Genomic DNA, 54335 nt, shown 5'->3' with positions numbered 1-54335 from the left:
GGAGGATGGAATGCCGCTGGAAATTCTATTGGTGTTGGTCGTTGGGGGCATAGCCGGGATTACGGTTTTGTTGCATCTGACGGGCAAGTCGCGGTTGCACGTGCTGACGCCAGACACGGCGCCACGCCAGTGGCTGCGGCATTTCCCTGATGACACGGTGATCGACGTGACAATCGCCCATGACGGTCACGCGGCGCTGGTAAGAACCCAGAACGGGGCCGGGTTGATCTGGTCCTTCGGCGCCGACACAGTAGCGCGGCATCTTCAGGATTTCGACTGGTTTGAGACCGCCAATGGCATCGAAGTTCGGTTTCACGACTTCAGCACCCCGCGCGCGACCCTTCACCTTGACCAGACCGAACGCCAGCACTGGCAACACTTGATGAGGCCCGCATGACAGACCAAATAAGCTTTCCCGATGCGGTGCAATGGGCCGTCCCGTTTTTCATCGCTGCTATTCTGGCAGAATTCCTGTGGATCGCAGTCAAGGGCAAAGGCGGGCGGTATGAAACGCGCGACGCTGTGACCTCGCTGATCATGGGGGCCGGGAACATCGCGTCGGGCTTTTTGCTGGGCTTTATTGCCTATGCGTTTTTCATGTGGCTGTGGCAGATCACTCCTTTGGATCTGGGCACGTCAATTCCTGTTATCATTCTGTGCTTTGTTCTGGATGATCTTCGCTATTACTGGGTACACCGTTTTGGGCATCGCATTCGCTGGGTCTGGGCCAGCCATGTCAACCACCACAGTTCACAGCACTACAATCTGACCACAGCTCTGCGGCAGACTTGGACCTATACCTTTACGTTCATGATGGTCGTTCGCGCGCCGCTGATCCTGCTGGGTTTCCATCCCGCCATGGTTCTGTTCGTCGGCGGATTGAACCTGATCTATCAGTTCTGGATTCACACCGAGGCCATCGGCAAAATGCCCCGATGGTTCGAAGCGGTCATGAATACCCCCAGCCATCATCGCGCGCATCACGGCAGGAACGCGCGGTACCTGGATTGTAATTACGCCGGAGTTTTCATCATCTGGGACAAGCTGTTTGGGACATTTGTGCCTGAACTGGAAAACGACCGTGTCGACTACGGGCTGGTTCACAATATCGGCACCTTCAACCCGTTGCGCGTTGCGTTTCACGAATGGGTCGGCATTTGGCACGATGCCACGCAGCCAGGCCTGACACTGCGTCAACGTCTGGCCTATTGTTTTGCACCTCCTGGGTACAGCCACGACGGCAGCCGCGACAACTCGGAACAGATAAAAGCCAAGCACTTGGCTCGCCACCCCGAGGACCGGGGAACGCCCGGTTTTGAGCAGGTCGACAAGATCCTGCCCAAAGGACAGGCAGAACAGGCCTGACACAGCCGTCAGGCCCCGCTAGACTTGAACTCCGGTTTTTGCACGCCATATCAGTGATTGAATGTGGGGCATAGATGAGCGAGGGGCGGCATGAAACGTTTGGCAACCATTTCAACCTTCGTGGGGTTGTTTGGCCTGTTGCTGGCCATGCTTGCCGCGCTCGGCAGCTTTGTTGGCACTCTGATCGCATTGGGTTTTGTCCTGATGATTCTGGGTGCGACAGGAGCCCTTCTTGGAGCCGCGGCGTCGCTGGCCCGTGCCGGGCATTCCGCGCGCTAAAACCGCAATAAGCAACTTCTTCTGACGCTTTAACCGCAGATTCATCTGTTTGCCCCGAAACTGTGTCAAAACACCTGTTCCGGACACACGGGAATCTGCGCCTATGGGAAACAAAAAGCTCACCAATCTTCCCGAAGGGTTGGACACCCCTTTGAATGCAGCAGTGTCAACACGGGATCGTTCGGTGGTTCAGATGGCAACCGATGCTGTGAAGCACAAGCAATGTCGGTTGGCCTTTCAGCCGGTTGTTCAGGCGCACCCGCCGCATGACATCGCGTTTTACGAAGGCTTCATTCGTGTATTGGATGAAACAGGGCGCGTTATCCCCGCGCGCGAGTTCATGCCACAGGTTGAAAACACTCCGATCGGACGTGATCTCGACTGCGTCGCGTTGGAACTTGGTCTGCGCACGTTGGTGAAGAACCCCCAGATCCGCCTGTCGATCAACATGTCCGCCCGCTCAATCGGTTATTCCAACTGGTCCGGTATACTGGACCGGTTTCTGAAACGGGATCCGCAGCTGGGCGAACGGCTGATCCTAGAAATCTCCGAAAGTTCTGCCATGCAGGTGCCGGAATTGGTGGTCGACTTCATGGACCGCCTACAGGATCGCGGCGTCGCCTTTGCGCTAGACGACTTTGGTGCCAGCAATTTCAGTTTCCGCCACTTTCGCGAGTTTCTGTTCGACGCCGCCAAGATCGATGGTCAGTTTATCAGGGGCATCAGCAACAGCCCCGACAACCAGGCTTTGGTGCGGGCCCTGATTGCCGTGGCGCGTGAGTTTGAAATTCTGGTCACTGCCGAATCGGTCGAAACTCAGAAGGATGCGGCATTTTTGCTTGAAAGTGGCGTGGATTGCATGCAGGGTTTTTTGTTTGGCGCGCCCAGTGTTTCACCCCCGTGGAAACAGGAAAAAATTTCAAAAACAGCAAGTTGACCCGTGGGTGATCGACATTTTTCCGCCATTTCCCAAGCTGAGACAAGCTGCCCGTTGCTGCAAGTGCAGCATTACGCTATTGCAGAAGTACTTGAGCGGGGGATAACGGGGCGCTCTTGTTTCGAGAGGGAAACTCTCGGCCTGCGCCGTCAGACATTCCGCCAGACAATGACGGTAAAGGACTGATCATATGACCAACGTAGTAATCGCATCCGCCGCACGAACAGGTGTTGGCAGCTTTAGTGGTTCGTTTGCGAACACCCCCGCACATGATCTGGGCGCGGCCGTCCTGGAAGCAGTTGTTGAGCGCGCCGGGATTGAAAAAGGCGAAGTCAGCGAAACCATCTTGGGTCAGGTGCTGACTGCGGCTCAGGGCCAGAACCCGGCTCGGCAGGCGCATATCAACGCTGGTTTGCCGCAAGAAAGTGCCGCCTGGGGCATCAACCAGGTTTGCGGCTCGGGCCTGCGTGCGGTCGCATTGGGCGCTCAGCATATCCAGCTGGGCGATGCCGACATCGTCGCCGCTGGTGGCCAAGAGAACATGACCCTGTCGCCCCACGCAGCTGCCCTGCGCGCCGGTCACAAGATGGGCGATATGAAGTATATCGACACCATGATCCGCGATGGTCTGTGGGATGCCTTCAACGGTTATCACATGGGTCAGACGGCGGAAAATGTTGCCGAGAAATGGCAGATCAGCCGCGACATGCAGGATGAATTCGCTGTTGCTTCGCAGAACAAAGCCGAGGCGGCGCAAAAAGCTGGCAAATTTGTCGACGAAATCGTGCCCTTCACCATCAAGACCCGCAAGGGTGACATCGTGATGGACAAGGACGAATACATCCGCCACGGCGCTACAATGGAAGCCATGGCAAAGCTGCGCCCCGCCTTTACCAAGGACGGATCGGTCACTGCTGCAAACGCTTCGGGCCTGAACGACGGCGCGGCCGCAACCCTGCTGATGTCAGCTCAAAACGCAGAGAAGCGCGGAATCGAACCTTTGGCGCGCATCGCGTCCTACGCAACTGCCGGGCTGGACCCGTCGATCATGGGCGTTGGCCCGATCTACGCTTCGCGCAAGGCATTGGAAAAAGCAGGTTGGTCCGTCGACGATCTGGACTTGGTTGAAGCCAACGAAGCCTTTGCCGCGCAGGCCTGCGCAGTGAACAAAGATATGGGCTGGGATCCGTCGATTGTGAACGTGAACGGCGGTGCAATTGCCATCGGCCACCCAATCGGCGCATCAGGTTGCCGCGTTCTGAACACGCTGCTGTTCGAAATGAAGCGCCGCGACGCAAAGAAAGGTCTGGCCACCTTGTGCATCGGCGGCGGCATGGGTGTCGCCCTGTGTGTGGAGCGCGACTAAGTGCGCCAATAACCAAATAGAAAAGGGCGTCCATGGGACGCCCTTTTTTGTTACACTGGGGTCGTACCCCTTAGATGCGACGATATTGCCATCCGAAATAAACACCTTAACGACGAAACAATATTGCGCACAAACATCTCTCAAAGTAACAGCATTACCAAGGCGACTAAAATTGGAGGAGTCCTAAATGGCACGTACAGCACTCGTTACCGGCGGTTCCCGCGGCATTGGCGCAGCAATTTCCAAGGCGCTCAAAGCCGAAGGATACAACGTTGCGGCCACCTATGCTGGGAATGACGAAGCCGCCGCGAAATTCACCGAAGAAACCGGCATCAAGACCTACAAGTGGAACGTCGCCGATTATGACGAATCCAAAGCGGGCATCGAAAAGGTCGAGGCCGAGGTTGGCCCCATCGACATCGTTGTCGCCAACGCAGGCATCACCCGTGATGCACCTTTCCACAAAATGACACCCGATCAGTGGAAAGACGTGATCGACACCAACCTGACCGGCGTATTCAACACTGTGCACCCTGTCTGGCCCGGCATGCGCGAGCGCAAATTTGGCCGTGTCATCGTCATCAGCTCGATCAACGGCCAGAAAGGTCAGTTCGCTCAGGTGAACTATGCTGCGACCAAGGCGGGCGATCTGGGCATCGTTAAATCTCTGGCGCAGGAAGGCGCGCGGGCAGGCATCACGGCCAACGCGATCTGCCCCGGTTATATTGCAACCGAGATGGTGATGGCGGTGCCCGAAAAGGTACGCGAATCGATTATTGGCCAGATCCCCGCCGGTCGTCTGGGCGAACCAGAAGAGATTGCACGCTGTGTGACCTTCCTGGCCTCGGACGAATCTCAGTTCATCAACGGCTCGACCATCTCGGCCAACGGCGCCCAGTTCTTCGTCTGATCTGCAATCAGAATTGTGAAAACGGGCCGGTCCATTAGGGCCGGCCCATCCTTATCCCGTAAGATCGCGCGCGCTGCGATCAGCGGGAACCCAATACCCAATTCCACAACTGCCGGACCACCTTGCCACGCTCTTCATGCGCGCGCAGGATCGCCACTTGGGCGGCGGGATTTGTTGTCATCTCGATCATGGTAGCCGCCTTTCAATTCAGTTTTGCTTGACCTGATGTGAATATGAAGGTCACCTATGATCATGACAAACGAAGTTTCCTGAACCTTCAGTTAAGAATTTCTTGACCATGAGTGATTATCTGCCCCCACTTACCGCGCTTCGAGCTTTTGATGCCGCGGCCCGGCACATGTCCTTCGCGAAAGCGGCGGAAGAGCTGCACGTGACGCCAGCGGCCCTGTCCTTTCAGATCAAATCGCTTGAGGAGCATCTGGGTCGCCCTCTGTTCCGCCGTCTGAACCGTGCTGTGGAACTGACCGATGCGGGCCGCGCCTTGGCCCCCGGCGCGGCAGAGGGCTTTGCCACATTGCAAAGCGCGTGGCGTGCTGTACGCAGGCAGGAGGAAGACACCGGACTGACCGTCACCGCAGGTCCGGCACTGACTGCAAAGTGGCTCGCACCTCGCCTTTACGAATTCGCCCGTGCACATCCGGAAATCGACCTGAAATTCTCGGCCACATTGCGCAACATGGATCTGGAGCGGGATGATGTGGATGTTGCCATCCGGTTTGGCAATTCCGCCGATGAGGGGCTGTATTCCGTACCTGTAAGAAAAGAGTGGCTGACCCCGGTCATGACCCCGGAACTGGCAGAACAATTCGCCACCCCAGACAGCCTGCGCGACGCACCGTTGATCCACGACGATTCGATCAATTTTCTGACCCCGCCCTGCGACTGGCCTGCCTGGTTCCGCGCTGTGGGTATCGATTTCATCCCCACTCATGGCGCGCATTTTTCCAACGCAGATCACGCGATTGACGCCGCTGTCGCCGGTGTTGGTGTCGCCCTTGGACGGCGCGCCATGATCCTCAAGGACTTGACCGAGGGTCGGCTGGTTGCCCCCTTCAAGGTCGCGCTGGAAACGCAGGGCCGGTTCCGGTTCCTGTGCCTTCCCGGGGCCGAGAAACGCCCTCAGATCGCAGCCTTTCGGGATTGGTTCCTGACCGAGATTGAAAAGACCGCGCATATTTCGGATGAGTTCGACATTATTCCGATCGAAGAGGTTTCCGGATCATGACCAAAACGCGCGCAACAGCCATCGGCTTTGGGGCCGTACTATTATGGGCTTTGCTGGCGCTTTTGACCGTCGGCTCTGCACCCACACCGCCATTGCTGTTGAACACGATCTGCTTTTCGATTGGTGGTACGCTTGGGTTGATCTGGACAGCCGCAACCGGTGGGTTTAGCGGGTTGAAACAGGTCCCCTGGACGACCTACCTGCTCGGTTCATTGGGTCTGTTCGGGTACCACGCATTGTATTTTTCAGCCCTGCGTATGGCCCCCGCGGCCGAGGCCGGGTTGATTGCCTATCTCTGGCCCCTTCTTATCGTTCTGTTTTCCGGCCTGCTACCGGGCGAGCAGCTTCGCACTGGTCACTTGATCGGGGCATGCCTTGGCTTTGCTGGGGCTGCTTTGATCATCACCGGAGGCGGGAGCGCCGGTTTTCAGGCACAACACCTGCCGGGATATGCATTGGCCCTGCTTTGCGCCCTGACATGGTCAGGCTATTCGGTTTTGTCGCGCAAATTGGGGGGTACACCGACCAGTTCGGTTGCGGTCTTTTGTCTGATGGCTGCGATGGCTTCGGGTCTGCTGCACTTGGCAATGGAAGACACCGTACTGCCCGACACGACACTGGGGTGGGTTTCTGTACTGGCACTTGGCCTCGGGCCCGTTGGACTGGCCTTTTATGTATGGGATATCGGGGTAAAGCAGGGTGATATTCAAATGCTCGGGACCTCATCTTATGCGGCCCCGCTTTTGTCGACACTTGCTTTGGTGATGGCCGGGATCGCTGCCCCATCCTGGGGGCTGGCGATCGCGGCCTTTCTGATTACCGGCGGGGCCTTGATCGCGGCCCGTTCCAGTTTGAAATCTTAAGCAGACAGTCGCTCGATCTCTTCCTTCAGCTTGAGCTTCTGTTTCTTCAGCTGGGCGATGTGGAGATCATCGATGCCTGGCGAGCGTTGGGCTTGTTCTACTTCTAGACCGAGAGATTCGTGCTTTTTCTTCAGTTCTGTCAGATGTGCGCTCACGCTCATTGCGATCCTCCTTTTATACGTGTCTGAATGTCACGTAAGAAGTTGATCACATCGTTTCCACCCTGTCACGCTGCAGACGCACAGAATCTGAAACAAATCCGACAAAATCGGCTGGACATTGCCGGTCGTCGTCAAAACCCGGGCAGGGCAGCGGCCTTCCGGAGCACGGCCGAAATTGCATCCGTATAGCTTTCGCCGTCTTTTTCGTGACGTTCACCCGCGTGCACAATCAAAGGTGGGTGGAGGCGAAATGCCGCACGCCCTCCTTTGCGGGCGCGCAGAATGATCAGCTCAGCCTCTCGCCCTGTCCGTGGGCTTAGCGGCAACAACTCTACCGATCCCAGCAACCCCTGGCACGCTGCCAGCATGTCGGGCAGTCGATCGGCTTTCTGGATCATGTGCAGGTACCCTTTTGGCGCAAGGCGTTTGGCAGCCACTGCAATCCAGTCGGCCAACTGGGTGTCTTCGCTCAGGGCCACACTTCGTCCCGCATCCTTTGCAGGGCTATGCGCCCCCGCCCGATAATAGGGCGGATTCGCAATGACGTGATCGAACTGGCGCTGCCGAAACGCCTCGGGCATAGCGGTCAGATCAGCTTGGACAACTTCCAGCTCTATCCGGTTGATTTCCGCATTTCTGCGGGCCAATTCCGCATAGGAAGGCTGTAGCTCGATACCTGTCAGGTGCAGACCGGGCACTCGGGAGGACAAGCAAAGAATGGCAGCCCCTGCGCCGCACCCCAGTTCCAACACGGACTGACCTGCGCTGGCCGGAACGGATGCGGCAAGCAATACCGGGTCGACCCCGGCACGATAACCCGACTGAGGTTGCAGCAATCGGACCCTGCCCCCCAAGAAATCATTGCAGCTGAGTTCGCCATCGGAAAACCGGGTCATCGGCCAAGCGGAATTTCATTGTCGCGCATCACACGTTCGGCACGGGTCAGGTCTTCGGCGCGAACCATCAGTCGGCGGGGAAAGATTCCGATCCCACCTTCGAGGATGCTCATATTTACGTCCATCTGAAAGCAGTCTATATCCTCGCCTTCAAGGAGAGCGGATGCAAAGGCCAGGATCGTCGGATCGGTACTGCGCAATAGTTCTTTCATGGGGATGGATGTAAGGGCAAGGCGGGGCGGAAGTCGAGCCTTGTATCAGGAGAATGATGACCGTCGGCATGATCTCAAAACCGCATGAGCGCCTCGCTGATATATTGGCGGGTGAAATGGAGGCTGTGAATACGTTGATCCGCACCCGGATGGCGTCGGACCATGCCCCACGTATCCCCGAAGTGACCCAGCATCTGGTCGAAGCGGGCGGAAAGCGCCTGCGCCCGATGCTGACATTGGCAGCCGCGCGGTTGTTTGGCTATTCGGGCGAGCACCATGTACGCCTTGCTGCCACGGTCGAGTTCATCCATACCGCTACCCTTCTGCACGACGACGTTGTGGATGAGAGCGCGCAGCGGCGCGGACGCCCGACCGCAAATCTACTTTGGGACAATAAATCCAGTGTGCTGGTCGGTGATTACCTGTTTTCTCGCAGCTTCCAATTGATGGTCGAAACGGGTTCGCTGCGGGTTCTGGATATCTTGGCCAATGCCTCAGCAACCATCGCCGAAGGCGAGGTGCTGCAAATGACCGCAGCAACCGACCTGCGGACAGATGAAAGCGTTTACCTACAGGTCGTGCGCGGCAAGACAGCAGCTTTGTTTTCAGCTGCGACCGAGGTGGGCGGCGTGATCGCCGGTGCATCGGAAGAACAGATCAAGGCCCTGTTCGATTATGGTGACGCATTGGGGATCGCATTCCAGATTGCAGACGATCTGCTGGACTATCAAGGGGACAGCAAGACAACCGGCAAGAATGTGGGCGATGATTTCCGCGAACGAAAGCTGACCCTGCCTGTCATCAAGGCTGTTGCACAGGCCACGCCCGAAGAACGCGCATTCTGGGAGCGTACGATCGAAAAAGGCCACCAACAGGACGGTGATCTGGATCATGCGCTGGGTTTGATGGACAAATACGCAACGCTGGAAAAAACCCGGCAGGACGCTTTGGGCTGGGCGAACAAGGCAAAGGCATCTTTGGATGTTCTGCCCGATCATGAAATTCGCAGCCTGCTGCGCGAACTGGCCGATTACGTGGTCTCGCGCCTTAGTTAAGCTGCGTCGCGCGGCACCACCAGTCAGGATGCGCCGCACCGATCTCATAGGCCGCGAGATGCGCGTCTTTCATTGTGGGATACAACGCAAAACAAGTCGAGCCGGATCCCGACATGCGCGTCACAAGGGCACGACTGGTCATGTTCAACTCGTCCAGAACCTGCTCGATCTCACGTGCAACGCCCATGGCAGGTACCTGCAAGTCATTGCGTTGATCACGCAACCACAGGGCACAGGCTTCAGCGTCTTCAAAATCAGGGACCAGCTCAGGCATCGGCGGATTGTCTCGCGACGCCAGCGCGTTGAAAACGGCTCCTGTCGGCACCGGCACATTCGGGTTGACCAACAGGGCAGGTAGGTTCGGAAGGTGCACCGCCGCCAAACGATCGCCAATGCCTTGCATTCTGATCGCCCGGTTTTCGAGACAAACGGGCACATCTGCCCCCAGTGACAACGGTAGGTCAGGCGGGATGTCACGGCCCAGACCGCCCAGCATATTCAGCGTGGCGGCTGCATCCGATGACCCACCCCCTATACCTGCCCCGTGGGGCAGAGACTTGATCAGGTCGATATGCCCGGTCCAGCCGGCGCCTTCGGCCGCTTTCCAGGCCAGATTACGGCTGTCCGTGGGCACGCCTTCAGCAAACTCCCCACTCACGTCCATAGTCAGCTCAGGGCCGGGTGTGAATGTCAACTGATCGCCGAGATCAGCAAAAACCACTAACGAATCCAACAGGTGATAACCGTCCTTACGACGTCCGGTCACATGCAGGGTCAGGTTGATCTTGGCGGGCGCAAACGCCTTAATTTCCATTTGCGACTTTCAAAGGTTCCGCACCTTCTTCGGCCAGAACGGCACTTAGTCCGACCTCGATCTTGCGTCGAATGCGATCTGGGTCAGCCTCGCCATCTGTCTCTTCGGGGTCAACAAAGGACAGCGCCCGCTTCCATTGGAACTCGGCCTCGCGCGCACGTCCGACAGCCCAATAGACATCCCCCAGATGATCATTGACGACCGGATCAACAGGCATCAGCTCGACCGCGCGCTCCATATGCTCGACCGCTTCTTCGTAACGACCCAGACGGAACAGAACCCAACCCAGACTATCCACGATGTAGCCGCTATCCGGGCGGGCTTCGACCGCGCGTTGGATCATGTCCAGCGCTTCATCCAGCTTTTCTTTCCGTTCTACCAAAGAATAGCCCAAGTAGTTCAGCACCTGCGGCTGATCCGGATTCAACTCCAGCGCCCGGCGGAAATCGGTTTCAGCCTGATCCCACTGCTTCAGCCGCTCGTGGCTTATGCCGCGCGCGTAGTGCAGGAACCAATTCCCACCTGCCTGACTGTCCGTCAAAGCAATCGCAGTGTCATAAGAGGCAACCGCAGCCGCATAGTTTTCCTGACGACGCTGAAGATCTGCCAGAGAAACATGCACGCTGGGCAAATCAGGGTTTTGCAGCGCCAGGTTTTGCAGAACTTCAATGGCCGCATCGGTTTTTCCGGATTTATCCAGGATTTCGGCCCGTCCAAGTTCTGCGGCATGGTGGTCATTGCTGCCTGCCGGGACCATACGATAGGCCGCAACAGCCAGATCATACTGTTGCAGCTTGTCCAGCAATTCCGCGCTCAGCAGAATGGCGTCCACGTGGTCAGGGCGCAGAAAGCTCGCCAGTCGCGCGTAAAGCAGGACGTAGTCAGCCGAAGCCTCGCTGTTCAATGCGGCACCAACGGTAAAGAATATTTCCGCCATGCCATCCAGCGCAGAGCCCGCATGGGTGAACGGAAGCGTCTCGCCCGCGGTCAATTGGCCGGTATAGGCTTCAATGGTCGGATCGCTACCGGAAACAAACACATCGTCCAGAAATCGAATGGCGTCTTCGTTGCGATCCAGCTGTGACAGCACCTCAGTACGGGCCAGCGCGGCCCGACGCGAGAACCGCGCAACCGCGCCGTTATTATCCGCAAATATCACCTCGGCACCTTCGAAATCGCCGATAGAGGCCAATGCCATGGCTTTGTGATACAGCGCAAATTCCCTGAGGCCTTCCTGCGTGGCCACGGCATCGAACTGCTCCATGGCCTTTGTCATTTCACCTTGCCCCAGATGGGCCCATGCGATCATCAGCCCATCAACCAAAGGACCGATCCCCTGCGTTTCAGGGTCACGCGCCAGAAGTTCGTCAAACTTGCCGTCAGCAATCAAATTGGCCGAAATCGCCATGCGCGCGGCCTGACTGGGAAGGTTGGCTTCCTCGATCTGCTTTGCAACAGGCAAAGCACGGGCAATTTCCCCCAGCGCAAGGCGGGCGACAACAACGCTTTCCAAGAGCAGCGCGTTTTCCGGATCAAACCTGAGAGCCTGGGCGTAGTATCTTTCCGCCGCAGAATAGTCGCTTTCGTAGATCGCCTGACGCCCGGCCAGATATGAACCGGCACCCGATTCCGAATAGGCCGGAACTGCGACCGACGACATGAGCAGCACGGACAATGCCGCGCGACGAACCAGGGAAACCACCGAAATCCTGCCTTACTATCGTTGACTGACGGTTAAGCTAGGGCTTCGGTCGGCAAGAGGCAATGGCAGAGCCTTCACGACCCTGCCATTGCCGGTTTTTTGCTTACATGTTCGGATAGTTTGGTCCGTCGCCCCCCTGCGGTGTGGTCCAGGTGATATTCTGGCTTGGATCCTTGATGTCGCAGGTTTTGCAGTGAACGCAGTTCTGGAAGTTGATGACGAATCGCGGACCGTTGTCATCCTCGACCATTTCGTACACGCCTGCCGGGCAATAGCGCTGCGCCGGTTCGTCGAACTTGGGCAGGTTGACCTTGACCGGGATATCCGGGTCCGTCAGGCGCAGGTGGCAGGGCTGGCTTTCCTCGTGATTGGTTGCCGCAAAGGACACGTTGGTCAGACGGTCAAAGGACAGCGTGCCATCGGGCTTGGGATAATCGATCGGCTTGTGCTTGCTGGCTTCCTCGGTCGACTGGGCATCATTCTTGCCATGTCCCAGCGTACCAAAGAGCGAAAAGCCCAATGTGTTGGTCCACATGTCCAGACCACCCAGCACCAGCGAAGGGATCATGCCCCACTTGGACCACATCGGCTTGACGTTGCGCACCTTCTTCAGGTCCTTGCCAATTGCGCCATTGCGGACATCGGCCTCGTAAGCGGTCAGCTCATCGCCTGAACGGTCAGCCTTGATCGCGTGATAAGCAGCCTCAGCCGCGGCCTTGCCCGACAGCATCGCGTTGTGGTTACCCTTGATGCGCGGCACGTTGACCATGCCCGCGGAACAGCCCAGCAGCGCCACGCCCGGCGCCACCAGCTTGGGCATCGATTGAAGGCCGCCTTCGGTGATCGCACGGGCACCGTAAGCCACGCGCTTGCCGCCTTTCAGCAGCTCGGCCACCATCGGGTGATGCTTGAAGCGCTGGAATTCCATGTAGGGGTACAGGCGCGGGTTCTTGTAGTTCAGGTGAACCACAAAGCCGACATAGACCTGATTGTTTTCAAGATGATAGATGAACGACCCGCCGCCTGCGTTGCCGCCCAGAGGCCAGCCCATTGTGTGCGCGACCGTACCTTCCTTGTGCTTTGCCGGATCGATCTCCCAGATCTCTTTCATGCCGACGCCGTATTTCTGCGGCTCTTTGCCGGCAGACAAGTCGTATTTGGCGATGACTTCCTTGGACAGTGAGCCGCGCACACCTTCCGACAGGAAGACGTATTTGCCGTGCAATTCCATACCCGGCTCGGTGTTGGGGCCATAAGAGCCGTCCGCTTCCAGACCAAAGACACCGGCCACTACGCCTTTGACTTCACCGTTATCGCCGTAAACCAGTTCGGAACAGGCCATGCCGGGGAAGATTTCCACGCCCAGTTCCTCGGCCTGCTCGGCCATCCAGCGGCAAACATTGCCCATCGAAACGATGTAGTTGCCATGGTTGTTCATCAGCGGCGGCATCGGGAAGTTGGGGATGCGGATCTTGCCTGCCTCGCCCAGCATGTAGAAATTGTCTTCATGCACCGGCACGTTCAGCGGAGCACCCTTAGCCTTCCAATCCGGGATCAAAGCATCCAGCCCGCAGGGATCGAGAACTGCGCCAGACAGGATATGAGCGCCCACTTCCGAGCCCTTTTCCAGAACGACAACGTTCAGATCCGCATCCAGCTGTTTCAGACGAATGGCCGCCGACAGGCCCGCAGGACCTGCGCCTACGATCACCACGTCATATTCCATTGCTTCGCGTTCAATCTCGGCCATCGCGGGCTCCCTAGCTTACTTTCCGAATTGGCGCTGTCACTGCAGGATCTGCGCAATTTTGTTTCACGGCTGATTACATGGTCAGTAAGACTTTGGTCAATCGAAACACGGCGTAACAAGGGCGCTATTCGACACATCAGTCCTCTGGTGCATCACCCATCAGGTATCTGGGACCGCTACCATGGGATTTTGCCCTGTCATCGGGGTTATAAAGCTTGCATTTCGGCAAGCTGAGGCACCCGCACCCGATGCAGCCGTCCAGATTGTCGCGCAATCGCATCAGGGTATCGATTCGCTGGTCCAGATGAGTGCGCAACCGCACGCTTATGGCTTTCCAATCTTGTGGTGTCGGTGTTCGCTTTCCCGGCAAGCCCGACAAGACCTCGCGAATTTCAGGCAAGGTCAGGCCGAACTGCTGTGCGATCATGACAAAGCTCAGCCGCCGGATATCTGCCCGCTGGTAACGTCGCTGCCCACCTGCATTGCGCCAGGGCGCGATCAAACCCTGTGCTTCGTAATACCGGATCGCTGAAACGGCCAACCCTGTACGTCGGGCCAATGCCCCGATTGCCAACCCTTCTGAAACAGCCATGTCGCCCTCGAAGAAATACCTTGACCTAAAGTTAGGTTTAGAAATTACGGTGAGTCGAAACAAGCCAAAAAAGGAGATCCCATGATGGCAACGCTTGAACATACCAATTTCACTGTCAGCGACCCACAGGCCTCGGCCGCTTGGATGCAGCAGGTCTTTGGCTGGAAAACACGGTGGGAAGGACCCGCAATATCAGGCGGATACACGGTGCATGTCGGATCGGCCCACACCTATCTTGCGCTTTACAAACCAGATGCGCCGAAACCATTGGTCGAAAGCAGCTACGATATCGTCGGCGGGCTGAATCATGTTGGTGTTCTGGTCGAAGATATCGATGCAACCGAGGCCAAGGTGCGCAAGGCCGGGTTCGAACCCCATAATCATGCCGATTACGAACCGGGGCGTCGGTTCTATTTCAGGGATGACAACGGCATCGAGTTTGAAGTGGTTCAATATGATTGAGATGCTGTGGCTCTGCACGCCTTCAAAGCGATGGTGCAAGGGTGGGCAACCGGACCATCGCCATAGGCCACACCCGAAACAATCCCGCCGGCGCAATGTTGCAAATTGATCGCTGCACCTGCTGACACCCCTTGCAATTCACGTGGTATTTGGGTCAGGTAATCGTCAACCTAGGACTCGCCCCGACGCTTCTGTGCGGCGGGGCGAGTCAGTTTATGCGTGGACGTAGAGAGTATGGAAAAGATCCCGATGACGCCTGCGGGCAATGCCGCACTCGCAGCTGAGCTGAAGAACCTCAAATCCGTCGAACGCCCTGCGATCATCGAAGCCATCGCATCGGCGCGAGAACTTGGCGACCTGAAAGAAAACGCCGAATATCATTCAGCCCGCGAAAAGCAGGGGTTTATCGAAGGTCGCATCAAGGAACTGGAAGGTATCCTGTCACTGGCGGATGTAATTGACCCTGCAAAACTGTCCGGCGCGATCAAGTTTGGCGCAAAGGTTACATTGGTTGACGAGGATACCGACGAAGAAAAGACGTGGCAGATCGTCGGTGAATATGAAGCCAATATCGAAGCTGGCCTTTTGAATATCAAATCCCCCATCGCCCGCGCCCTGATCGGCAAGGACGAAGGTGACAGTGTCGAGGTGCGCACCCCTGGCGGCGTGCGCTCTTATGAAATTCTGAGTATCAAGTACGCCTGACCGGAGCGCATGTAATGTCGGGGCCCAAACCTGACCCGGAAACTGAAAGACCGACTTCGCTGGGCATCTATGACCGCCCAAAGGCACCGTCTGTCACCGAGATTGAGATTGCCGCATTGGTGCTCAGCCTGATTTGGCTGGTGGTGTCGGTTGTTTTTCTGGTGTTGCCGGGTAAGGCGCAGAGCGGTGGTTTTGTTGTCACCTTTCTGGCCGTTTTCATGCCTGTGGCGATGATCTGGGTCGCGGCCACTGCCATGCGTGCCAGCCGCGTGATGCGCGAGGAAAGCGCGCGGCTGCAAACTGCGATTGATGCGATCCGCCAGGCTTATGTGGCGCAGCAGCAGCGCGCATCCAGCACCTACGAACCTACGGTAGCAAAGAAACTGGATGAGATCGCAGCCGCGGCGCGAAAAACCGAAAGCGCGCTGGCAACATTTTCGACCAAGCGCACAACGCCCCCTTACGCCCCTGCAAAACCACTCGTTGCGGGTGCTCAAACCTCGCTTGAACTGGGCACATCTGCGGAAGAAATTGCGCCACCGCTGAGCACCGATATCTTTATCCGCGCCTTGAACTTCCCGGAAACTCAGAATGACACCGAAGGGTTCAACGCCCTGCGCGTGGCGCTGAAAGACCGCAAGACGGCGCAGATCGTGCAAGCCTCGCAGGATGTTCTTACACTGCTCAGTCAGGAAGGCATCTATATGGACGACCTGCGCCCTGACATGGCCCGGCCCGAAATCTGGCGTCAGTTCGCGCAGGGCGCGCGGGGTCGCGCTGTCGCCGCGCTGGGGGGTGTACGCGACCGGTCCTCGCTGGCGCTGACAGCTGCGCGGATGAAACAGGATCCCATTTTTCGCGACGCCGCCCACCATTTTCTTCGCCGCTTCGACAAGATGATGGCCGAGTTCGAGCCCACCGCAAGCGATGCAGAACTGAGCGCGTTGGGTGAGACCCGCACCGCGCGGGCGTTCATGTTGCTGGGGCGCGTGGCCGGGACGTTTGATTAATCAGGCAAAACGATCCAAGACATCTTGGTCGCGCTGCTGAAACCAAACACGTAACTTAAAGGCCCGGTTTTTTCTTCCCCCACCGCCCGAAATCCTTCGCGCTCATATAAAGCGCGGGCGCGGGGGTTTGTGTCGATAACGTCAAGCTGAACCACCGACATGTTTTGTTTCCGCGCTTCACACTTAACGGCATCCAGCAAGGCAGTACCAACTCCTTTGCCACGCGAGCCCGCGGCCGCAAATATGCCATCCATTTGAAACACGCCGGGTTTCAGTTCGCGCTCCAAAATGCTGAGGGTGAGGGCGCGCCAAATGGCCCCAAGCCAGCCATAGACCTTTGCTAGGTCTGACATTCCGCCTCCGGCCAATGCACCATCGCGTGTCTTGAAACCTGCAAGCCCCAAAATCCGGTCTTCCTTGTCCCGTGCAACAAGCGCGAAATCCGGGTTCAACGAAGTTTCGAAGAAAGCCAGCCCCTTTTCATCCGGACCCATGACTTTGTTCAGTTTCGCCGAAAATGCCTGCCAGAACAGGGTCGCCACCAGTGGGCGTTCCGCATCAGAAAAACCGTGTGAGACCGTGATTTTCACAACCCAAAACTGCCATACGGGATAAACCGAACCATATCACCCGGTTGGATATGCCGGGCACCATCTTCTATTTCGACCAGCCCTTCGGCCCAGCTGAGCCCGCTGATCCGGCCCGATCCTTCTGACTTGAAGACTTCAACCCGGCCTTCCCGTATGCGCGCGCGCAGGTATTCGCGGCGGCCCGGTTTCTTACGCTTTTCAAAGGCAGCGGGCACTTCGAACCCTTGCGGCTCGATCCAGCCTTCGCCAGACATCAGGCCCAGCGCCGGTCGCGCAAAGATCAAGGTGCAGACCAAAGCGGCAACGGGATTGCCGGGCAGTCCAAAGACCGGTGTTCCGGACCACAACCCCAAAGCCAGAGGGCGACCGGGTTTCAAGGCGATCCGCCAGTGTTGCATCGCCCCCGCCTGGCGCAGCAAGGCAGACACGTGGTCTTCGTCACCAGCAGATGCGCCACCACTCGTCAGTATCACTTCTGCCTGTTCCGCAGCCTGATCCAGCCGTTCCCGCAGGGCGTCCCGATCATCTGAAACACGCCCCATATCCACAGGTACAAACCCCAGCCTTTCGACCAGAGACAACAGCATCGGGCGGTTGGCGTCGAATATCTGACCCGGTCCGGCGCGTTCTCCGGCGTCGACCAGTTCATCACCGGTCGATACCACGGCGACACGCAGCGGCTTGCGCACATTCACCTCGGCAATGCCCAAAGCGGTGAGCAGCGCAAGATCAGCCGGTGTCAATCGGCGTCCTTTAGGCAGGGCCAGATCGCCTGCGGCCACATCCTCGCCCGCTTGCCTGGTATTTGCCCCCTTTTTCAGCGGGCCGTGGAATGCGATATGCCCGTCTTTAACTGTGACATCCTCTTCCAGAATAACCGTATCCACCCCGTCAGGCAGCGCCGCACCCGTCAGAACGCGCAATGCCTGGCCCGCAGGAACGTCACCCTCAAACGGAATACCGGCTGCTGCACGCCCATCGACCAACGGCAGGACCTGTGGCCCATCTGAAACCGGGCCAGCGAACCCGAACCCATCCACGGCTGTATTCGGCTGCGGCGGGTTGGAACGTTGGGCTGTCACATCTTCTGCCAGAATGCGCCCACTCGCCGTATTCAGCGCGACCACCTCGACCGAGGTAATCGGATGCAACCTGTCGCGCAAATAGGCCAAGGCGTCATCAACGGGCGTCCACTCCACACCCGCTGGCAGTGCAAAACAATCGTTGCGCAATGGTGGCGGGGCTATGTTCGGCTTTTTCTGAGTCACACCCAATATCCAGCCTTCCTCTGCCGCTGAAACATCTAATTGCGCTTTCAACTCCTGCTCTGTCAAACGCGACAGAGTCAAGGCGACCTGTTCGACCTGCCAAGCATCCTTGATCCGCCCGTCCGGTGGCGCACCCAAGGTGAGCGACGGCCAGATTTCCACAAAGGCGATGGGTCTATCCAACGACTCGAACGGCCAGACCGCGACTTGTCCGGCAAAGCGATGGCGGAGCCTGCTCAGAACTGGAAGCCCCATCATCACCTGCCCACCGACCGCGCCTGCACCCGCCATCTGCCAGCAGGTGAAACTGCCTTTTGCCAAGGCTTCAACCGCACGACGGTCGGAAAACGGATTGGAATAGCCTGTCTTGGTTCGCGGCAAACCATCAATGTCACGCCCGAGGCCATTCATCCAAAATGGGCCTCTTCCTCCGAATTGTCGATTGATCCGGCCTGCCAAGTCGAAACGATTGTTCGTTTTCGGACCGTCCTCGACAAGTTGTTCGAACCAGTCCCACAAGGTCAAGGGGTCATCCGTTCCGGTGATCGCGCGGGCAAAGCCCTTCGGGTATCCAAAAGGGAAATCGAACCCCAGAAACAGGCGGCGACCTGCCTTCAGTTCGGTGCGGATCAGGGCATCCAGCCACGCCTCGGCAAGCGCCCGGTTGCGCAGGTATTCGGGTTCCTGTGCCTGCCCTTCACGCACAATACAGACCCAGATCGCGTCTTTGCGCGGCGTTGGTCCGGTGTCATTTCCACCAGACCAGTCCACCATGGCAAAGGTCTGGAACAGGGTCACAAACCGACCTCATCCAATATGAAGTCCGCGATCCTGACTGTGTCGTTCAGGTCGAAAACCGGACGATCCAGTTCCAGCGCCGTGTCGCTGGCAACGGCACGAATAGTTTCGTTTTCAATCGCAATCAGAGGATTTCCCGCCTCGGCTCGAAACGCCTCGATCTTTGGGTGGCCTTCCCGCTTGAAGCCTTCAACCAGCACCAGATCAACCGGTGAAAGCCGCGCCAGCAGTTCGCCCAATGGCGGCTCGGGCGCGCCGCGCAACTCCTGCATCAAGGCGACGCGCTGCCCCGACGCAAGCAACACCTCGCTCGCGCCAGCAACGCGGTGACGATGACTGTCCGTGCCCGGCTGGTCCACATCGACGCCGTGATGCGCGTGTTTGACAGTTGAGACGGTAAAGCCCCGCCCCGTGATCTCGGCCACCAGCCGTTCCATCAGCCCTGTTTTGCCTGCGTTTTTCCAGCCAGTGACGCCGTAGACTCTCATACCTGCTCCAACAATGTCCGGGCGCGGTCCAAATCGTCAGGCGTATTGACGTTGAAGAACGGATCAAACGGGTCAGCCTGGAACAAAGCCTCGCGCCCGTCGTGTTTATCAGTCCACAGCACGACCTTGCGCAACCCGTCCGTCAGAGCCGCCCGCAGATCATCGCGCAGAGCCACAGGCCAGAGCCCAAAGGTCGGGTGCCGGTTGACGCGCCTGCCCCCACCGGATTTCAGCGCTTCGTCACCCGTTCGCGGAGTAGTGGCCAAGACCAGAGGATGCACCTGCCCCGCTGCCGCCTCTTGCAGACGCGCCACCAGATCACGCGGGAAGAACGGTGTATCTGCGGCAGCCGTTACGATGCTGTCGGCCCCCTGATCTGCCGCCCAATCTAGCCCCGCCAAAACGCCGGCTAAAGGGCCAGCGAAGTCTTCAATTGTGTCAGGAAGAACAGGTAGCGTCAGATCGCTGAAACGCTTGGGGTCACCATTTGCGTTCAGGGCCAAACCATCGACTTGAGGAGACAACCGATCAACGACATGGGACAGCAGGGTCTGCCCGCCAATCTTCAACAGGCCTTTATCACCACCACCCATCCGGGTGGCCTGCCCGCCTGCGAGGATAACGCCGAGAGGTTTTCTGTTTTCATCACTCATTGGCTACTCTTCCGCCGGTGTTTCCTGTCTTCGGCCACAACCGTCGACGGGTCCACATCACGAACCAACCGTTCCTCACCGGAAAGACAAACAAAGCGCTGTCCGCGCATCCGACCGATCAGCGTAAGGCCGACCTCACGCGCGATCTCGACACCCCAGGCGGTAAAGCCGGAACGGGACGCCAACACGGGAATGCCCATCATTGCCGTTTTGATCACCATCTCGGATGTCAGGCGACCGGTGGTGTAAAGGATCTTGTCCTCTGCCGTCGCACCCTCGGACAGCATCCAGCCTGCGATCTTGTCGACAGCGTTATGGCGACCCACGTCTTCCATATAAACCAGCGGGCGGTTTTCGCGGCACAGTACAGTCCCATGAATTGCCCCGGCCTCAAGATAAAGCGACGGGGTGCGGTTGATCTTGGCCGCCAGTTCGTAAAGCCATGAGGTCCGCACCTGCACTTGTGGCAGTTGAACGCCGTCAAGGCCCTCCATCATGTCCCCGAACACCGTTCCCACAGCGCAGCCACTGGTGCGTGTCTTTTTCTTCAGCTTGTCTTCGTACGAAGTCGCGCGTGCGGTGCGGACAACAACGGTTTCAAGATCATCATCGTAATCGACACGGGTAATCTCATCATCAGCCAGCAACATGCCCTGATTTCGCAGAAAACCCAGCGCCAGGTATTCGGGATAGTCGCCAATGGTCATCGCCGTCACAATTTCCTGCGCGTTGAGGAAGATCGTCAGTGGGCGCTCTTCGACCACTGAAATCTGGCTGACCTCGCCATTCTGATCCACACCCTCGACCGCACGGGTCAGGCGGGCCGCGCCCGGATCAGGAGCGACTACATAGTCTGACACGTCGGTTTCGGTGACCAATTGCAACCCCTCCACAAGACCGATACTGCTGCTGGCGTCACCATAGGATTTAGCCATGGCCTCTGCCACATCCAAGTCATACTTCTGGAAAGGTTTTCGCGACGGCACGCCGTTTGTCTTCGTGGCTGTGCCTTTTGGTCTGTTGTTCGGTGTCTTCTCGACAGAAGCCGGGTTGAATATCGTGCAAACCATCGCCTTTTCCATCACTGTTTTTGCAGGCGCTGCGCAGTTCACAGCTCTGCAACTTCTGCAGGATGAAACGCCGACAATCATCGTTTTGATCTCGGCCCTGGCAGTGAACCTGCGGGTTGCGATGTATTCTGCATCACTGACGCCGTTTCTGGGTGCCGCGCCCTTGTGGCAGAGAGCATGTGCGGCTTACCTGATCGTGGATCAGTCTTACGCCTGTTCAATCGCGCAGTTCGAAAAAGAGCCTGATCTGACGATCCCCCAGCGAATGGCCTATTTCCTGGGTTCGGTCACTCCGATCACACCGCTGTGGGTTTTGGGAACCTGTCTGGGTGCCGTGCTGGGTGCTCAAATACCGGAAAGCTGGGCGCTGGACTTTGCCCTGCCGATCACCTTTCTGGCGATGATTGGGCCAATGATGCGTACGCTGGCCCATGTCATCGCCGCCCTGGTCGCCATTGTTGTTGCCCTGCTGACCGTGAGTGTGCCGTTCAATCTGGGCCTGCTGATCGCGGGCGCAGCAGGGATGATGGCCGGTGCGCAGGCAGAATTGATGCTAAAGCGGAACGCGCCATGAACCAGATCGATCAGACAACAATATGGATCATCATCGCGGGTCTTGCGGTGGGCAGCTATGCTTTGCGCTTTACCTTCATCGGTCTCGTCGGTGATCGCCCGATGCCGCCCTGGTTGTTACGTCACCTTCGATATACTGCCGTGGCCATCCTGCCCGCACTGATCGCGCCGCTGGTGGTTTGGCCTGCAGCCACCGAAGGACAACCGGATATCCCCCGTATGTCGGCCGCAGCGGTTGCATTGTCTGTGGGCATTCTAACCAAGAACGTGCTGGCGGCCATTTTTACCGGGGCGGCAACACTTTACATATTGCTGTATCTAGTTGGATGAAGCCGCGTCCAGCTGGTTCAGGCGCGCATTGTTGAACGCCAGTCCCTTTTGCAGGTCCGCGTCGTCGTTTTCACGGTATTCCGCCGTTTGAACGCCTTGCAGCGCTCCAAACTGATCCGACAGTTTGACCGGATAGAATGTGGTCGTGATCTGTTCGAACCCCGGAACCTGCTGCAACAGCTGCGAGGTAGAGTTCGCACAGAATGCACCAGCCACCGGGCCCATCTGCTTGGCCAGTTGCAATGCAATTTCGGCCTGTTTCGGAGTGACCTCGATCGTCTGGATGCGCGCATAATGTGTTTCGCGGGCGTGGCTGCTGCGATACGCACGTTCGACATTCGGGGTAATACCGTACAGCACATCGTTCCTGATCGGTACAACATCCGCCCGGAACGACCCTGCCGGGTCGAAAATAACCCGCTCACTGCCGCTGATCATCAACGACGTATGCGCACCCGAACCGGTTCGGGTGCTGATCATCGTGTACAAGGTCAGGGTCGATGGCCCCGGATCGCGATAGGAGCGGGACGTAATTTCAGTTTGATCCGCTTGCGGGCGCTGTGATGCAGCGCAACCAGCCAGCGTTGCGGCCACGAGGCACGCAGTCAATATCCTGAGCAAAGCCGCCCCCGAATTGCTTACGAGGCGAAAACTGCAAGGAACAGGCACAACAAGGCGATCGCGACCACACACCAAGTGGTGGCTTTGATGAAACCGTTGAAAGTTTTGGTTTGAACGTCGATGTTCATTTCGCCGTGCTTGTATTCAGCCATGAGTCTCAGAATCCCAATTCGCGTGTTTGACTTGTTGGATAATGGAAAACAAAACGCCTGTCACCACGTCATTCGCGCGCAGGGCGTGCTTACTTGAGGACCGAGCATCCGGGATACCCAAACCCCCACCGCCAGGGCAGGCCGCTGCACGGCCCGCCACCGAAACGAACCGCCCCATACATGGCATCCGCTGTGATCGCATGAATGGAGCGGATCTGATCAGGTTCCATATCGTAGCGATCCGCATATTCGTCGGCATACTGTTCTCCATGCGCCGCAACACAGGCATGCAGGGCATTATCCGCCGCCAAACGCGCGTCATAGCTCTCCTCGGCCGAATCCGCGCCGCCAGCATTGTGATATGCCCGGTCGTGGATCACACAACAGTTTTCCCAAGGTGGATGTTCTTCAAAAAGTTCACCAACCTGCGGGAATTGCTTTGCCACCCAGCGCCAGCTTGCGGACAACCCACCCGAGCACCCGTCTGTTTCAAATGGTTGCAGCTCGGCTCCGTCGCTCTGGTCCATCAAGGCGCGATGGGCAGGCATTTCGAACCGGCGCATCAAGTCCTGTGCCAAGGCAACATGCGGAATGATGAGTAACAACAGCAACAGATTAAGGGCTTTCATCGCGCATCGCCTTGGTGTCGACCTGTAATCCAAACGCCGTGGCCAGCCACAACATCAGCCGCTCTGCCGGTCCCATTTCAGCGCGCACGCGCAGAACCTCATTGGCCATGGCCGGGCGATCAGTAATCAGACCATCGACACCCATAGACGCCATTTTGGACATCTGCAGCGGATCGTTTACTGTCCAGACATAGATATCCTTGCCGGCATCGTGAACCTTTCGGATCAGGCCCGGCGTCGCCATCCCTGCGTTAACGGCGACAAACTCGCCCTCCAACCCCGACAGATCACCAACGGCTGTGGCCGCCAATACACCCGAACGCCAGTCCGGGCGCAGTTTCTTCATCTTTTGGACAGCCGGGTACTTCAACGACATAGTGGCGACCTCGTCCTGCATCTCCAACTCTTCCACCAGTTTGATCACCCGGTTTTCCAGATCGATATCATGGCCATAGTATTTCAGTTCGATAAGAACCCTGGACTTGCCTTTGGCCGCCTCCAGCACATCACGCAGAGTTGGCGTGCGTTCCGAGGCGTATTCCGGGTCGAACCAGCTGCCGATGTCGATATCGGCCACATCCGCCATTGTGGCATCCCAGACCTTCAGATTAACACCCGCCAGCTTCATGAAATCGCTGTCATGGGCCACGATGATCACGTCATCCGCAGATTCCTGAACATCGATTTCAACCCAATTCGCGCCGTCCTCGATGGCTTTCAGAACCGAGGCCATCGTGTTTTCCGGCCGCAAGGCCGCAGCACCCCGGTGGCCAATGACCTCGGCATGATCCGGGGCCTGCACACGTTTCAGCAGACTTTGACCTGACCAAAGGCCAATACCCAACGCGGCAAGGGATGCGCCCACTGTCACAAATACAGGCGCCCGAATTTTCCGGAGCTCTGGGTGAGCGATCTTTTTTCCGTCTGTATCGAAAAACCCGTCCAGCAAGACGGCCAGCGCGCCCAGCGCCGTTGCCGCCAGAACCAGCCCTGCCAATGACCACAGCCCAGCGACGACAAAACTGAAGGTCAGGGCCAGCTTGAGGTTTCCGCCGTCCTGTACGGGTACGAGAGTAAACAAAAGGCTGGCCACTGCGGCAATCAAAGCGGCAATGACAAGGCGCATCACCAGCCAAAGGGCAAGCTCGATCTTCAACCGCCCGCGCCTGCCTTCCATATTCTGCGCACTTTGGGCAAACGCCGTTCGGGGCGCAGTTCGTTCGAAAAGGACCAAATGCAGGGCCAGCGCCCAGGCGGACAGGCGGCGGATCAAAAGCCACGCCAGTACAAGAACAACCACTCCGATCAGAAGAGCCGCCACCTTGAAGGCGGGGGGGCGGAAGGTCAGGTAATAGTTGATGTCGTATTCAGTCAGCGTCCACCAAGCGATCAAGCCAGCGACAGCCACGAATGGCAGGGCAAGCAACAGGACACGCAGGATGAAACGCACGGCAAATCCGAACAACGCAGGGAAACGGGACAGGATCAATGCGAGCGCCGCACTGCCAGCACGCCAGGGATCTTGTTCGCCCATGCGCAGCGACCCGGCCATGACTGAGAACACCAGGACCTCAGCCAGCAGAAACAAGCTCAGAACTACAACAGACGAGATAAACCCGACCGGAGACAGCAGGAACATGGCAATGTCCTGATCGGTCAAGGCCGTCTGGTCAGACAGAGACACTGCTAGATTGACCGCCAGCGCCACCCCTGGCGCAATCAACGCCACAAGCAGCAATCGGACAGCGATATAGATAGGCACAAAAACCCGACGCCGGGCCCAGGCCCCCGCGTAGGCATGTGTTACGGCATGGAAATATCTGCTCACGCGGTCACCTCCGAACTGATACATTCATTCAAAGGCGCGCAAACGTGAATTGCAAGTCAGCTGTCTTTCAGGTCTGCAGCCAGGCGGAATCCGATGCGGTTGGCTGGCTTGTCTTCAACCGATTTGGGAAGCGCACGCAACATCACGTTCAACTGGCTGACATGTTGCACCAGTTGCGTGCGGGCTCCGGTCCCGTCGGACCCGTAAAAGGTTATCATGTCGGGGTCGAAATAACCCATCCCCTCGATCCGCATGACGCCGGCATCGCCACCGGTGAACCCCATCGCGACCTCATGATCGCCGTCCAGCGTCTGTTCGAAATTCTGGATATACAGGATTAACCGCTCGTATGCCCATTGTGCGGGGCTCTTGCTAGCCACCGGTTTTTTCAAAGTCTCGGGCAGTTTTTTGCTTCCGGATTCGGCTTTTGGATCGGCGTGCACCTCGTAACACTTTGGCAAAGCCGCGGCTTCTGCGGCCTCGGCCGAGGTTTCGATCTGGTCCTGCATTCGTCTACCCTTTGCGTTGATACAGCCATGCCCCATCCGCGCGTTGCGTCCGGGTTACTGCACCAATGTGGTAGAGGTGATTTACATGTGCAACCGCCTCGACCAGCGCAAGGCCATACTCACCCTCGCGGATTGTACGTTTGAACAGCGGCATAAAGCAGTCAGCAGCAGATTTGGGCTGATCCAGATGATCCAGCAGTCGTTCCAGCGCGCCATGGTGGTTGTCAATCAGCTGCTTCATACGCAACGGCAGACCCGTGAAGGGCAGTTTGTGCCCGCCTAAAACCAGATGATCGGGGCGGGCGAGCGCCTGAAGCCTCTTACAGGCCTCCATCCATCCTGACACCGGATCGGCCATGGGTTCGGTCGCATAGACACCCAGATTGGGACTGATCGAACTTAAGATCTGATCGCCGCTGAGCACCAGATTGTCATCGCGGCTCCAGAAGGTGGCGTGTTCCGGTGCATGGCCATTGCCCATATGAACGTCCCAGTCACGTCCGCCCATACGGATCACGTCACCCTGCTTGATCCCGGTAAAACCCAGCGGCATGGGATAGACTGTGTCGGCAAAATTAAAGGGCCGGTCCGCCATCCGTTTGTTCAAAACTTCGGATGCCATGCCCGCGCTGCGATAGAAATCCAGCGTTTCTTGCGGCCAGGTTTCCTGCACATCCAGCGTCAGCATCCGCGCAAACAGCCACGAGGTGCGGCTTGTCACCAGCTCGGCGCCGTGTTCCGTCTGAAACCATCCGGCATTGCCAACATGGTCGGGATGGTGGTGAGTCACCACCACCCGCCTGATCGGCTTGCCTGCAAGAGGTCCGGCCATCAACGCTTCCCAGATGCGCCGCGTCTTGTTCGAGGACAGCCCCGTATCGATCACGGTCCAGCTGTCGCCATCGTCCAGTGCATAGATATTTACATGGTCCAGCGCCATAGGCAGGGGCAGGCGCATCCAGAGAACACCTTGGGCAATCTCGGTGGCTTCGCCCTGCGCGGGCGGTTCAGACCACGGATATCTGATCCCCAATACGTGATCCCCGTCCATCAAACAGCAAACTCGTCCGTGCTCAGCGCGAAAAGGTCATCCGCCCCGTTCTGTGCCCGTGCCAAAAGGCCCGTATGTTCGGGCAACAGGGCGTTGATATAATACCGCGCCAGTTTCGCCCGCGGTCCCTCTGGGTCGGCAAGGGCTGCGGTCAGGTGATAGTGCCCGCCCAGCACTCGGGCAAAAGCCTGCAGATAAGCAACTGCGCCTGCAAAGCGGTTATTCATATCGTCCTGTGCCACCAGCCATTCTGTCGCCTCGCGCAGCGTTTCGGTGGCTTCCCAAACAGGGCCCGCCAGATCAGGCAGTGTTGCACGGGCGCGTTCAGCCTGGTCTTCAATCTCATCCAGCAGGTTCGAAGCAGCCTCGCCCCCGTCCATCATCTTCCGCGCAACAAGGTCCATCGCCTGAATGCCGTTGGTGCCCTCGTAGATCGCGGTGACACGCGCATCGCGATAGAACTGAGCTGCGCCGGTTTCCTCAATATATCCCATGCCACCATGCACCTGGACCCCTGTTTCAGCCACACGCATCCCGGTCTGAGTACCAAACGCCTTGCTGATCGGCGTCAACAGCGCGGCCCGCGCAGCCCAATCGGCGTCACCAGTGGCCTCTGCCATATCGATTGCAACCGCATTGGCCAACAGGATCGCGCGTGCTGCATAAACATCAGCACGCATATCCAAAAGCATACGGCGCACATCCGCATGATCGATGATCGTCCCGGACGGCGTTTTGCCTTGTTTCCGTTCCAGCGCATAGGCCACCGCGTGCTGATATGCACCTTCGGCCACGCCCACGCCCTGTCCGCCCACGCCCAGGCGCGCATTGTTCATCATGGTAAACATGGCCGCCATACCGCCATGTTCGGCGCCCACCAGCCAGCCTTTGGCTCTGTCATATTGCATCACGCAGGTGGGCGAACCGTGCAAGCCCATCTTGTGTTCCAGCGAAACCACTTTCAGATCATTGGCCGCGCCAGGATCACCATTTTCATCAGGCAAGAATTTGGGGACAAGGAATAACGAGATCCCTTTGGTGCCGGGCACCCCATCGGGAAGGCGGGCCAGTACCAGATGGCAGACATTCTCGGTGAAATCGGTATCGCCCCACGAGATGAAGATCTTTTGACCGGTGATCGAATATGTCCCGTCACCGTTCGGCTCTGCCTTCGCAGACAGCGCGCCAACATCCGATCCGGCCTGAGCTTCGGTCAGGTTCATGGTGCCCGACCATTCCCCCGTCATCATCTTAGGCAGATACAGCGCTTTCAATTCGTCGCTGGCGTGATGCTCCAACGCCTCGATCTGGCCCTGAGACATAAGCGGCGCAAGTTGCAGCGACAGGCAGGCGGCACTCATCATCTCGTTGACCGCCATGGTGATGGTCATAGGCAGCCCCATCCCCCCGTATTCAGGATTACCACTGATCCCGATCCAGCCACCTTCGGCAATTGCCTTCCAGCCGTCTGCATATCCCGGAGAAGTTCGCAGCACGCCATTTTCAAGCCGTGCAGGTTCCAGATCACCGGGACGCTGCAGAGGGGCCATCACCTCTTCGCACATCTTTCCAGCTTCGGTCAGGATCGCATTGACCACATCCCCGCTGGCATCAGCAAATTTATCCGTCGCAGCGACCTGGTCGAACCCGACCACTTGGTCCAGCAGGAACTGGTAATCTGAAATTGGGGTGCGATAGGGCATGATCACTCTCGAAGGCTAACAATTCAGAACATATCGGCAGGCTTGGAATTGTGGGCAAGCGCCGGTAAGCGTATGAGCTTGGATCAATTACCTACTGTCCCTTATGTTTCAAGCAACCAAAACGCGGCGTCACCAGTTATGATCTCAACCGGCACTCAGGAATTGACGGCGGATCCCGGCGGTATCGCGAGGGCTGCAGATATGTTGCGAAAGGGCCTTCTGGTCGCTTTCCCGACCGAGACCGTCTATGGCCTGGGCGGCGATGCCCGCAACGGACAGGCGGTGGCGTCGATCTACGAGGCCAAGGGGCGGCCCAGTTTCAATCCGCTGATCGCACATGTCGCTTCGGTCGCCGCGGCGCAACGGTATGTGCAATGGTCAGATCAGGCCGAGCATCTGGCGCAGGCCTTTTGGCCCGGTCCGCTTACCTTGGTTTTGCCCTTGCGCGAAGGGCACGGGATTTCATCGCTGGTGACGGCAGGTTTGGATACGTTGGCCGTGCGCGTTCCGGCACATCCGACAGCGCGCGCGCTGCTGGCCGAATTTGATGGCCCGGTTGCGGCGCCTTCGGCAAACCCGTCGGGTCAGATCAGTCCGACCACGGCAAGTCATGTCTGGTCGGGTCTTGGCGGCAAGATTGCGGCTGTTCTGGATGACGGGCCGTGCGATGTCGGGCTTGAATCCACCATCATCGGCCTGGCTGGGGAACCTGCACTTTTGCGTCCAGGTGGCATCGCGCTGGAGCAGGTCGAAGAGACGCTGAAAACGCGACTGCATTTGCATCAATCCGGTGATCTTCTGTCCGCCCCCGGCCAGTTGCAATCACACTATGCGCCGGACGCTCCGGTCCGTTTGAATGCCATAACCCGTCAGGGTGACGAGGTGTTACTGGGATTTGGGCAGGTAGAGTGCGACCTAAACTTGTCCGCCACTGGCAACTTGACCGAAGCGGCGGCAAATCTGTTTGCGTTTCTGCATCAGCTGAACGAAACCGGGCGACCGATTGCCGTTTCTCCGATCCCTGACACGGGTTTGGGGGCGGCAATCAATGACCGGCTGCGGCGCGCGGCGGCACCCCGTGACAGCTGATCAGGCTCGCCCCGCGCTGGCAGAAAGGGTCAGCGGGTCCACGCCCAAAGAAGCCAACGCTGCCTCCCATTTCGCATCATCGGGCACATCAAAAACAAGTTTCGACGTTGCCTCGGTGGTTAGCCAGCCGTTCATGGCAATTTCATCCTCAAGCTGACCGGGCCCCCAGCCGGAATAGCCCAGCGCCAGCATCGAGTTCAGCGGCCCAGTGCCTGACGCCAAATCCTCGAGCACATCAAGTGTCGCCGTCATGCTGAAATCCTCGGAAATCTGCATTGAATGCAGGTTGGCCTCGTAATCAGCGCTGTGAAGGACAAAGCCGCGTGACATCTCGACCGGCCCACCGAAATGCACAAGGCGTTCGCCGACAATCGGTACACGGCAGGCGATGTTCAGTTGACCCAGCAAAGTCTTGATCCGCAGGTCCGAGGGCTTGTTCACAATCAAACCCATGGCACCGTCGTCACCATGACTGCACACATACACCACCGAATGGTCGAATCGCGGATCCCCCATACCAGGCATCGCAATCAACAGTTTTCCGGTCAGGTCCATGGGCCGCCATCTCTTTCTCAGAACACCTCAACAATGGCCCCGCAGCATGTCTATTGGCAAGAGAACAACAGGTATTTTGGCGGATTTCATCCCAGTGAACAGAACGTGACTTGGAATCCGGGCCAACGCCGCGCATTTAAGAGGGATGAAGATGTCGATGAAACACACTGCCGTCGCTGCACTCGCTTGCCTGCATCTGGCCGCCCCGGTTGCCGCTCAGGGTCTGGACGGCGTGGTTCAGCTGGATGTTCTGGATGGCGGACGGACTGCAAACGGCACTTATCTTACCGCCTTGAAGGTGACGCTTGAGGATGGTTGGAAAACCTACTGGCGTGCGCCCGGAGATGCTGGCATCCCGCCGGAAATCAACTGGAAACGCTCAAGCAATGTCGGGCGTGTTGAGATCACATGGCCTGCCCCTGATGTCTTCGATCAGAACGGGTTGCAGTCGATCGGTTACAAGAATCAACTGGTCCTTCCGATTGAGATTACGCCGCGCAACCCTGCCAAGCCGGTCCGATTGCAGGGCGAAATGGATCTGGGCGTTTGCAAAGACGTTTGTATTCCGGAACGTCTGGGCTTTGACCACACGCTCGACGCCAATGCCGGGCGCCATCCCGCGATTGCCGCCGCACTGGCGCAACGCCCTTATTCCGCGCAAGAAGCTCGTGTGTCCAGTGCCACCTGTCGTCTGACGCCGACGAAAGATGGTATGCGTATCGAAGCACGAGTGACCATGCCATCGGCAGGTGGTCATGAAGTGGCTGTGATCGAACCCGGCAATCCCTCCCTCTGGGCGTCGCAGCCGGTTGCGCAACGGCAAGGTGATACGTTGGTGGCCGAGGCCGAGATTATCAATGCATCGGGCACACCCTTTGCGCTGGATCGGTCTGAAATCCGGATTACAGTTCTGGGCGCCAATCACGCAGTTGATATTCAGGGCTGCAGCGCAGGCTGAATTCATGACCCAATCGCCAAAAATCGGTGCCCTGGCCGTTGTTCTGCATCAGGATCAGGTTCTTCTGGTTCAGCGCAGCAAGCAGCCCGACGCCGGGCTGTGGGGGTTTCCCGGTGGCCATGTCGAATGGGGTGAAACCGTATTGGAAGCGGCACAACGCGAATTGCTGGAAGAAACCTCGGTGATCGCGCAGTCGTCACATTATCTGAAAAATCTGGACCTTGTGCGCCGAACCCCAGATGGGCTGATCGTGTCCCATTACCTGCTGGTCGGGGTCGCCTGCCAGTATCGCTCGGGCACGCCAAAGGCCGGTGACGACGCATTGGATGCTCGGTGGTTTCCCGTCGATCAGATACGCCAGGGCAACCTGCCCATGAGCGCGCGGGTCATTGAGCTTATGGAATATGCCTTGCGTGCGGTTTAAGCATCTGCCGATTTCGTGAGGCGACCATAAAGCATGCCTGAGGCAACAATGCTCAGAATCACAATCGGCACAGCTCCGGCAACAAACGCGCCCAGCCCCATTTTCAATGCGGCAATGCCATCATCACCGGGATAAAGACCTTGTAGCATGGCAAGCGGTGCACCGTTGACGGCGGGCCAGATCATCGTCAAGGCAAACCAGATCCCAAGCATCACGCCGGTTCCGGCCAACGCGCCACGAACAACCTTGTCAGGGGCCCGTACAGCACGGCGCATGGCTGTCATCGGACGCGCCACGTCATTGAGAACTCCCAGCAAGGCAGGCACAAGTACCAACACCAGCAACATTCCGAAACCAAGCCCGTAGACCAGTGTGATTACTGTCGGTTTCAGGAACTGCGCCTGTTGAGAGCCTTCATATAGTAAGGGCGCAAGGCCAAGAACCGTGGTCAGCGTTGTCAGCATCACGGGTCGCAACCTGTCCGCCGTGCCATCCAGAACAGACGGAATCAACCCGCGATCCTGCTGGTATGCGTCGATTGTCGTCACAAGAACGATGGAGTCGTTGATGATGATCCCTGTCATGCCCAGCAACCCGACCACCGTGAACATGCTAAGCGGCACCTCCCAGATGTAATGGCCCCAAATCGCCCCGACCAGGCCAAAAGGAATAATCGCCATAACCACAAGGGGCCGTGTCCAGCTGGCAAAAACCCAGGCCAGTACAAGGTAAATACCGGTCAGGCACAGGATCAGACCATTGCGGGCCTCGGACAGGAATTCGTTTTCCTGTTCGCTCAGACCCGACATGCGCCACTCAACCTGCCTTTCGGCTGCAATATTGGGCAGGATCTCGTCCTGCATCACGCGTTCAATTTCGGCGGCCCGTGCCGGATCGTCCTCCGAGATGTCACCTGTTACCGAAACCACCCTCAGGCCGTTTTCACGCCGAACCGTCGAAAACCCGGACTTGCGTTCGACCGAAACGATATCAGCCAGCGGTACATAGACCCCGTCAGGAGAACGCATCAGAGTTCGTTCCAGAAAATCTGCTGTCAGTTCACCTTCGGGCAGTTCGACACGGATCTCAGCACTGCGCGGCCCGTCGGGGAAGGTTGCGGCCTCAATCCCGTTCAAACGGTTGCGCAAAGCCCGCCCCAGCGTTTCGATCCGAAAGCCCAGCGCCTGACCCTGTGCCGTCAGATCAAGAAGAAACTCTTCCTTGTCATATGCCAAAGTGTCCTCAAGCGCCGAGACTTCAGGAAACTTCGACAGCGCGGTTTGCAAATCTTCAGATGCGGCTTTCAGTACATTTACGTCCGAGCCATAGAACTGCACGTCGATGGCGTCGCCGCCGGGGCCGGACCGCCAACCGCGGAAGCTGATCACCTCGACCTTGGGGTGGCGCGGTACGAAATCCTGTAGCTCGCCCACAAACTCAAAACTCGAATAGGGGCGCAGATCGGCGTCGATCAATTCAATCGAAATACCACCCAGCACACTGCCGTCCTTGCCGTCAGCCGCAGCAAGAGCACGCCCGGCATTGCCACCAACCTCGGCCAGGACATAGTCAATTGGATTTCGGCCATGACGCTCTTCGTAGTTCCGGCCCAGTTCGTTGGTTGCGTCCTGTAGAATGCGCATCATTTCAAGCGTATCTGACCGGGTCGACCCTTCGCGCATGATAAACCCGCCGCTGACTGAGCTGCGTTCAGGTGCGTTGAAGAACCGCCAGTTCACGTCGCCGCGAATGAACAATGCAACCTGACTGGCCAGAATAGCAATCATCAACGCGGCGACCACATAACGCGCCCAGATCACCCAAGCGATCAACGGGCGGAACAAGTGATCCCGGACCCAACGAAAGCCACGATTGACGACACGGTTCGGCAGATCGTACCAGTGTTCCTTGGCCGAATGCGCAATTGCGTGCGCCATGTGATTGGGCAGGATCAGGAAGCATTCCACCAGCGACGCAACCAGAACTGCGATCACCGTGAAGGGGATATCGCGGATCAGCTCTCCGAAACGTCCTCCAACCAACGTCAGGCCGAAAAACGCAATCACGGTCGTTACTGTGGCGGCCAGAACCGGCATTGCCATTCGACGGGCGGCACGCTCAGCGGCTTCCACAGGTGTCTCACCCAATCGGCGGGCGCGATAATCGGCGTGCTCTCCCACGACAATCGCATCATCTACGACGATCCCCAAGGTGATGATCAAACCGAACAGGGAAACCATATTCACCGACAAACCGCCCAGATACATCAGTGCAATCGCCGCCGACATCGCCACCGGAATGCCCGCAGCAACCCAAAACGCAATGCGCGCATTCAGAAACAGGAACAACAGGATGACAACCAGCCCCAACCCCATCAGCCCGTTATCCACGAGGATATTCAGCCGGTCGGTAATTGCTTGCGCCCGGGTACGGATAAGATCAATTCTCACACCTTCAGGCAGGCTGGCCTGCATCTCGCGGGCTACATCCTCGACCGTGTGCTGAATACCTATCGCATCTCCCAAGTTCGACCGGTCCACTCTGATGGACATGGCGGGATTGTCGCCCACGTAATAGCTGCGGTGCCGGGTGACGTCTTCGATCCGAATTGTTGCTATGTCACCAACCTTCAGCTTCGACCCATCTTCGTTCACCCGCAGCGCGATGCCTTCGATCTGTTCGGGTGTACGTTTCTCAGTTCCTGCCCGGATACGAGCCCCGGCGCCTTCCACATCGCCCGCAGGATCCGTGGTGACTTCGGCCCCGATCGCCGCCGCGATTTCCGCCATTGAGATATCGTTGGCAATCAATTGCGCTGTGGTGACTTCGACAACGATGCGCGGTGCGGCAATACCCCGGATCGTTGTGCGGGTCACACCCGATGCGAACAAACGATTGACAAGCTCATCCGTCAGTTTCGCCAGCTGAGCAGTATCGGTCGGCCCTGTGATCACCACATCCGTCACCCGATCACGCCACGCACCACGTTGAATCTTGGGCTCCTCAGCGTCTTCCGGCAGATCTGTGACAGCGTCTACGGCGGTCCTAACATCCTCAACAGCACGGGACACATCCCAGTTGGGTTCGAATTCCAGCCTGATCCGGGTCCAGCCCGGATGCGAACTGGCCTCGGTACTGGTCACCCCTTCGACGGCCAGCAGCGCCGGTTCCAGCAACTGCACGATCCCGGCGTCCATGTCCTCGGGCCCGGCACCATCCCAGGTTACGGATACATCGACGCGTTCCAGAATAACGTCCGGAAAGAACTGTGCCCGCATGTTCGGGATTGACGCCGCGCCAAGAACCAGCATGACAAGCAACAGCAGGTTGGCAACTGTCCGATGCCGCGTGAAGTAACTGAGAATGCCGCCCGCCGCGCCAGGTATCTCGCGCATCATGGCGTTTATCCCCCAGCCCTGGTTTCAATACTGCGCACCAAAGATGTCGGCACACGAGCTTCGCGCAGCCGGGTTAGAACCTGCGTCTTTTCCTTCGGAGGCATCGCACTGTTCGCTTCGACTTGAGCTACAAGTTCGGCTCGTTTCTCGTCCGTCAGCTCGACCATTCCGGGGTCTGCACCCGCCTCAAGTCGCAGGGGCCGCACCCGCACGCCCGACCCAAGCAGGGGGGTTCGCCCGACGACAACCTCTCGCCCTTCCAATCCGTCGCCCCGCAGCAGAACTTCGTCCCCCTGGCGACGGATCAGCTGAACCGGCAGGCTTTCCAATCGATCGTCAGGACCAAGCACAAGAACTGTTCCAGATGCATCAAGGACCGAGGACGGCAACCGGTAAACTCCGGCAAGAGGTTGCTCCTGAACAGAGACCGTAACGAAATCCCCGGGTTTGAACCCAGATGCCTCTTGCAAGCGGGCATAGATCAACCGCCCGGTCTGGCCTTCACCGGCAGACCCGCTGTCGCGACTAATCTGGCCAATCGCAGTCAGATCGGCGCCTGTCACTTCAAGCGATATTGTGACCGGCGCATTGATCAGACGATCACCGCCATCGAGAAGCCGCACATATTGCGCAGTCGACACCCGAAATGCCACCTCAAGGTCGTTGGAATCGACCAGTTCGGCCAGCTTTTCATTTGCCGAAACCAGCCGCCCTTCCACAAGCGTCACATCCGTTAAAGTGCCGCCAAAGCCTGCCCGGATTGTCATGTCGCCCAGATCGCGTTCCGCGGCTTCCAGTGCAATCATGGCTCTGGCCAACAGGGTTGATGCCTGATCCACACGGGATTCAGCCTGTGCCAGCACAATACGCCGCGCCAGAACGGCCTGTTGCGACGATGCGGCGGCCAGTTCGGCCTCTTCCACGCTGGCGGCGGCCCCCACGCCCCGTGATTCCAGATCCCGTTGGCGTTGCAACGCCCTTTGCCGCAGTTCCGCCTGAGCCTCGGCCGATTTAAGCTCGTCCTGCGCCAGCAGCAATGAGCGTTCTGCATCGCGCTCTTCAAACTGAGCGTCCAAGAGATCAGACTTGGCCCGATCCAGCGCGGATTGTGCATCTGCCGGATCCAGTTCGACCAGCACTTCGCCAGCCTCAACAATTCCACCATCTTCAAAATCTTCGGCCAGCGCGACAACGCGACCGCCGAGCGCCGCGCGCAGCTCCAGCCTGCGGCGGCTTTGAACCTCTCCGAAAGCTTCAAGATATGGGGTTACGGTTTCCGCCTCGGCAGGCCGAACTGCAACAGCAAAGACCCTTTCTCGTGCTGGCGGTGTTGCGCCCTCACGCGTCAAAGCCTCCTGAACGGCCCCAACGATCATCTGTGCAGCAACGAACAACAAAGCCAGCGCCAGAAACGCCAGAAAAACACCGACAAGACTATGCCGCAGAAATCGCATCGATCAGTTACCCCGGTTGCACCACGCTGCCGTCCACAACATGTAGCTGGATCAGGAAATATGCCAAGCCACAAGGCGGTTATACGGAATGGAACGTATGACCAGTCTACTTCCGTCGCAGATGTTCGTCCAATCTGGGCATTATTTCCACAAAATTGCACGGGCGATGACGATAATCGAACTGTTTTTCCAAAATACCGTCCCACGCGTCCTTGCAGGCCCCCGGGCTGCCGGGCAAGGCAAACAGATATGTCCCCCCGGCAACGCCCCCCGTGGCCCGCGACTGCACCGCCGAAGTTCCGATCTTTTCCATCGAGATGATCGTGAAAACAGTGCCAAAGGCTTCGATCTCTTTTTCATAGACATCGCGGTGCGCCTCGACGGTGACATCGCGCCCAGTCAGACCCGTGCCGCCGGTCGAAATCACGACGTCGATCTGTTCATTCGCCACCCACGCGCGCAACTGATTTGCAATCTGTCTGCGCTCGTCCCGAATTATTCTCCGATCCGCGACGACATGGCCTGCCTTTTCAATACGGTCCACCAATGTCTGACCCGAGCGGTCCTCTTTCATCGATCTGGTATCCGAAACAGTCAGTACGGCGATCTTAACCGGGATGAACTCCATGGTTTCGTCAATGCGCGACATGTTGTGTCAGGCCCTTTCCAGAATGGCAAGCCGGACCGCAAGGGCCGCAAAAATGCCCCCTGTAACCCAGCCTAGAATACGTGAGGTGCGCGGATTCGAGACCAGATGGCGCCCCGCGCTTCCGGCGAAAACACCGACCAGCCCGTTCATGACGAACCCACCGATGCCGATGATTGTGCCGAAGATCAAAAACTGCATCAGGACCGACCCCCGCGACGGGTCTACAAATTGTGGGATAAAGGCCAGAACGAACAGAATAACCTTGGGGTTCGTCAGATTGACAAGCATCCCGTCCCGAAAGGACCACCGGGCCGGTTTGACGGGGGCCTTGGCCGACACTGCGCCATTTCGAACAGCACCCCAGGCAAGATACAACAGGTATGCAACACCAACCCAGCGAATGACATCGAACAGCCATGGCAAGGCCGCAACCGCCGCGCCAAGGCCCAGCCCAGCCAGAAGGACCTGTATCATTCCACCCGCGGAAATTCCGGCACTTGCGGCAATTGCAGCGCGCGGACCTGATCGCAGGCCCTGACCGAAACAGAACATCATATCCGCTCCCGGTGTCAGGTTCAGCGCCAGCGCAGCGGGAACGAAGGCAAGCAGCGTTACTGTCTCGATCATACGGCGACCTCGAACCAGTTTACCTTGGGACCAAGATTGGCGATCCGGGTGCGGCCGATCGAGCCGCGATATCCCCAGCTGTCGTGAATATGGCCGCAAAACGTGAAACGGGGCTGTATCCGCTCGATCGCGTCCCGAACAGCGATCGAGCCCACAGCCATGCCTTGCGAGGTCACATCCCCATGGCCCTTGGGCGGTGAGTGCGAAATCAGGATATCTGCTCCGCTGCAGCGCGCCAGCAGTTCGGCGGCCTCACCCTCGGTCAGATCACAGGACCAATCACCAAACGGTGTGGGTGGAACACCGTAGCCAAGCCCGAACAGGCGCAATCCATCCACCGTCATTCCCGTTCCATGCAGAACATGCACACCCTCGGGCACAGCTTTGCCCAGATCCTCTGCGCTTTCTGCATTCCCGGGTATCAGGACCAGCGGCGCTGAAACGCCCGAAAGCATTTGCATCGCCTCGTCCAGACCCTGCCGCATATTGCAATAATCCCCTGCGCCGATAACCAGGTCGGCATCAGCGCTGGCCGCCACCAGATCAGCAGCGCGGTTGCGCGCCATATGAAGATCGGAAAACGCCAAGATCTTCATGACTCACCTCGCAGCCGGGCTTGTAACTCCAGCAGATCAGCCCAGGCCTGTCGCTTCATTTGCGGCTGGCGCAGCAAATAAGCTGGATGAAACATTGGGATCACAGGCAGGTCCATCGCCTGATCCCATTGGCCGCGCAATCGGGTAATCCCGCGCTTGCCCAGAACGGCCTGACAGCTGATATTGCCCATCACCACCAGAACCTCGGGCCGGGCCAACGCCACGTGACGTTCCAGGAAGGGCTTCATCATCCCGATTTCTTCGGGCTTTGGGTCACGGTTCTGTGGGGGCCGCCATGGCAGCACGTTTGTGATATAGACGTTCTGCCTGCGATCCAGATCAATCGCGGCCAACATGCGATCCAGCAACTGGCCCGCGCGCCCGACAAAGGGCTTGCCCTCGCGGTCTTCGTCGCGGCCCGGCGCCTCACCGATGATCATCACCCGCGCACCGGGCGTTCCATCAGCAAAAACCAACTGCCGCGCCCCGCGCTTCAGCTCGCAGTGATCAAAAGCTTCCATCGCATCGCGCAGCTGATCCAGTGACCCCGCCCCCTTGGCCGCTGCTTGCGCAACCGTTACCGGGTCGGTCTGTCCGGGCTTTGACGGGATGGCTGCCGCAACCTCTGCCTTCTTGGGTTTTGGTGAAGTGTCCGGCACCGAATATCGATCAACCGGAGCGTCCCCGATTGCCTCGGTCACGCCCAGTTCGACCTGCCATTCCAGCAGGGCCCGCGCAGAATAATAGTCCAAGCCCGATTCCATATGGATAATTTACCCGCCTGAGGGATGATGGAAAGCGAATTGGGCTTGATCGGTCGCTCTGTCGCGCCGACCATCAGAGCACGATGCTCAGAACCTTGCGAATCCTCCTGATCGGGCTTGGACTGGTGCTTACCGGCAATCCGGCATTGGCGACGTTCCACGACGCACAGGGCCAGTGCCGTGCGGGCCAGTTCAAATGCGGCACCACCTGTTGTTCCGGTGGTCAAAGATGCAGCTTTGATGGGCACTGCATACCGCTGGGCGGCACCTATTGCGGTGGCGGGCGCAGTTGCGGCCCGTTTGAACGCTGCGTGGCGGGTGGAGCGCGTTGTGCACCCGCAGGCGCGAACAAATGCACATCGCGTCTAGATTGCCCCGGTGACAGTTTTTGCAATGGGCGCGGCGAATGTGAACGGATCACACCAGATCCGGGTACAGCCCCTCCTACGATATGCGAGGATGGCCGAACTTGTGCGCGCGGCTCGTCCTGTCTGCCGGGTGGGGGGTGTTCCCGTCCGGGATGGTTCCTCTGCGAAGAAACAGGCTCGCAGTGCCGTCCGGGATTCAAATGCTCGGACCATCAGGGTTGCGTGCCGATCAAAGCCATCGACTGCGGATACGGCAAATGGTGCAAACCGGGTGAACAATGTCTGCCAGAGGGTGGCTGCGAAAAACTGCCAGAGGGTTCTGATCCTTAGGTTGCTTTGCACCGCGTGGCTTTCTATAAGCGGCCCGATTGTCAGACAGGAGCCCGCCCATGCGTTTCGCCCATCGTCACCTTCTTGGCATCGAGCATCTGTCGCAATCCGATATCACCGAAATTCTCGATCTGGCCGAAACCTATGTCGACATGAACCGCCAGTCGACCAAGCATTCGGATGTGTTGTCAGGGCTCACCCAGATCAACATGTTCTTTGAAAACTCGACCCGAACGCAGGCAAGCTTCGAACTGGCTGGCAAGCGTCTGGGTGCAGATGTGATGAACATGGCGATGCAGGCCAGTTCGATCAAAAAGGGCGAGACGCTGATCGACACTGCGCTGACCCTGAACGCGATGCATCCCGACCTTTTGGTGGTGCGTCACCCGCATTCGGGCGCGGTCGACCTGCTGGCGCAAAAGGTCAACTGCGCTGTTCTGAACGCAGGCGACGGGCGGCATGAACATCCGACACAAGCTTTGCTGGACGCGCTGACGATCCGCCGCGCCAAAGGTCGTCTGCACCGTCTGAACATCGCCATTTGCGGCGATGTCGCGCACTCTCGTGTTGCTCGATCCAATTTGATCCTGCTGAGCAAGATGGAAAACCGCATTCGTCTGATCGGCCCGCCCACACTCGTGCCGTCGCAATTCGCCGAGTTCGGGGCCGAGGTTTATGACGACATGAACGAGGGTCTCAAAGACGTCGATGTGGTCATGATGCTGCGCCTTCAGAAAGAACGAATGGACGGAGGCTTCATCCCGTCAGAACGTGAGTACTACCACCGTTACGGCTTGAATGCGGAAAAGCTGGCGCTGGCCAAGCCCGATGCCATCGTCATGCACCCCGGCCCAATGAACCGCGGGGTTGAGATCGACGGAACCCTGGCTGATGACATCAATCGATCCGTAATACAGGAGCAGGTGGAGATGGGGGTCGCTGTCCGCATGGCCGCCATGGACCTTCTGGCCCGCAACCTGCGCGAGGTTGCATGAGCAATCTGAAAGTCGCCCCCCATGAACGCGGCGTTCTGCGCCTGTTCACACTGGACATGCGCCCGGAAGAGGCAAAGTTCCTGCGCGAACCGGGTGCCGCCGATCAGGTGCTTGGCGTCGACGGGCTGGACCCCGAGCAGATCGACATCTTTCCGGTATCCGACCTCGAAGAACTTGGGCTTTACGGATATCTGAACGAAGGGTGCGGCGTGTCCGAGGATCAGTTGGACCGTGCGGCGCTGGCGCTGATCGACGGATGGGTCATGGTTCTGCGCAGCACGGCGTTCAAAGACCAGGCCACGACCCTTGAACCCGATCCCCGGCTTTACATGATTGGTCTTTTCACGGAAGAGGCGACCAATTGGACCGGCGGAACGATCGAAACCGACAGCGCCAAGCCTTTCTCGGCCCCGCAAACCGCGCCGATTGACAACAAACCGCTCCGCATAGGCTCGGCTGTTATGGCATTGATAGCACTTTTAATCACCGGAGGGATTCTATGGCTGATCCTGTAGTCTTTGCCCCGGACAAGGGCGCGTATATCCGCACCAATGCATGGCTTGCGGCCGCTGCCATGGCCGGAGCAATGGCTGTGTTGTGGTTGACCGGCAACCCCTATGTCTGGACCGGAGCACCTGCCGGCCTCGCCGCAATTGGCATCCGCGCGTGGTATCTGGCATCGGAAGAACTGGCTGCTAACTGGGAGATGACCGGCACTTTGTTGACCGGCCCCGGTCCACGCAAAGTATCGCTGAACCAGATCGAGGCGGTCAAAACCATGGGCAGTTTCGTACAAGTCGTTACCAAGGGCGGCGATAAACACCTGATCAAGTATCAGGCCGATCCCGCCGCCACGAAGGCCGCCATCGAAAGGGCTGTTCCATGACTTCCGTTCTTTTCGCCAACGCCCGCCTGATCGACCCCGAAGCCGGAACAGAGTCAACTGGCTGGTTGCAGGTAAACAATGGCCGGATTACCGCCCGAGGCGAAGGAAGCGCGCCGAGTACTGAAGGGCATATCGTAGATTGCAACGGCAAGTGCCTCGCCCCTGGCATCATCGATATTGGCGTCAAGGTCTGTGAACCCGGTGAACGTCATAAGGAAAGCTATCGGTCAGCAGGACTTGCTGCTGCAGCTGGCGGTGTCACGACGATTGTCACCCGACCGGATACTCTGCCAGCAGTCGACACACCGGAAACGCTGGAATTCGCGACACGCCGGGCGCAGGCCGATGCGCCAGTCAATGTTCTGCCGATGGCTGCCCTGACCAAAGGGCGCGAAGGGCGCGAGATGACCGAGATCGGGTTTCTGATGGACGCGGGCGCGATCGCCTTCACTGATTGCGATCATGTCATCACTAATACCAAGGTGTTTTCCCGTGCCCTGACCTATGCGAAATCCTGTGGCGCGCTTGTGATAGCCCACCCGCAAGAGCCGGTGCTGAGCGCCGGGGCCGCAGCGACCAGCGGCAAATTCGCGGCATTGCGCGGCCTGCCCGCAGTATCACCGATGGCAGAGCGGATGGGGCTGGACCGCGACATTGCCCTGCTGGAGATGACCGGCGCTGCCTATCACGCCGACCAGATCACCACGGCCCGGGCGCTGCCTGCACTGGAGCGCGCCAAGCGCAATGGGCTGGACATAACCGCAGGGACGTCGATCCACCACCTGACGCTGAACGAGCTTGACGTGGCCGACTATCGCACCTTCTTCAAGGTCAAACCGCCGCTGCGATCAGAAGATGACAGGCAGGCGGTTATCGAAGCCGTTCGCACCGGGCTGATCGATATCATCAGCTCGATGCACACTCCTCAGGACGAAGAAAGCAAACGCCTGCCGTTTGAAGAAGCGGCCTCGGGTGCAGTCGCGCTGGAAACGCTTCTGCCTGCGGCCTTGCGCCTGTACCACGCGGGCCAGCTGGATCTGCCGACGCTGTTTCGGGCCATGGCCCTTAACCCGGCCAAGCGGCTTGGACTGGACAGCGGTCGCCTGTCGAAAGGCGCGCCAGCCGATCTGGTTCTGTTCGACCCGGATGTGCCTTTTGTGCTTGATCGGTTTGCACTAAAATCAAAATCTCAGAACACTCCATTTGACGGCCAGCGGATGCAAGGTAAGGTCATTTCGACTTATGTGGCAGGTAATGAAGTGTTCCGGAGACCCTGATGCCCCCAATCGACAACTCGACTAGCGAACTGCTCCAATGGGCGGTGGTTGGATACCTGATGGGCTCCATTCCCTTCGGCTTGTTGCTTGCCAAGATCATGGGGCTGGGAAATCTGCGCGAGATCGGGTCCGGCAATATCGGGGCGACAAATGTCCTGCGCACCGGCAACAAGGCCGCTGCGGCACTGACCTTGCTGTTTGACGCAGGCAAGGGGGCGGCGGCCGTTCTGATCGCACGCGCATATGCGGGTGAAGATGCGGCCCAGGTTGCCGCTCTTTTGGCGTTTCTAGGCCATTGCTTTCCGGTTTGGCTGAGCTTCAAGGGTGGCAAGGGCGTGGCAACCTTTCTGGGGCTTTGGCTGGCACTGGACTGGCGCATCGGTGTTGCCTGCTGCCTGACCTGGCTGGTCGCGGCGGCAATCTGGCGGATATCCTCGGTTGGCGCATTGGCTGCGGCCGCGCTGTCAACGACTTGGGTGTTGTTGCTGTCAAACGGGACTACATTTATCCTTGGGATAATTCTGACACTTCTGGTCTACTGGCGGCACAGCTCGAACGTCGCGCGGATCAAGGCCGGAACGGAACCCAGAATCGGAAAGCCGTGATCGCGCCAGACGGTTTTCTGTCTGCCCTTTTTGCACTGCCCTTGGGCAGTTTCACCGGAACCTCCGGCGGTCGACGCTATGTTGTTGTGCGTCAACAAATGGCGGGTGGTAAATCCCACAAGCTGGTTGCGCACGAACTGGGCGGAGCCGACTATATCAGCCTGAACCTGTATCAAACCATGGGCAGCGGCGCGTTGCTAAGGCCCTGTGAAATGTCCGCATGCAAAGTCATCGCATTTGTCCTGAACCTAAGGCCGGATGCCTGAGGTGAGATCGGCAAAAAAGAACAGTGGCTCTATCACCTGCGCACAATCACAAATCATTGTTTTGAACGTGATCAGCCCGCTTCCCAAATCGCTATCGTGACGGTCAATTACGGGCCACACAGGACAACAATCTGGGCCTTACGGCGGCAATTTTCGCGGTGTCGAACGGGCTCTTTTCACGAAAGGTGAAGCAATGAACAAGTTTAAATCTCTGATCAGTGGCGTGGCACTGTCTGTCACATTGGCAACCTCCGCGCTGGCGGCTGGCGTTGAAATCAACGCAAGCTCGACCGGTCTGGCCATGCAGGGTTATGACCCGGTGGCGTATTTCACCGCTGGCGAGGCAACCAAAGGCGACTACCGCATCACTGCGTTGCACGATGAGGCACTGTACCGGTTCTCGTCGGAAGAAAACAAAGTAGCCTTTGAAGCCAACCCCGAAGCGTACCTGCCCGCATATGGTGGCTATTGTGCCTTCGGCGCGGCCATGGGCTTTAAATTCGACGGCGACCCGAACCACTGGAAGATCGTCGACAACAAACTGTACCTGAACCTGTCCAAAGACATTCAGGAGCGCTGGGAAGGCGACATCCCGGGTTTCATCGAAAGCGCGAGCGCAAACTGGGAAACGATTGCTGAAAAATCCCCGGCAGAGCTGCAATCGCAGTAAGATCTGACTATTTCAGGCACAGCGGCGGCGGGTTTTCCGCCGCCGTATGTTTTTTGAACACCTCTCATCCTTCCCCAACGGGCGAAACATATATCCGCATTCAAAGGACGATGGCGTTTGGGTACTGCGTTACAGATCCAGAATTGTGCTGCCGGTCGTTTGCCGCGCTTCAAGCGCACGATGCGCATCAGCAACCTGATCCAAGGCAAAACGCTGATCGACATGGATTTTGACCTCACCCCCCTCGACTTTGCCAAACAGGCGACGCGCCATTGCCTGACACACTGCATGATCCGCGATATGGGTAAATAACGTGGGCCGTGTGATCTTGAGCGAGCCTTTCTGGCCCAGAATCCCAAGGTTGAACGGTGGAACCGGGCCCGAGGCGTTGCCGAAGGAAATCATCATGCCCAGCGGTTTCAGGCAATCCAGTGATCCTTCGAACGTGTCCGCCCCAACCGAGTCCATCACCACGTCTACGCCCTGACCCTTTGTAATTTCAGCCACGCGTTCTGCGAAATTTTCGGACCGATAATTGATGCAATGTGCGGCCCCGTTAAACCGGGCAAGGCTGCATTTTTCGTCACTCCCCGCCGTTCCGATCAAGGTGATGCCTTCGGATTTAGCCCATTGGCATGCAATCAACCCGACCCCGCCAGCTGCCGCATGGAACAGAACCGTATCGCCCCGTTTCAACGGTGTGGTCCTGTGAAACAGGTATTCAACCGTTAGACCTTTCAGCATCATCGCTGCGCCGGCTTCGAATGTGATGCCATCCGGTAGCGGGCAAACCTGCGCTGCGGGCATCACGCGCGCCTCGCAATATGCACCGGGCGAGGCTGCGGCGTAAGCGGCCCGCTGCCCCGGCTGAAGATGCGTTACCCCTTCCCCAACCGCTTCAACGGTACCCGCCGCTTCCATGCCTAAAGCATGTGGAAGATCAAGGGGATACAGGCCGGTGCGTTGATATACGTCGATGAAGTTCAACCCGCAGGCCTGATGCCCAATACGTATCTCACCCGGACCGGGGTCGCCCACTGGCCTGTCTTCGATCCGCAGAACCTCAGGCCCACCAAATTCATGAATCACAACCGTTTTCGCTGTTTTCTGCATCCTGACCTCCTCTTGCCTGCCATCAAGCTAACATGACTGTGACACAGGGCAATCCGTCCGATGCCGGAGTATTGATCCAGATTTCGCAAATTTATGCTATACTGAGGCATGGCGTTGCCGGTTGATCCGGCCACGGGCAACTGAATGCCGGATCCGTTCCGCGGCGCAATTCTCGCCAGGGAAAGGTGAAGAAATGGCTAAGACAATCGGAAATCCGATCAGCTGGGCGGCCCAGGCTCTGGGCGCCACAAGTGACCACGTCACGGAAAGTGTCTCGCAACTTGGCAGTACAGATCCGACGCAACTGCCAATGGTACAGACTTTGACCCTGCAAGACCTGCGGGCCTGCCTGAGGGCGGGGTATCAGGATTTTCTCGAAACCCGAGCGGATGTCGTATTCATTGTCCTGGTTTACCCGGTTGCGGGGCTTTTGATGTTCGGCTTTGCCCTGAACGCCAATCTGGTTCCGCTTCTGGCCCCTCTGGTCGCTGGCTTCGCGCTGATCGGACCTGTTGCGGCCGTGGGCCTCTATGAGATCAGCCGTAAACGTGAACAGGGCAGCGAGGTTCACTGGCTGGACGCATTTGGTGTGCTTCGATCGCCGTCGTTCGGAGCAATTCTGGTTTTGGGGTTTTACCTAGTAATGCTGCTGCTGCTTTGGCTAATGGTGGCGCAAAGCATTCACACCTACACGATGGGCCCCGAGGTTCCAGCGTCGCTCAGCGCATTTGCCACACAGGTGTTCACGACCTCTGCGGGCTGGACGATGGTCATTGTCGGAACTGCGGTTGGGTTTGTTTTTGCCCTTTGCGCTCTGGCGATCAGCGTGGTCAGTTTTCCCTTACTGCTGGACCGCAAAGTGGGCCTGCCGGTTGCTGTTGTGACATCATTTAGGGTGCTGCGTCACAACCCCGGAGTCATTCTGACATGGGGATTCATCGTGGCAGTGCTTTTATTCCTGGGGGCTTTGCCATTGCTGTTGGGGCTTATCGTGGTGATGCCCGTTCTGGGTCATGCCACGTGGCATCTGTATCGCCGCGCCGTTGCGTGAACGCGCGGGACACGCCCGCGCATTCAAAACTCAACCCGCGATCTTCAGAACAATCTTCCCAATATGGCCCGAGCTTTCCATGCGCGCATGGGCGGCGGCTGCCTCGGTCAGATCAAACTCGCTGTCCATCACGGGCGCAACTTTTCCGGCTTCCAAAAGAGGCCAGACAGCTTCGCGCAGGTCCTGCGCGATTTGCGCCTTGGCCAGATCGCTTTGCGGGCGCAGGGTGCTGCCGGTCAGGGTCAGACGCTTGACCATCATCAGGGCAAAGTTCAGCTCGACCACAGGCCCTTGCAGAAACGCGATTTGCACCAGCCGCCCATCCTCGGCCAGAGCTTTAACGTTGCGCGGAATGTAACCACCGCCAACCATATCAAGGATCAGGTTTGCCCCACCTTCGGCGCGCATGGCTGCTACAAAATCCTCGTTTCGATAGTTGATCGCCTTTTCCGCGCCCAGCTTGACGCAAGCCTCACATTTCTCATCCGACCCAGCCGTGGCAAAAACGCGCGCGCCAAAGGCATTGGCCAGTTGGATTGCCGTCGTACCAATTCCGCTGGACCCACCGTGAACCAAAAAGCGTTCACCTGCCTTCAACCCGCCACGCATGAACACGTTGGACCAGACTGTAAAGAAGGTCTCGGGCAGACACGCTGCCTCTTTCATTCCCATACCTGCAGGCACTGGCAAACAATGGGCCGCTGGGGTCGAAACGTATTCCGCATATCCTCCGCCCGGCAGCAGTGCGCAGACCCGATCGCCGACAGACAGTCCTTCAACCCCCGCACCGACTGAAACCACTTCGCCCGAAGCCTCAAGCCCCGGCAGGTCGCTGGCGCCCGGCGGCGGATCGTAAGCGCCCGCGCGTTGCAAAGCATCGGGGCGGTTCACCCCGGCATAGGACACTTTCAATACAACCTGTCCGGCCCCCGGCTTAGGGATAGGCCGTTCGGTCAGCTGCAAAACATCGGGACCACCCGGTTGAGTGATCTCAACAGCACGCATCATCTGGGTCATAGGCACCTCCTTTGCCCAATGCCTAACAGGCATCAGAGGCAAGGCCCAGCACCAAGACGCGTTACTTTCTGGGGTTCAACATGCCCGGCAGATCACCCCGCATCTTGGACGGCGCCCTCACCTGACCCGCCAGCCAGTTCGGAACTGCAAGAAAGGGTTTCAACACCGGGTTGTCACGCACCTGAGCCTTGAGCTTTTCGAACTCCATGACATTTGCGATCCGGCGATCCAGAAACTCCCACGTGCGCTGATGGTTCGGGCTGTCATCGCCCAGCCAGAACAGCAAAGTCGAGGAATAGACCCCCGACAAGGTTGCCCGTTTGGTGTACCAGTTCACATCTTCTGACGTATCACCCAGCGTGTCCCAGATCAGATCGCAGGTCTGCCATAACGCCTTGGCCCCATCGGCCGCATATGCTGGCAGGGAAAACAGCGTCATGCCCCGGCGCACCAGCTCTTTGTCTTCAACAGCCTGCAACCGGAACCTGACCGCAGCGGCAATCCTGTCGCGGAATTTTAGCCCGCTCATGTCCTCGGACCTGAGGCGGTCCAGCATCACCTGATCGCCGCGCGCATGAAAGGCCAGTGCCAGATCAACCGCCCCGCGCGGGCAGATTGCACGTGCCAAACCGTCATCCAGACCACAATCGGATACCGAGGCGCGAAAGCTGGTTTCCGACCAGCCGTCGAAAGGAACATGGTTCAGCATCGCGTCCAAAAGCTGCCGTTTTGCATCTTCATATGTGGTGGTCATGACGGTTCTCCGGTTGTCAGGCCCAGTACTAGACAAGTTAGGGCGGCTTTGCTATACGGCCAACTCCTGCAATTTCCTTGCAACTCTATCTAGAAAGGTGGTGACAACCACATGCAGGTTAGTGTTCGCGACAATAACGTCGATCAGGCGCTTCGTGCCCTGAAGAAAAAGCTGCAGCGCGAAGGCGTGTTCCGTGAAATGAAGCTCAAGCAACATTTCGAAAAACCGTCCGAGAAAAAAGCGCGCGAGAAAGCTGAAGCGATTCGCCGTGCCCGTAAACTGGCGCGCAAGAAAGCCCAGCGCGAAGGTCTGCTTTAAGATCTTTGATTTCGTCCAGCTTTGGATGACACTATTTGACGACCCCCGAGGCATGGCCCGGGGGTTTGTCGTTTCAGGGCTCGGATACAATCCGCCGACTCGTGGTTCAGGTTGTGCGGCAAGCTGCCAATTCCGTACAGGCAGTGTTTTGCCCGGCGCTTTGCAGCGCAGCGAATCTCGTCTCGGTAGCATCGCGCCGCCAAAACTCGCCTGATTTGCGCCGCCCTCTATCGTCCCCGACATCCCCGCCTCTAAGTGAGCCCGTCCGCAAGGACACAAACACAAACGGAGGCAAATATGTCGACTGCAAGTACATACGAACGTGAGATGTTGGCGCTGATAAACCAGGAGCGCACATCCCGCGGGCTCAACCCGCTGCAGCTTGAAACGCAGCTGAACGACTCGTCCGAAGATCACAGCGCCTGGATGCTGAATACAGACACCTTCAGCCACACCGGTTCAGGCGGTTCCAGCGCAACCCAGCGGATGCAAAACGCGGGGTTCGATCTTGAAGGAAGCTGGCGCACCGGGGAAAACATCGCATGGCAGTCCGAACGCGGCGCGCCGGGTATCAGCGACGATGTCGCCCAGTTGCATCAAAACCTGATGAACAGTCCGGGTCACCGCGCCAATATCCTGAACCCGGATTTCAAGTATATCGGGATCGGGATCGAAACCGGTGACATGCAAGGCTTCGATGCCGTGATGGTCACGCAAAACTTTGCCGCAACCGACGCGGCTGTCATGCTGGACAACGGCAATACAAACGCCCCGCCCGTTCCTCCGACAACACCGGACGAGGTTGCTGAGCCCGAGGAACCAGAAACCGAAACCCCGGATACTGACGTCACCGAGACCGAAGAGCCTGGGACCGAGACCCCCGGAACCGAGGAAACAACACCCGAAACACCGGACACTGACGTAACCGAAACTGAAGAACCGGAACCTGAAGCGCCGGATACTGACGTTACCGAAACCGAAGACCCGCAACCTGAAACGCCCGATACTGAAGTCGTCGATGGTGGTGAGCCGGAAGCCTTCTGCTTTGACATTCAGGCATTCCTGGATGAAATCGCCAGCTTCCTTGAAAACCTGCAAGCGCAGTTTGACGAGTTTGATTGGCGCGACGACATGAATGACGGCACTGATGTGGCAGATGTCGACGATGTCGATATCATGCCGACCATAGATACCACTCCGGAGACCGAGATTGAGCCTGTCGACACCGAAACGGCAGAAGACGATGGCTGCGATGTCTTCATGATCAATATCTTCACCCATGACTGCATGATGGATGCAGCCTGATCACTTGAAATTGTGCGAGGTCGGCCCTGCCGGCCTCGCATGCGTTACTCAGTAAATCTTTGGGACGTAAAGCTCGTCTGGCAATACCCGCCGCTCGTATTCAGGATTGTACCGCCGGTCCGGCAAATTGACCTTTTCCTGTGGCACGTCTTCGTAGGGGATTCTTGTCAACAGATGCTCGATACAATTCAGACGTTCGCGTTTCTTGTCATTGCCCTCAACGATATACCACGGTGCTTCAGGTATGTTGGTTCGAAACAACATGTCTTCCTTGGCCTTCGTGTACGCCTCCCAGCGAATGCGGGATTCAAGATCCATCGGAGACAGTTTCCACTGTTTCATCGGATCGTGAATACGCATGAGGAACCGCAGTTGTTGCTCTTCATCCGTGATCGAAAACCAGTATTTCAGCAGAATGATCCCTGACCGCACCAGCATCCGTTCAAATTCGGGAACGTCCTGAAAGAACTGTTCGACCTGATCCTCGGACGCAAAGCCCATCACACGTTCAACCCCCGCCCGGTTGTACCACGAGCGGTCGAACAAGACGATTTCACCCGCAGCAGGCAGATGCGGCACGTAGCGTTGAAAATACCATTGGCTCTGCTCGCGGCGACTGGGGGCTGGCAGAGCGACCACACGGGCGACACGGGGGTTCAGGCGCTGCGTGATCCGTTTGATCACGCCCCCCTTGCCCGCACTATCACGGCCTTCAAACAGGATACAAACCTTGGCGCCAGTGTGCTGAACCCAATCCTGCACCTTGATCAACTCGGCCTGCAACCGCAGCAGGTTTCGGAAATAGACTTTGCGATCCAGCATTTCGGGGTGCTGGTCCCGATAGATTTTGCGGACTTCCATCGACAGCATAGGCTCGCTGAACTCGATTTCGAAATCTTCATCCAGCGTGTCTTCCAATTCGGCCTCAAGCCAGTTCTTGGTGCCCCCATCGTTCTCGTAAGCCAAGATCAGCTCCTTCTCAGTCATCGGGTTCGAACCATATCGGGCCTGTGTAACCGCCTGATGTCATCGGATAAATCGAAGCCGATCCGTTGCAGCAGTCTCTATCGGAAATCAGGGTCTGGACGGGTATATGGTCTTTTACCCGAATGTGTACGCCTGGCCCAAAGGATACAAGCACAAGAATTGACACAAGGCGCCAATCGCGCGCTTTCAGGTTGCTTGCATTGCCTTGTTTTTGTGCGGCATGACTGGGTCCACAATTCAGACGAGAACGCCTTGACGTATTTCTTTTCGACATTGCCGGTCACCTGGCCCTGGCTGATCTTGATCACGGCGCAAGTCGCGGCGATGGGGCGACGAACCGGACTTGCGTATGCCCTGCTGATTCTGTTCGTCAGTGTCGCCTCGGTTACCGGACTGATGTCACCGACAGCAATCGTGGCGGTGGCGCTTGGTTTGATCGTGGCCTTCTTCCTCCCACGCCAGACAGGTCTGCTGGCTATTGCGGGGCATACGCTGTTGATCCTGTGGTGCCTGACATTGGGGGCACATCTGTTGCCAGGATTCAACAATTTGAAACTGCTGGATCAGGTGCAGGCAAGTGCCTCGAGCACAAGTTTCACACTGCACCTGAATCTGGACAAACCCATGGTCTTCTTTGCCGTTCTTCTGGCTTGGCCCGGAATGCTGAACAGCGCAATCAAGACCAGAATAAAATCTTTGCTAGCGGGTTTTCTGATTCTGCCCGGCCTGTTTCTGCTGGGTCTATCGCTGGGCGCCGTGCGCGTGGACCTCTCAGCCCCTTATTGGTGGCTGGTATTTTGCCTGTCCAACCTGTTTCTGACTTGTCTTACAGAAGAGGCGTTCTTTCGTGGCTACTTGCAGTCGGCCATTACCTTGCGCCTTGGGGCAACAGGCAGTCTGGTCGCTGTCAGCCTGCTCTTTGGATTGGCGCATATCGGCGGAGGACCCGCGCTTGTGGTATTCGCATCCCTTCTCGGGCTGGGGTGCGGGTTGGGATATTTTGCAACCGGTCGGCTTTGGGTGCCTGTTGCGATGCATTTCGGGTTCAATCTGACCCACCTGCTGCTGTTCACCTATCCCGGCCCGTTATGACGGTCAGACCGGCAAGGCTGTGGTCTTGAACACGGTACGCAGCGCAAAAGAACTTTGCATCTGCGCCACCCCAGGCAAGCGCGACAGGTATTGCCGGTGGATACGCGCGAAATCTTCTGTGTTTTCCGCCACGACCTTCAGAATGTAGTCTGCGGTTCCGGCCATCAGATGGCACTCCAGCACATCTGGTATTCGGGCCACCGCCTTTTCGAAAACATCCAGAACCTCTTCGGCCTGGCCTTGTAGCGTGATCTCGACAAAGACGGTGGTAGGCACGTTCATTTTCCGCGCATCCAGCAGAGCCACATAGTTGCGGATATAGCCGTCAACCTCCAACCGTTGAACGCGGCGGTGGCACGCAGATGGAGACAGGTTGACCTGTTCAGACAGTTCCGAATTCGACATCCGGCCATTCTTCTGAAGTGCGGCCAGAATCTTTCGATCAGTCGTGTCCAGGCTCATTCCTGCAATTCCTTTGCGAGTTTTTTGAATAGTACGGGAAATTCTTCCAAAGAAAAGTCTACTGACACGTTTTCTTTCACAGAAATTGCGCCACGAAATGCACATAATTTAAGCAGCTTATGAACGGAGAGCCCAATGAAAATCGGTTGCCCCAAGGAAATCAAACCTCAGGAATTCCGCGTCGGGATGACGCCCAATGCCGCTCAGGAAGCGGTCGCTCGCGGACACCAAGTCCTGATCGAGTCCGGCGCGGGCATCGGCGCAGGTTTCGACAATGACGCCTATGTCGCCGCAGGCGCGCAAATTATCGACACCGCGGAAGAGGTGTTTGCCACCGCCGACATGATCGTCAAGGTCAAGGAACCGCAGGCCGTGGAACGCAAGATGCTGCGTGAAGACCAGCTGCTGTTCACCTATCTGCACCTGGCTCCGGACCCGGATCAGACACATGACCTGCTGGAATCGGGTTGTACCGCAATTGCCTACGAAACCGTAACAGATGCCAACGGCGGCCTGCCGCTGCTGGCACCTATGTCCGAGGTCGCTGGTCGTCTGGCCCCTCAGGTCGGATCCTGGACCCTGCAGAAGGCCAATGGCGGCCGTGGGGTTCTGATGGGTGGCGTTCCCGGCGTCGGCCCGGCCAAAGTGGTTGTGATTGGCGGCGGTGTCGTCGGGACACACGCGGCCAAGATTGCCGCCGGAATGGGGGCTGATGTCACCGTTCTGGATCGGTCGCTGCCGCGCCTGCGCTACTTGGACGATGTCTTTGGCGGAACTTTTAAGAACCAGTATTCGACAGCAGGCGCGACCGCTGAACTGATCCAGGACGCCGATATGGTCATCGGTGCTGTTCTGATCCCCGGCGCAGCCGCACCGAAACTGGTGTCGCGCGCTCAACTGTCGACGATGAAACCCGGCGCAGTACTGGTGGATGTCGCCATCGACCAAGGCGGGTGCTTTGAAACGTCAAAAGCCACCACCCATGCCGATCCGATCTACGATGTCGATGGCATTATGCATTACTGCGTTGCCAACATGCCGGGCGCTGTTGCGCGCACCTCAACCATCGCACTGGGCAATGCCACGATGCCGTTCATGCTGTCGCTGGCCGACAAGGGATGGAAACAGGCATGTCAGGACGATCCGCACCTGCTGGAAGGTCTGAACGTTCATGCTGGTAAACTGACCTACTATGCCGTTGGCAAGGCCCTTGGCATCGACGTCGTTTCGCCAAACGTGGTGGTCAAATCGTAAGCGCCTCCACTCCGGAAGTTGCCTGTTGATAGTAATTCTCAGGGTGGCGCGGTCGGTACCGAACCGACGACTTTCACAAAAAAGGGCACCGGGTTTCGGCGCGGTGCCCTTTTCAAATTGAGGAGGGAATAATTATTTTCCCGATCGGCCGGTGCCAGTTTTACCCCTGTTTTTGAATTTCGACCGAATGCGGATACGGAATCGAAACACCTTTGGCGTCAAACGCCTCTTTCACCGCCTTCGTAAGCTCGAACTTGACGTCCCAGTAATCGGCTGCGGCACACCATAGCCGCGCAGTCAGATCGACTGAGCTGTCGCCCAGATTCGTGACCCGCACCCAGGGTTCAGGATCGCTGTTAATGCGCTGGTCGGCCTTGGCCACATCCAGAATGATCTGCATGGCGGTATCTGCGCTGTCCCCGTAATCAATTCCAAACACCAGATCGACACGACGTGTGTCGTGGGCTGAATAATTGGTTATGA

General features: G+C 57.9%; 62 protein-coding genes (1 of these 62 cut by a window edge). 29 read left to right on the top strand and 33 right to left on the bottom strand.

All coding sequences use genetic code 11. The features are described from left to right. The first annotated feature begins 10 nt into the window (after positions 1–10). The 8 genes from ACR0LL_RS08020 (at position 11) to yddG (ending at position 6966) form a co-directional block, all read left to right on the top strand. On the top strand, positions 11–397 hold the full coding sequence (locus ACR0LL_RS08020) for a hypothetical protein (RefSeq protein ID WP_480585517.1): 387 nt from the start codon (positions 11–13) through the stop codon (positions 395–397). Next, on the top strand, positions 394–1365 hold the full coding sequence (locus ACR0LL_RS08015; RefSeq protein WP_480538999.1) for a sterol desaturase family protein: 972 nt from the start codon (positions 394–396) through the stop codon (positions 1363–1365). Before ACR0LL_RS08020 ends, ACR0LL_RS08015 begins: the two co-directional genes overlap by 4 nt. Before the next feature lie 90 nt (positions 1366–1455). After that, on the top strand, positions 1456–1644 hold the full coding sequence (locus ACR0LL_RS08010; RefSeq protein WP_480585514.1) for a hypothetical protein: 189 nt from the start codon (positions 1456–1458) through the stop codon (positions 1642–1644). A gap of 103 nt (positions 1645–1747) precedes the next feature. Next, positions 1748–2581, top strand: a complete 834-nt coding sequence (locus tag ACR0LL_RS08005) for an EAL domain-containing protein (protein WP_480585512.1) — start codon at positions 1748–1750, stop codon at positions 2579–2581. A 190-nt stretch (positions 2582–2771) separates the two neighbouring features. After that, positions 2772–3947 carry an acetyl-CoA C-acetyltransferase gene (locus ACR0LL_RS08000; RefSeq protein WP_209598663.1) on the top strand — a complete coding sequence of 392 codons (1176 nt, stop codon included), beginning with the start codon at positions 2772–2774 and terminating at the stop codon, positions 3945–3947. A 187-nt stretch (positions 3948–4134) separates the two neighbouring features. After that, positions 4135–4857, top strand: coding sequence for an acetoacetyl-CoA reductase (phbB, locus tag ACR0LL_RS07995; protein ID WP_209506587.1), 723 nt, complete (start codon positions 4135–4137; stop codon positions 4855–4857). A 298-nt stretch (positions 4858–5155) separates the two neighbouring features. Beyond that, complete coding sequence (locus ACR0LL_RS07990; protein ID WP_480585511.1) at positions 5156–6103, top strand: transcriptional regulator GcvA; 948 nt, start codon at positions 5156–5158, stop codon at positions 6101–6103. After that, on the top strand, positions 6100–6966 hold the full coding sequence (gene yddG, locus ACR0LL_RS07985; RefSeq protein ID WP_480585508.1) for an aromatic amino acid exporter YddG: 867 nt from the start codon (positions 6100–6102) through the stop codon (positions 6964–6966). The genes ACR0LL_RS07990 and yddG overlap by 4 nt, the downstream gene beginning before the upstream one ends. On the opposite strand, the gene ACR0LL_RS07980 is transcribed toward yddG, so the two are convergent. The 3 genes from ACR0LL_RS07980 to ACR0LL_RS07970 all read right to left on the bottom strand — a co-directional run bounded on the left by ACR0LL_RS07980 (position 6963) and on the right by ACR0LL_RS07970 (position 8235). Next, on the bottom strand, positions 6963–7127 hold the full coding sequence (locus ACR0LL_RS07980; protein ID WP_083445267.1) for a YdcH family protein: 165 nt from the start codon (positions 7125–7127) through the stop codon (positions 6963–6965). The two genes, yddG and ACR0LL_RS07980, sit on opposite strands and share 4 nt — an antisense overlap. A 131-nt stretch (positions 7128–7258) precedes the next feature. Beyond that, positions 7259–8023, bottom strand: a complete 765-nt coding sequence (locus tag ACR0LL_RS07975; RefSeq protein ID WP_480585505.1) for a tRNA1(Val) (adenine(37)-N6)-methyltransferase — start codon at positions 8021–8023, stop codon at positions 7259–7261. Continuing rightward, positions 8020–8235 carry a putative signal transducing protein gene (locus ACR0LL_RS07970; protein ID WP_050604033.1) on the bottom strand — a complete coding sequence of 72 codons (216 nt, stop codon included), beginning with the start codon at positions 8233–8235 and terminating at the stop codon, positions 8020–8022. Before ACR0LL_RS07970 ends, ACR0LL_RS07975 begins: the two co-directional genes overlap by 4 nt. Positions 8236–8291: 56 nt before the next feature. Here ACR0LL_RS07970 and ACR0LL_RS07965 point away from each other — a divergent pair, with 56 nt between their 5' ends. Then, entirely contained in the window at positions 8292–9290 is a 999-nt protein-coding gene (locus tag ACR0LL_RS07965) for a polyprenyl synthetase family protein (protein WP_480585846.1), read from the top strand. Here the strand turns inward: ACR0LL_RS07965 and ACR0LL_RS07960 are convergent. The 4 genes from ACR0LL_RS07960 to soxR all read right to left on the bottom strand — a co-directional run bounded on the left by ACR0LL_RS07960 (position 9283) and on the right by soxR (position 14148). Then, the gene (locus ACR0LL_RS07960; protein ID WP_480585502.1) at positions 9283–10104 is read right to left on the bottom strand and encodes a 4-(cytidine 5'-diphospho)-2-C-methyl-D-erythritol kinase; all 822 of its coding nucleotides are present in this window, start codon (positions 10102–10104) and stop codon (positions 9283–9285) included. The two genes, ACR0LL_RS07965 and ACR0LL_RS07960, sit on opposite strands and share 8 nt — an antisense overlap. Continuing rightward, positions 10094–11764, bottom strand: a complete 1671-nt coding sequence (locus tag ACR0LL_RS07955; RefSeq protein ID WP_480585843.1) for a tetratricopeptide repeat protein — start codon at positions 11762–11764, stop codon at positions 10094–10096. Before ACR0LL_RS07955 ends, ACR0LL_RS07960 begins: the two co-directional genes overlap by 11 nt. A 145-nt stretch (positions 11765–11909) precedes the next feature. Further along, entirely contained in the window at positions 11910–13556 is a 1647-nt protein-coding gene (locus tag ACR0LL_RS07950; protein ID WP_480585499.1) for an electron transfer flavoprotein-ubiquinone oxidoreductase, read from the bottom strand. Positions 13557–13692: 136 nt separating this feature from the next. Beyond that, positions 13693–14148: a redox-sensitive transcriptional activator SoxR gene (soxR, locus tag ACR0LL_RS07945; protein WP_209598669.1), complete on the bottom strand. Its 456-nt coding sequence runs from the start codon at positions 14146–14148 to the stop codon at positions 13693–13695. 81 nt (positions 14149–14229) lie between these two features. On the opposite strand from soxR, the gene ACR0LL_RS07940 reads away from it, so the two are divergent. The 3 genes from ACR0LL_RS07940 (at position 14230) to ACR0LL_RS07930 (ending at position 16325) form a co-directional block, all read left to right on the top strand. Beyond that, positions 14230–14610, top strand: coding sequence for a VOC family protein (locus ACR0LL_RS07940; protein WP_209598670.1), 381 nt, complete (start codon positions 14230–14232; stop codon positions 14608–14610). A gap of 234 nt (positions 14611–14844) precedes the next feature. Further along, a complete protein-coding gene (gene greA, locus ACR0LL_RS07935; RefSeq protein ID WP_209506599.1) occupies positions 14845–15315 on the top strand; it encodes a transcription elongation factor GreA in 471 nt (156 codons plus the stop codon). Between the two features lie 14 nt (positions 15316–15329). After that, positions 15330–16325 (top strand): hypothetical protein, encoded by a 996-nt coding sequence (locus tag ACR0LL_RS07930; RefSeq protein ID WP_480585496.1) that lies wholly within the window; start codon positions 15330–15332, stop codon positions 16323–16325. Here the strand turns inward: ACR0LL_RS07930 and ACR0LL_RS07925 are convergent. From ACR0LL_RS07925 to ACR0LL_RS07905, 5 genes are read right to left on the bottom strand one after another with little or no spacing between them, the layout of a single operon-like run. Beyond that, complete coding sequence (locus ACR0LL_RS07925) at positions 16322–16867, bottom strand: GNAT family N-acetyltransferase (protein WP_480585493.1); 546 nt, start codon at positions 16865–16867, stop codon at positions 16322–16324. The two genes, ACR0LL_RS07930 and ACR0LL_RS07925, sit on opposite strands and share 4 nt — an antisense overlap. A 44-nt stretch (positions 16868–16911) precedes the next feature. Continuing rightward, positions 16912–18981, bottom strand: a complete 2070-nt coding sequence (locus tag ACR0LL_RS07920; protein ID WP_480585490.1) for a molybdenum cofactor synthesis domain-containing protein — start codon at positions 18979–18981, stop codon at positions 16912–16914. Next, complete coding sequence (mobB, locus tag ACR0LL_RS07915) at positions 18978–19469, bottom strand: molybdopterin-guanine dinucleotide biosynthesis protein B (protein ID WP_480585487.1); 492 nt, start codon at positions 19467–19469, stop codon at positions 18978–18980. Before mobB ends, ACR0LL_RS07920 begins: the two co-directional genes overlap by 4 nt. Further along, positions 19466–20122 carry a molybdenum cofactor guanylyltransferase MobA gene (gene mobA / locus ACR0LL_RS07910; protein WP_480585484.1) on the bottom strand — a complete coding sequence of 219 codons (657 nt, stop codon included), beginning with the start codon at positions 20120–20122 and terminating at the stop codon, positions 19466–19468. Before mobA ends, mobB begins: the two co-directional genes overlap by 4 nt. After that, entirely contained in the window at positions 20119–21057 is a 939-nt protein-coding gene (locus ACR0LL_RS07905; protein ID WP_480585481.1) for a formate dehydrogenase accessory sulfurtransferase FdhD, read from the bottom strand. The genes mobA and ACR0LL_RS07905 overlap by 4 nt, the downstream gene beginning before the upstream one ends. On the opposite strand from ACR0LL_RS07905, the gene ACR0LL_RS07900 reads away from it, so the two are divergent. Both ACR0LL_RS07900 and ACR0LL_RS07895 read left to right on the top strand, forming a co-directional pair. Continuing rightward, positions 21056–21766: an AzlC family ABC transporter permease gene (locus tag ACR0LL_RS07900; protein ID WP_267364536.1), complete on the top strand. Its 711-nt coding sequence runs from the start codon at positions 21056–21058 to the stop codon at positions 21764–21766. The two genes, ACR0LL_RS07905 and ACR0LL_RS07900, sit on opposite strands and share 2 nt — an antisense overlap. Next, positions 21763–22095, top strand: a complete 333-nt coding sequence (locus ACR0LL_RS07895) for an AzlD domain-containing protein (protein ID WP_267364537.1) — start codon at positions 21763–21765, stop codon at positions 22093–22095. Before ACR0LL_RS07900 ends, ACR0LL_RS07895 begins: the two co-directional genes overlap by 4 nt. Here the strand turns inward: ACR0LL_RS07895 and ACR0LL_RS07890 are convergent. The 7 genes from ACR0LL_RS07890 to ACR0LL_RS07860 all read right to left on the bottom strand — a co-directional run bounded on the left by ACR0LL_RS07890 (position 22084) and on the right by ACR0LL_RS07860 (position 28588). Next, positions 22084–22716, bottom strand: a complete 633-nt coding sequence (locus ACR0LL_RS07890; RefSeq protein ID WP_480585478.1) for a hypothetical protein — start codon at positions 22714–22716, stop codon at positions 22084–22086. The genes ACR0LL_RS07895 and ACR0LL_RS07890 overlap by 12 nt on opposite strands. A gap of 17 nt (positions 22717–22733) precedes the next feature. Beyond that, positions 22734–22868, bottom strand: a complete 135-nt coding sequence (locus tag ACR0LL_RS07885; protein WP_267364539.1) for an aa3-type cytochrome c oxidase subunit IV — start codon at positions 22866–22868, stop codon at positions 22734–22736. 89 nt (positions 22869–22957) lie between these two features. Next, on the bottom strand, positions 22958–23497 hold the full coding sequence (locus tag ACR0LL_RS07880) for a hypothetical protein (protein WP_480585475.1): 540 nt from the start codon (positions 23495–23497) through the stop codon (positions 22958–22960). Further along, the gene (locus tag ACR0LL_RS07875; protein ID WP_480585472.1) at positions 23484–25325 is read right to left on the bottom strand and encodes a glycerophosphodiester phosphodiesterase family protein; all 1842 of its coding nucleotides are present in this window, start codon (positions 25323–25325) and stop codon (positions 23484–23486) included. Before ACR0LL_RS07875 ends, ACR0LL_RS07880 begins: the two co-directional genes overlap by 14 nt. A gap of 56 nt (positions 25326–25381) precedes the next feature. Beyond that, complete coding sequence (locus ACR0LL_RS07870; RefSeq protein ID WP_267364542.1) at positions 25382–25834, bottom strand: DUF6173 family protein; 453 nt, start codon at positions 25832–25834, stop codon at positions 25382–25384. A 4-nt stretch (positions 25835–25838) separates the two neighbouring features. After that, entirely contained in the window at positions 25839–26885 is a 1047-nt protein-coding gene (locus ACR0LL_RS07865) for an MBL fold metallo-hydrolase (protein WP_480585469.1), read from the bottom strand. Further along, positions 26885–28588: an acyl-CoA dehydrogenase gene (locus tag ACR0LL_RS07860; protein ID WP_480585467.1), complete on the bottom strand. Its 1704-nt coding sequence runs from the start codon at positions 28586–28588 to the stop codon at positions 26885–26887. The genes ACR0LL_RS07865 and ACR0LL_RS07860 overlap by 1 nt, the downstream gene beginning before the upstream one ends. 138 nt (positions 28589–28726) lie before the next feature. On the opposite strand from ACR0LL_RS07860, the gene ACR0LL_RS07855 reads away from it, so the two are divergent. Beyond that, positions 28727–29677 (top strand): L-threonylcarbamoyladenylate synthase, encoded by a 951-nt coding sequence (locus tag ACR0LL_RS07855; protein ID WP_480585464.1) that lies wholly within the window; start codon positions 28727–28729, stop codon positions 29675–29677. Here the strand turns inward: ACR0LL_RS07855 and ACR0LL_RS07850 are convergent, their stop codons facing one another. Further along, positions 29678–30232 (bottom strand): YqgE/AlgH family protein, encoded by a 555-nt coding sequence (locus tag ACR0LL_RS07850; protein WP_480483069.1) that lies wholly within the window; start codon positions 30230–30232, stop codon positions 29678–29680. A 157-nt stretch (positions 30233–30389) separates the two neighbouring features. Between ACR0LL_RS07850 and ACR0LL_RS07845 the strand changes: the two genes are divergently transcribed. Then, entirely contained in the window at positions 30390–31190 is an 801-nt protein-coding gene (locus ACR0LL_RS07845) for a protein-disulfide reductase DsbD domain-containing protein (RefSeq protein WP_480585461.1), read from the top strand. Positions 31191–31194: 4 nt separating this feature from the next. After that, complete coding sequence (locus ACR0LL_RS07840) at positions 31195–31614, top strand: NUDIX hydrolase (RefSeq protein ID WP_480486596.1); 420 nt, start codon at positions 31195–31197, stop codon at positions 31612–31614. Here ACR0LL_RS07840 and ACR0LL_RS07835 read toward each other — a convergent pair. The 7 genes from ACR0LL_RS07835 to ACR0LL_RS07805 all read right to left on the bottom strand — a co-directional run bounded on the left by ACR0LL_RS07835 (position 31611) and on the right by ACR0LL_RS07805 (position 39350). Beyond that, complete coding sequence (locus tag ACR0LL_RS07835; protein WP_480585458.1) at positions 31611–35012, bottom strand: efflux RND transporter permease subunit; 3402 nt, start codon at positions 35010–35012, stop codon at positions 31611–31613. The two genes, ACR0LL_RS07840 and ACR0LL_RS07835, sit on opposite strands and share 4 nt — an antisense overlap. 5 nt (positions 35013–35017) lie before the next feature. After that, a complete protein-coding gene (locus ACR0LL_RS07830; RefSeq protein ID WP_209598682.1) occupies positions 35018–36466 on the bottom strand; it encodes an efflux RND transporter periplasmic adaptor subunit in 1449 nt (482 codons plus the stop codon). Positions 36467–36572: 106 nt separating this feature from the next. After that, positions 36573–37115, bottom strand: coding sequence for a molybdenum cofactor biosynthesis protein B (moaB, locus tag ACR0LL_RS07825; RefSeq protein ID WP_480585455.1), 543 nt, complete (start codon positions 37113–37115; stop codon positions 36573–36575). Between the two features lie 6 nt (positions 37116–37121). After that, the gene (locus tag ACR0LL_RS07820) at positions 37122–37742 is read right to left on the bottom strand and encodes a LysE family translocator (protein WP_480585452.1); all 621 of its coding nucleotides are present in this window, start codon (positions 37740–37742) and stop codon (positions 37122–37124) included. Further along, entirely contained in the window at positions 37739–38338 is a 600-nt protein-coding gene (locus ACR0LL_RS07815) for a metallophosphoesterase family protein (RefSeq protein ID WP_480483057.1), read from the bottom strand. The genes ACR0LL_RS07820 and ACR0LL_RS07815 overlap by 4 nt, the downstream gene beginning before the upstream one ends. After that, positions 38335–39102 (bottom strand): uracil-DNA glycosylase, encoded by a 768-nt coding sequence (locus ACR0LL_RS07810; protein WP_480539023.1) that lies wholly within the window; start codon positions 39100–39102, stop codon positions 38335–38337. Before ACR0LL_RS07810 ends, ACR0LL_RS07815 begins: the two co-directional genes overlap by 4 nt. Then, positions 39036–39350, bottom strand: coding sequence for a hypothetical protein (locus ACR0LL_RS07805; protein WP_480585449.1), 315 nt, complete (start codon positions 39348–39350; stop codon positions 39036–39038). The genes ACR0LL_RS07810 and ACR0LL_RS07805 overlap by 67 nt, the downstream gene beginning before the upstream one ends. Positions 39351–39859: 509 nt before the next feature. Between ACR0LL_RS07805 and ACR0LL_RS07800 the strand changes: the two genes are divergently transcribed. From ACR0LL_RS07800 to ACR0LL_RS07770, 7 genes are all read left to right on the top strand, one after another. Further along, positions 39860–40795: an aspartate carbamoyltransferase catalytic subunit gene (locus ACR0LL_RS07800; RefSeq protein WP_480585446.1), complete on the top strand. Its 936-nt coding sequence runs from the start codon at positions 39860–39862 to the stop codon at positions 40793–40795. Further along, entirely contained in the window at positions 40792–41310 is a 519-nt protein-coding gene (locus tag ACR0LL_RS07795; RefSeq protein WP_480585443.1) for a hypothetical protein, read from the top strand. The genes ACR0LL_RS07800 and ACR0LL_RS07795 overlap by 4 nt, the downstream gene beginning before the upstream one ends. Further along, positions 41295–41681 (top strand): hypothetical protein, encoded by a 387-nt coding sequence (locus tag ACR0LL_RS07790; protein WP_480585440.1) that lies wholly within the window; start codon positions 41295–41297, stop codon positions 41679–41681. Before ACR0LL_RS07795 ends, ACR0LL_RS07790 begins: the two co-directional genes overlap by 16 nt. Next, positions 41678–42958 carry a dihydroorotase gene (pyrC, locus tag ACR0LL_RS07785; protein ID WP_480585437.1) on the top strand — a complete coding sequence of 427 codons (1281 nt, stop codon included), beginning with the start codon at positions 41678–41680 and terminating at the stop codon, positions 42956–42958. The genes ACR0LL_RS07790 and pyrC overlap by 4 nt, the downstream gene beginning before the upstream one ends. Continuing rightward, positions 42958–43563, top strand: a complete 606-nt coding sequence (gene plsY, locus ACR0LL_RS07780; RefSeq protein WP_480585434.1) for a glycerol-3-phosphate 1-O-acyltransferase PlsY — start codon at positions 42958–42960, stop codon at positions 43561–43563. The genes pyrC and plsY overlap by 1 nt, the downstream gene beginning before the upstream one ends. Next, positions 43560–43829 carry a hypothetical protein gene (locus ACR0LL_RS07775; protein WP_480585431.1) on the top strand — a complete coding sequence of 90 codons (270 nt, stop codon included), beginning with the start codon at positions 43560–43562 and terminating at the stop codon, positions 43827–43829. Before plsY ends, ACR0LL_RS07775 begins: the two co-directional genes overlap by 4 nt. 193 nt (positions 43830–44022) lie before the next feature. Beyond that, positions 44023–44499, top strand: a complete 477-nt coding sequence (locus ACR0LL_RS07770; RefSeq protein ID WP_267365535.1) for a YHS domain-containing (seleno)protein — start codon at positions 44023–44025, stop codon at positions 44497–44499. Between the two features lie 129 nt (positions 44500–44628). On the opposite strand, the gene ACR0LL_RS07765 is transcribed toward ACR0LL_RS07770, so the two are convergent. Continuing rightward, a complete protein-coding gene (locus tag ACR0LL_RS07765; RefSeq protein ID WP_480585428.1) occupies positions 44629–45612 on the bottom strand; it encodes a quinone oxidoreductase family protein in 984 nt (327 codons plus the stop codon). A 193-nt stretch (positions 45613–45805) separates the two neighbouring features. Here ACR0LL_RS07765 and ACR0LL_RS07760 point away from each other — a divergent pair, with 193 nt between their 5' ends. Continuing rightward, positions 45806–46663, top strand: a complete 858-nt coding sequence (locus ACR0LL_RS07760) for a DUF2189 domain-containing protein (protein WP_480585426.1) — start codon at positions 45806–45808, stop codon at positions 46661–46663. 30 nt (positions 46664–46693) lie between these two features. Here ACR0LL_RS07760 and ACR0LL_RS07755 read toward each other — a convergent pair whose 3' ends face one another. Both ACR0LL_RS07755 and ACR0LL_RS07750 read right to left on the bottom strand, forming a co-directional pair. Then, positions 46694–47680, bottom strand: coding sequence for an NAD(P)H-quinone oxidoreductase (locus ACR0LL_RS07755; protein WP_480585424.1), 987 nt, complete (start codon positions 47678–47680; stop codon positions 46694–46696). Between the two features lie 61 nt (positions 47681–47741). Continuing rightward, a complete protein-coding gene (locus ACR0LL_RS07750) occupies positions 47742–48434 on the bottom strand; it encodes a COQ9 family protein (RefSeq protein WP_267365542.1) in 693 nt (230 codons plus the stop codon). Positions 48435–48545: 111 nt separating this feature from the next. On the opposite strand from ACR0LL_RS07750, the gene rpsU reads away from it, so the two are divergent. Then, a complete protein-coding gene (gene rpsU, locus ACR0LL_RS07745) occupies positions 48546–48752 on the top strand; it encodes a 30S ribosomal protein S21 (protein ID WP_005614280.1) in 207 nt (68 codons plus the stop codon). A gap of 297 nt (positions 48753–49049) precedes the next feature. Next, positions 49050–50057, top strand: coding sequence for a CAP domain-containing protein (locus ACR0LL_RS07740; protein WP_480585423.1), 1008 nt, complete (start codon positions 49050–49052; stop codon positions 50055–50057). 48 nt (positions 50058–50105) lie between these two features. Here ACR0LL_RS07740 and ppk2 read toward each other — a convergent pair whose 3' ends face one another. Next, on the bottom strand, positions 50106–51044 hold the full coding sequence (ppk2, locus tag ACR0LL_RS07735; RefSeq protein ID WP_267365547.1) for a polyphosphate kinase 2: 939 nt from the start codon (positions 51042–51044) through the stop codon (positions 50106–50108). A 195-nt stretch (positions 51045–51239) separates the two neighbouring features. On the opposite strand from ppk2, the gene ACR0LL_RS07730 reads away from it, so the two are divergent. After that, positions 51240–52136, top strand: a complete 897-nt coding sequence (locus ACR0LL_RS07730; protein WP_480585420.1) for a CPBP family intramembrane glutamic endopeptidase — start codon at positions 51240–51242, stop codon at positions 52134–52136. Between the two features lie 3 nt (positions 52137–52139). Here ACR0LL_RS07730 and ACR0LL_RS07725 read toward each other — a convergent pair whose 3' ends face one another. Then, a complete protein-coding gene (locus ACR0LL_RS07725; RefSeq protein ID WP_209506641.1) occupies positions 52140–52598 on the bottom strand; it encodes an Lrp/AsnC family transcriptional regulator in 459 nt (152 codons plus the stop codon). Positions 52599–52733: 135 nt separating this feature from the next. On the opposite strand from ACR0LL_RS07725, the gene ald reads away from it, so the two are divergent. Next, positions 52734–53852, top strand: a complete 1119-nt coding sequence (gene ald / locus ACR0LL_RS07720) for an alanine dehydrogenase (RefSeq protein ID WP_267366958.1) — start codon at positions 52734–52736, stop codon at positions 53850–53852. Positions 53853–54012: 160 nt separating this feature from the next. Here ald and ACR0LL_RS07715 read toward each other — a convergent pair whose 3' ends face one another. Next, a protein-coding gene (locus ACR0LL_RS07715; protein ID WP_480585840.1) for a mechanosensitive ion channel family protein crosses the window boundary here: on the bottom strand, positions 54013–54335 show its 3' portion. It continues 466 nt past the right edge of the window; only the last 323 of its 789 coding nucleotides appear in the window; its start codon lies off the right edge, out of view; its stop codon occupies positions 54013–54015.

The sequence above is a fragment of the Ruegeria sp. AI2 genome (assembly GCF_056541275.1).
This window is presented reverse-complemented; position numbering and strand designations above follow the sequence as displayed.

Bases quoted from the DNA above. Each gene is read 5' to 3' on its own strand.
- ACR0LL_RS08020 (WP_480585517.1), top strand. From the start codon at position 11: ATGCCGCTGGAAATTCTATTGGTGTTGGTCGTTGGGGGCATAGCCGGG.
- ACR0LL_RS08015 (WP_480538999.1), top strand. From the start codon at position 394: ATGACAGACCAAATAAGCTTTCCCGATGCGGTGCAATGGGCCGTCCCG.
- ACR0LL_RS08010 (WP_480585514.1), top strand. From the start codon at position 1,456: ATGAAACGTTTGGCAACCATTTCAACCTTCGTGGGGTTGTTTGGCCTG.
- ACR0LL_RS08005 (WP_480585512.1), top strand. From the start codon at position 1,748: ATGGGAAACAAAAAGCTCACCAATCTTCCCGAAGGGTTGGACACCCCT.
- ACR0LL_RS08000 (WP_209598663.1), top strand. From the start codon at position 2,772: ATGACCAACGTAGTAATCGCATCCGCCGCACGAACAGGTGTTGGCAGC.
- phbB (WP_209506587.1), top strand. From the start codon at position 4,135: ATGGCACGTACAGCACTCGTTACCGGCGGTTCCCGCGGCATTGGCGCA.
- ACR0LL_RS07990 (WP_480585511.1), top strand. From the start codon at position 5,156: ATGAGTGATTATCTGCCCCCACTTACCGCGCTTCGAGCTTTTGATGCC.
- yddG (WP_480585508.1), top strand. From the start codon at position 6,100: ATGACCAAAACGCGCGCAACAGCCATCGGCTTTGGGGCCGTACTATTA.
- ACR0LL_RS07980 (WP_083445267.1), bottom strand. From the start codon at position 7,127: ATGAGCGTGAGCGCACATCTGACAGAACTGAAGAAAAAGCACGAATCT.
- ACR0LL_RS07975 (WP_480585505.1), bottom strand. From the start codon at position 8,023: ATGACCCGGTTTTCCGATGGCGAACTCAGCTGCAATGATTTCTTGGGG.
- ACR0LL_RS07970 (WP_050604033.1), bottom strand. From the start codon at position 8,235: ATGAAAGAACTATTGCGCAGTACCGATCCGACGATCCTGGCCTTTGCA.
- ACR0LL_RS07965 (WP_480585846.1), top strand. From the start codon at position 8,292: ATGACCGTCGGCATGATCTCAAAACCGCATGAGCGCCTCGCTGATATA.
- ACR0LL_RS07960 (WP_480585502.1), bottom strand. From the start codon at position 10,104: ATGGAAATTAAGGCGTTTGCGCCCGCCAAGATCAACCTGACCCTGCAT.
- ACR0LL_RS07955 (WP_480585843.1), bottom strand. From the start codon at position 11,764: ATGTCGTCGGTCGCAGTTCCGGCCTATTCGGAATCGGGTGCCGGTTCA.
- ACR0LL_RS07950 (WP_480585499.1), bottom strand. From the start codon at position 13,556: ATGGCCGAGATTGAACGCGAAGCAATGGAATATGACGTGGTGATCGTA.
- soxR (WP_209598669.1), bottom strand. From the start codon at position 14,148: ATGGCTGTTTCAGAAGGGTTGGCAATCGGGGCATTGGCCCGACGTACA.
- ACR0LL_RS07940 (WP_209598670.1), top strand. From the start codon at position 14,230: ATGATGGCAACGCTTGAACATACCAATTTCACTGTCAGCGACCCACAG.
- greA (WP_209506599.1), top strand. From the start codon at position 14,845: ATGGAAAAGATCCCGATGACGCCTGCGGGCAATGCCGCACTCGCAGCT.
- ACR0LL_RS07930 (WP_480585496.1), top strand. From the start codon at position 15,330: ATGTCGGGGCCCAAACCTGACCCGGAAACTGAAAGACCGACTTCGCTG.
- mobB (WP_480585487.1), bottom strand. From the start codon at position 19,469: ATGAGAGTCTACGGCGTCACTGGCTGGAAAAACGCAGGCAAAACAGGG.
- mobA (WP_480585484.1), bottom strand. From the start codon at position 20,122: ATGAGTGATGAAAACAGAAAACCTCTCGGCGTTATCCTCGCAGGCGGG.
- ACR0LL_RS07900 (WP_267364536.1), top strand. From the start codon at position 21,056: ATGGCCTCTGCCACATCCAAGTCATACTTCTGGAAAGGTTTTCGCGAC.
- ACR0LL_RS07905 (WP_480585481.1), bottom strand. From the start codon at position 21,057: ATGGCTAAATCCTATGGTGACGCCAGCAGCAGTATCGGTCTTGTGGAG.
- ACR0LL_RS07895 (WP_267364537.1), top strand. From the start codon at position 21,763: ATGAACCAGATCGATCAGACAACAATATGGATCATCATCGCGGGTCTT.
- ACR0LL_RS07885 (WP_267364539.1), bottom strand. From the start codon at position 22,868: ATGGCTGAATACAAGCACGGCGAAATGAACATCGACGTTCAAACCAAA.
- ACR0LL_RS07880 (WP_480585475.1), bottom strand. From the start codon at position 23,497: ATGAAAGCCCTTAATCTGTTGCTGTTGTTACTCATCATTCCGCATGTT.
- ACR0LL_RS07870 (WP_267364542.1), bottom strand. From the start codon at position 25,834: ATGCAGGACCAGATCGAAACCTCGGCCGAGGCCGCAGAAGCCGCGGCT.
- ACR0LL_RS07865 (WP_480585469.1), bottom strand. From the start codon at position 26,885: ATGGACGGGGATCACGTATTGGGGATCAGATATCCGTGGTCTGAACCG.
- ACR0LL_RS07860 (WP_480585467.1), bottom strand. From the start codon at position 28,588: ATGCCCTATCGCACCCCAATTTCAGATTACCAGTTCCTGCTGGACCAA.
- ACR0LL_RS07855 (WP_480585464.1), top strand. From the start codon at position 28,727: ATGATCTCAACCGGCACTCAGGAATTGACGGCGGATCCCGGCGGTATC.
- ACR0LL_RS07850 (WP_480483069.1), bottom strand. From the start codon at position 30,232: ATGGACCTGACCGGAAAACTGTTGATTGCGATGCCTGGTATGGGGGAT.
- ACR0LL_RS07845 (WP_480585461.1), top strand. From the start codon at position 30,390: ATGAAACACACTGCCGTCGCTGCACTCGCTTGCCTGCATCTGGCCGCC.
- ACR0LL_RS07840 (WP_480486596.1), top strand. From the start codon at position 31,195: ATGACCCAATCGCCAAAAATCGGTGCCCTGGCCGTTGTTCTGCATCAG.
- ACR0LL_RS07835 (WP_480585458.1), bottom strand. From the start codon at position 35,012: ATGATGCGCGAGATACCTGGCGCGGCGGGCGGCATTCTCAGTTACTTC.
- ACR0LL_RS07830 (WP_209598682.1), bottom strand. From the start codon at position 36,466: ATGCGATTTCTGCGGCATAGTCTTGTCGGTGTTTTTCTGGCGTTTCTG.
- moaB (WP_480585455.1), bottom strand. From the start codon at position 37,115: ATGTCGCGCATTGACGAAACCATGGAGTTCATCCCGGTTAAGATCGCC.
- ACR0LL_RS07820 (WP_480585452.1), bottom strand. From the start codon at position 37,742: ATGATCGAGACAGTAACGCTGCTTGCCTTCGTTCCCGCTGCGCTGGCG.
- ACR0LL_RS07815 (WP_480483057.1), bottom strand. From the start codon at position 38,338: ATGAAGATCTTGGCGTTTTCCGATCTTCATATGGCGCGCAACCGCGCT.
- ACR0LL_RS07810 (WP_480539023.1), bottom strand. From the start codon at position 39,102: ATGGAATCGGGCTTGGACTATTATTCTGCGCGGGCCCTGCTGGAATGG.
- ACR0LL_RS07800 (WP_480585446.1), top strand. From the start codon at position 39,860: ATGCGTTTCGCCCATCGTCACCTTCTTGGCATCGAGCATCTGTCGCAA.
- ACR0LL_RS07795 (WP_480585443.1), top strand. From the start codon at position 40,792: ATGAGCAATCTGAAAGTCGCCCCCCATGAACGCGGCGTTCTGCGCCTG.
- ACR0LL_RS07790 (WP_480585440.1), top strand. From the start codon at position 41,295: ATGGCTGATCCTGTAGTCTTTGCCCCGGACAAGGGCGCGTATATCCGC.
- pyrC (WP_480585437.1), top strand. From the start codon at position 41,678: ATGACTTCCGTTCTTTTCGCCAACGCCCGCCTGATCGACCCCGAAGCC.
- plsY (WP_480585434.1), top strand. From the start codon at position 42,958: ATGCCCCCAATCGACAACTCGACTAGCGAACTGCTCCAATGGGCGGTG.
- ACR0LL_RS07770 (WP_267365535.1), top strand. From the start codon at position 44,023: ATGAACAAGTTTAAATCTCTGATCAGTGGCGTGGCACTGTCTGTCACA.
- ACR0LL_RS07765 (WP_480585428.1), bottom strand. From the start codon at position 45,612: ATGCAGAAAACAGCGAAAACGGTTGTGATTCATGAATTTGGTGGGCCT.
- ACR0LL_RS07760 (WP_480585426.1), top strand. From the start codon at position 45,806: ATGGCTAAGACAATCGGAAATCCGATCAGCTGGGCGGCCCAGGCTCTG.
- ACR0LL_RS07755 (WP_480585424.1), bottom strand. From the start codon at position 47,680: ATGACCCAGATGATGCGTGCTGTTGAGATCACTCAACCGGGTGGTCCC.
- ACR0LL_RS07750 (WP_267365542.1), bottom strand. From the start codon at position 48,434: ATGACCACCACATATGAAGATGCAAAACGGCAGCTTTTGGACGCGATG.
- rpsU (WP_005614280.1), top strand. From the start codon at position 48,546: ATGCAGGTTAGTGTTCGCGACAATAACGTCGATCAGGCGCTTCGTGCC.
- ACR0LL_RS07740 (WP_480585423.1), top strand. From the start codon at position 49,050: ATGTCGACTGCAAGTACATACGAACGTGAGATGTTGGCGCTGATAAAC.
- ppk2 (WP_267365547.1), bottom strand. From the start codon at position 51,044: ATGACTGAGAAGGAGCTGATCTTGGCTTACGAGAACGATGGGGGCACC.
- ACR0LL_RS07725 (WP_209506641.1), bottom strand. From the start codon at position 52,598: ATGAGCCTGGACACGACTGATCGAAAGATTCTGGCCGCACTTCAGAAG.
- ald (WP_267366958.1), top strand. From the start codon at position 52,734: ATGAAAATCGGTTGCCCCAAGGAAATCAAACCTCAGGAATTCCGCGTC.